49 protein-coding genes and 1 pseudogene (2 of these 50 only partly in view) are annotated in these 56752 nt (G+C 72.8%); 20 read left to right on the forward strand and 30 right to left on the reverse strand.

All coding sequences use genetic code 11. The annotated features are described in order from the left end of the window. The 3 genes in view from AB0D94_RS16380 to AB0D94_RS16390 are tightly spaced (at most 46 nt apart) and all read left to right on the forward strand, a layout consistent with a single transcriptional unit that may run on beyond the window. Positions 1-201, forward strand: partial view of a glycine betaine/L-proline ABC transporter ATP-binding protein gene (locus AB0D94_RS16380; RefSeq protein ID WP_362051749.1) — the 3' end only. 903 nt of this gene lie to the left of the window's left edge; only the last 201 of its 1104 coding nucleotides appear in the window; its start codon lies off the left edge, out of view; the stop codon is at positions 199-201. A gap of 46 nt (positions 202-247) precedes the next feature. Next, the gene (locus AB0D94_RS16385; RefSeq protein ID WP_362051751.1) at positions 248-2302 is read left to right on the forward strand and encodes an ABC transporter permease subunit; all 2055 of its coding nucleotides are present in this window, start codon (positions 248-250) and stop codon (positions 2300-2302) included. A gap of 1 nt (position 2303) precedes the next feature. After that, positions 2304-3290, forward strand: coding sequence for an ABC transporter substrate-binding protein (locus tag AB0D94_RS16390; RefSeq protein WP_362051753.1), 987 nt, complete (start codon positions 2304-2306; stop codon positions 3288-3290). 132 nt (positions 3291-3422) lie between these two features. Here the strand turns inward: AB0D94_RS16390 and AB0D94_RS16395 are convergent, their stop codons facing one another. The 15 genes and pseudogenes from AB0D94_RS16395 to AB0D94_RS16465 all read right to left on the reverse strand — a co-directional run bounded on the left by AB0D94_RS16395 (position 3423) and on the right by AB0D94_RS16465 (position 18558). Then, positions 3423-4637 (reverse strand): S8 family serine peptidase, encoded by a 1215-nt coding sequence (locus AB0D94_RS16395; protein WP_362051755.1) that lies wholly within the window; start codon positions 4635-4637, stop codon positions 3423-3425. 333 nt (positions 4638-4970) lie between these two features. Further along, the gene (locus tag AB0D94_RS16400; protein ID WP_362051757.1) at positions 4971-5972 is read right to left on the reverse strand and encodes an MASE1 domain-containing protein; all 1002 of its coding nucleotides are present in this window, start codon (positions 5970-5972) and stop codon (positions 4971-4973) included. A 99-nt stretch (positions 5973-6071) separates the two neighbouring features. Further along, complete coding sequence (locus tag AB0D94_RS16405; protein ID WP_362051759.1) at positions 6072-6917, reverse strand: PP2C family protein-serine/threonine phosphatase; 846 nt, start codon at positions 6915-6917, stop codon at positions 6072-6074. 205 nt (positions 6918-7122) lie between these two features. Then, positions 7123-7641: a flavin reductase family protein gene (locus tag AB0D94_RS16410; RefSeq protein WP_362051762.1), complete on the reverse strand. Its 519-nt coding sequence runs from the start codon at positions 7639-7641 to the stop codon at positions 7123-7125. Between the two features lie 37 nt (positions 7642-7678). Continuing rightward, positions 7679-8635: a DMT family transporter gene (locus AB0D94_RS16415; protein ID WP_362051764.1), complete on the reverse strand. Its 957-nt coding sequence runs from the start codon at positions 8633-8635 to the stop codon at positions 7679-7681. Then, a complete protein-coding gene (locus AB0D94_RS16420; RefSeq protein ID WP_362051766.1) occupies positions 8625-9965 on the reverse strand; it encodes a TrpB-like pyridoxal phosphate-dependent enzyme in 1341 nt (446 codons plus the stop codon). Before AB0D94_RS16420 ends, AB0D94_RS16415 begins: the two co-directional genes overlap by 11 nt. Positions 9966-9967: 2 nt before the next feature. Continuing rightward, positions 9968-10249, reverse strand: a complete 282-nt coding sequence (locus AB0D94_RS16425; protein ID WP_362051768.1) for a hypothetical protein — start codon at positions 10247-10249, stop codon at positions 9968-9970. 35 nt (positions 10250-10284) lie between these two features. Beyond that, entirely contained in the window at positions 10285-11283 is a 999-nt protein-coding gene (locus AB0D94_RS16430) for a hypothetical protein (RefSeq protein WP_362051770.1), read from the reverse strand. Beyond that, positions 11277-11915, reverse strand: a complete 639-nt coding sequence (locus AB0D94_RS16435) for a 4'-phosphopantetheinyl transferase superfamily protein (protein WP_362051772.1) — start codon at positions 11913-11915, stop codon at positions 11277-11279. Before AB0D94_RS16435 ends, AB0D94_RS16430 begins: the two co-directional genes overlap by 7 nt. Positions 11916-11934: 19 nt before the next feature. Then, positions 11935-13134: an acyl-CoA dehydrogenase family protein gene (locus AB0D94_RS16440; protein WP_362051774.1), complete on the reverse strand. Its 1200-nt coding sequence runs from the start codon at positions 13132-13134 to the stop codon at positions 11935-11937. Next, entirely contained in the window at positions 13131-13388 is a 258-nt protein-coding gene (locus AB0D94_RS16445; protein WP_266938215.1) for a phosphopantetheine-binding protein, read from the reverse strand. Before AB0D94_RS16445 ends, AB0D94_RS16440 begins: the two co-directional genes overlap by 4 nt. Before the next feature lie 4 nt (positions 13389-13392). Beyond that, positions 13393-14688: a type III PLP-dependent enzyme gene (locus AB0D94_RS16450; RefSeq protein ID WP_362051776.1), complete on the reverse strand. Its 1296-nt coding sequence runs from the start codon at positions 14686-14688 to the stop codon at positions 13393-13395. Further along, positions 14685-16202 carry a class I adenylate-forming enzyme family protein gene (locus AB0D94_RS16455; RefSeq protein WP_362051778.1) on the reverse strand — a complete coding sequence of 506 codons (1518 nt, stop codon included), beginning with the start codon at positions 16200-16202 and terminating at the stop codon, positions 14685-14687. The genes AB0D94_RS16450 and AB0D94_RS16455 overlap by 4 nt, the downstream gene beginning before the upstream one ends. A gap of 663 nt (positions 16203-16865) precedes the next feature. Further along, a pseudogene (locus AB0D94_RS16460) lies at positions 16866-17182 on the reverse strand (coagulation factor 5/8 type domain-containing protein); the annotation flags it as partial. Positions 17183-17280: 98 nt separating this feature from the next. Next, a complete protein-coding gene (locus AB0D94_RS16465; RefSeq protein WP_362051780.1) occupies positions 17281-18558 on the reverse strand; it encodes a family 16 glycosylhydrolase in 1278 nt (425 codons plus the stop codon). Positions 18559-19027: 469 nt separating this feature from the next. Here AB0D94_RS16465 and AB0D94_RS16470 point away from each other — a divergent pair, with 469 nt between their 5' ends. The 4 genes from AB0D94_RS16470 to AB0D94_RS16485 are packed head-to-tail and all read left to right on the forward strand — an operon-like array spanning position 19028 to position 22005. After that, complete coding sequence (locus AB0D94_RS16470) at positions 19028-20644, forward strand: ATP-binding protein (protein WP_362051782.1); 1617 nt, start codon at positions 19028-19030, stop codon at positions 20642-20644. After that, the gene (locus AB0D94_RS16475) at positions 20641-21048 is read left to right on the forward strand and encodes a roadblock/LC7 domain-containing protein (RefSeq protein ID WP_266938209.1); all 408 of its coding nucleotides are present in this window, start codon (positions 20641-20643) and stop codon (positions 21046-21048) included. The genes AB0D94_RS16470 and AB0D94_RS16475 overlap by 4 nt, the downstream gene beginning before the upstream one ends. Then, entirely contained in the window at positions 21045-21404 is a 360-nt protein-coding gene (locus tag AB0D94_RS16480; RefSeq protein WP_362051785.1) for a DUF742 domain-containing protein, read from the forward strand. Before AB0D94_RS16475 ends, AB0D94_RS16480 begins: the two co-directional genes overlap by 4 nt. Beyond that, on the forward strand, positions 21385-22005 hold the full coding sequence (locus AB0D94_RS16485; protein ID WP_362051786.1) for an ATP/GTP-binding protein: 621 nt from the start codon (positions 21385-21387) through the stop codon (positions 22003-22005). The genes AB0D94_RS16480 and AB0D94_RS16485 overlap by 20 nt, the downstream gene beginning before the upstream one ends. 21 nt (positions 22006-22026) lie before the next feature. On the opposite strand, the gene AB0D94_RS16490 is transcribed toward AB0D94_RS16485, so the two are convergent. The 4 genes from AB0D94_RS16490 to AB0D94_RS16505 all read right to left on the reverse strand — a co-directional run bounded on the left by AB0D94_RS16490 (position 22027) and on the right by AB0D94_RS16505 (position 24694). After that, entirely contained in the window at positions 22027-23013 is a 987-nt protein-coding gene (locus AB0D94_RS16490) for an NAD(P)-dependent alcohol dehydrogenase (RefSeq protein ID WP_362051788.1), read from the reverse strand. Next, entirely contained in the window at positions 23010-23213 is a 204-nt protein-coding gene (locus AB0D94_RS16495) for a helix-turn-helix transcriptional regulator (protein ID WP_323181836.1), read from the reverse strand. The genes AB0D94_RS16490 and AB0D94_RS16495 overlap by 4 nt, the downstream gene beginning before the upstream one ends. A 23-nt stretch (positions 23214-23236) precedes the next feature. Beyond that, on the reverse strand, positions 23237-23665 hold the full coding sequence (locus AB0D94_RS16500) for a hypothetical protein (RefSeq protein WP_362051790.1): 429 nt from the start codon (positions 23663-23665) through the stop codon (positions 23237-23239). A 225-nt stretch (positions 23666-23890) separates the two neighbouring features. Beyond that, positions 23891-24694: a LysR substrate-binding domain-containing protein gene (locus tag AB0D94_RS16505; protein ID WP_362051792.1), complete on the reverse strand. Its 804-nt coding sequence runs from the start codon at positions 24692-24694 to the stop codon at positions 23891-23893. A 37-nt stretch (positions 24695-24731) separates the two neighbouring features. Between AB0D94_RS16505 and AB0D94_RS16510 the strand changes: the two genes are divergently transcribed. Beyond that, a complete protein-coding gene (locus AB0D94_RS16510) occupies positions 24732-25157 on the forward strand; it encodes a DUF5997 family protein (RefSeq protein ID WP_362051794.1) in 426 nt (141 codons plus the stop codon). Positions 25158-25227: 70 nt separating this feature from the next. On the opposite strand, the gene AB0D94_RS16515 is transcribed toward AB0D94_RS16510, so the two are convergent. Next, the gene (locus AB0D94_RS16515; protein WP_362051796.1) at positions 25228-25467 is read right to left on the reverse strand and encodes a chaplin; all 240 of its coding nucleotides are present in this window, start codon (positions 25465-25467) and stop codon (positions 25228-25230) included. A 278-nt stretch (positions 25468-25745) separates the two neighbouring features. On the opposite strand from AB0D94_RS16515, the gene AB0D94_RS16520 reads away from it, so the two are divergent. Both AB0D94_RS16520 and AB0D94_RS16525 read left to right on the forward strand, forming a co-directional pair. Beyond that, a complete protein-coding gene (locus tag AB0D94_RS16520; protein ID WP_362051798.1) occupies positions 25746-26543 on the forward strand; it encodes a 3-hydroxybutyrate dehydrogenase in 798 nt (265 codons plus the stop codon). A 137-nt stretch (positions 26544-26680) separates the two neighbouring features. Then, on the forward strand, positions 26681-28084 hold the full coding sequence (locus AB0D94_RS16525; protein WP_362051800.1) for an alpha/beta fold hydrolase: 1404 nt from the start codon (positions 26681-26683) through the stop codon (positions 28082-28084). A 1-nt stretch (position 28085) separates the two neighbouring features. Here the strand turns inward: AB0D94_RS16525 and AB0D94_RS16530 are convergent, their stop codons facing one another. From AB0D94_RS16530 to AB0D94_RS16540, 3 genes are all read right to left on the reverse strand, one after another. After that, entirely contained in the window at positions 28086-28694 is a 609-nt protein-coding gene (locus AB0D94_RS16530) for an SGNH/GDSL hydrolase family protein (RefSeq protein WP_362051802.1), read from the reverse strand. Positions 28695-28796: 102 nt separating this feature from the next. Further along, on the reverse strand, positions 28797-30029 hold the full coding sequence (locus tag AB0D94_RS16535; RefSeq protein ID WP_362051804.1) for a SpoIIE family protein phosphatase: 1233 nt from the start codon (positions 30027-30029) through the stop codon (positions 28797-28799). 326 nt (positions 30030-30355) lie between these two features. Continuing rightward, the gene (locus AB0D94_RS16540) at positions 30356-31219 is read right to left on the reverse strand and encodes an SDR family NAD(P)-dependent oxidoreductase (protein WP_362051806.1); all 864 of its coding nucleotides are present in this window, start codon (positions 31217-31219) and stop codon (positions 30356-30358) included. 88 nt (positions 31220-31307) lie between these two features. On the opposite strand from AB0D94_RS16540, the gene AB0D94_RS16545 reads away from it, so the two are divergent. Continuing rightward, entirely contained in the window at positions 31308-31790 is a 483-nt protein-coding gene (locus AB0D94_RS16545; protein WP_362051808.1) for a MarR family winged helix-turn-helix transcriptional regulator, read from the forward strand. A gap of 33 nt (positions 31791-31823) precedes the next feature. On the opposite strand, the gene AB0D94_RS16550 is transcribed toward AB0D94_RS16545, so the two are convergent. After that, a complete protein-coding gene (locus AB0D94_RS16550; RefSeq protein WP_362051810.1) occupies positions 31824-33440 on the reverse strand; it encodes an ADP-ribosyltransferase domain-containing protein in 1617 nt (538 codons plus the stop codon). A gap of 197 nt (positions 33441-33637) precedes the next feature. Here AB0D94_RS16550 and AB0D94_RS16555 point away from each other — a divergent pair, with 197 nt between their 5' ends. From AB0D94_RS16555 to AB0D94_RS16565, 3 genes are all read left to right on the forward strand, one after another. Continuing rightward, positions 33638-34315: a macro domain-containing protein gene (locus tag AB0D94_RS16555; RefSeq protein ID WP_362051812.1), complete on the forward strand. Its 678-nt coding sequence runs from the start codon at positions 33638-33640 to the stop codon at positions 34313-34315. Positions 34316-34524: 209 nt separating this feature from the next. After that, positions 34525-35895, forward strand: a complete 1371-nt coding sequence (locus AB0D94_RS16560) for an MFS transporter (protein WP_362051814.1) — start codon at positions 34525-34527, stop codon at positions 35893-35895. Then, positions 35880-37790 (forward strand): GAF domain-containing protein, encoded by a 1911-nt coding sequence (locus AB0D94_RS16565; protein WP_362051816.1) that lies wholly within the window; start codon positions 35880-35882, stop codon positions 37788-37790. Before AB0D94_RS16560 ends, AB0D94_RS16565 begins: the two co-directional genes overlap by 16 nt. A 49-nt stretch (positions 37791-37839) precedes the next feature. Here the strand turns inward: AB0D94_RS16565 and AB0D94_RS16570 are convergent, their stop codons facing one another. Beyond that, a complete protein-coding gene (locus AB0D94_RS16570) occupies positions 37840-39471 on the reverse strand; it encodes an FAD-dependent monooxygenase (protein WP_362051818.1) in 1632 nt (543 codons plus the stop codon). A 229-nt stretch (positions 39472-39700) separates the two neighbouring features. Between AB0D94_RS16570 and AB0D94_RS16575 the strand changes: the two genes are divergently transcribed. Both AB0D94_RS16575 and AB0D94_RS16580 read left to right on the forward strand, forming a co-directional pair. Next, positions 39701-40846 (forward strand): SchA/CurD-like domain-containing protein, encoded by a 1146-nt coding sequence (locus tag AB0D94_RS16575; RefSeq protein ID WP_362051820.1) that lies wholly within the window; start codon positions 39701-39703, stop codon positions 40844-40846. A gap of 51 nt (positions 40847-40897) precedes the next feature. Next, positions 40898-41155 (forward strand): acyl carrier protein, encoded by a 258-nt coding sequence (locus tag AB0D94_RS16580; protein WP_362051822.1) that lies wholly within the window; start codon positions 40898-40900, stop codon positions 41153-41155. Between the two features lie 66 nt (positions 41156-41221). Here AB0D94_RS16580 and AB0D94_RS16585 read toward each other — a convergent pair whose 3' ends face one another. Together AB0D94_RS16585 and AB0D94_RS16590 are read right to left on the reverse strand one after the other, a co-directional pair. Continuing rightward, entirely contained in the window at positions 41222-42307 is a 1086-nt protein-coding gene (locus tag AB0D94_RS16585) for a methyltransferase (RefSeq protein ID WP_362051824.1), read from the reverse strand. A gap of 35 nt (positions 42308-42342) precedes the next feature. Continuing rightward, positions 42343-43443 (reverse strand): right-handed parallel beta-helix repeat-containing protein, encoded by a 1101-nt coding sequence (locus tag AB0D94_RS16590; RefSeq protein ID WP_362051826.1) that lies wholly within the window; start codon positions 43441-43443, stop codon positions 42343-42345. Positions 43444-43841: 398 nt separating this feature from the next. Between AB0D94_RS16590 and AB0D94_RS16595 the strand changes: the two genes are divergently transcribed. Then, a complete protein-coding gene (locus tag AB0D94_RS16595) occupies positions 43842-45275 on the forward strand; it encodes a nucleobase:cation symporter-2 family protein (protein WP_362051829.1) in 1434 nt (477 codons plus the stop codon). Between the two features lie 70 nt (positions 45276-45345). On the opposite strand, the gene AB0D94_RS16600 is transcribed toward AB0D94_RS16595, so the two are convergent. After that, positions 45346-46068, reverse strand: a complete 723-nt coding sequence (locus AB0D94_RS16600; protein WP_362051831.1) for a transcriptional regulator — start codon at positions 46066-46068, stop codon at positions 45346-45348. Positions 46069-46420: 352 nt separating this feature from the next. Between AB0D94_RS16600 and AB0D94_RS16605 the strand changes: the two genes are divergently transcribed. The 3 genes from AB0D94_RS16605 to AB0D94_RS16615 all read left to right on the forward strand — a co-directional run bounded on the left by AB0D94_RS16605 (position 46421) and on the right by AB0D94_RS16615 (position 51993). After that, positions 46421-46786, forward strand: a complete 366-nt coding sequence (locus tag AB0D94_RS16605; protein ID WP_362051833.1) for a hypothetical protein — start codon at positions 46421-46423, stop codon at positions 46784-46786. A gap of 147 nt (positions 46787-46933) precedes the next feature. After that, the gene (locus tag AB0D94_RS16610) at positions 46934-50824 is read left to right on the forward strand and encodes a helix-turn-helix domain-containing protein (RefSeq protein ID WP_362051835.1); all 3891 of its coding nucleotides are present in this window, start codon (positions 46934-46936) and stop codon (positions 50822-50824) included. A gap of 311 nt (positions 50825-51135) precedes the next feature. After that, positions 51136-51993, forward strand: a complete 858-nt coding sequence (locus AB0D94_RS16615) for an NlpC/P60 family protein (RefSeq protein WP_362051837.1) — start codon at positions 51136-51138, stop codon at positions 51991-51993. 30 nt (positions 51994-52023) lie between these two features. On the opposite strand, the gene AB0D94_RS16620 is transcribed toward AB0D94_RS16615, so the two are convergent. Together AB0D94_RS16620 and AB0D94_RS16625 are read right to left on the reverse strand one after the other, a co-directional pair. After that, complete coding sequence (locus AB0D94_RS16620; protein ID WP_362051839.1) at positions 52024-53481, reverse strand: hypothetical protein; 1458 nt, start codon at positions 53479-53481, stop codon at positions 52024-52026. 134 nt (positions 53482-53615) lie between these two features. After that, positions 53616-56752, reverse strand: the 3' portion of a protein-coding gene (locus AB0D94_RS16625) for an ATP-binding protein (protein WP_362051841.1). Its footprint extends 1324 nt past the window's final position; the window shows 3137 of its 4461 coding nt (coding positions 1325-4461); its start codon lies beyond the right edge, outside the window — the gene reads right to left on this strand; it ends in the stop codon at positions 53616-53618.

The raw sequence follows: 56752 nt of genomic DNA on the forward strand, positions 1-56752 counted from the left end.
GCGGCGCCCGGCGAGGCCGACCAGGGCCCCGCACTCTCCCCCGCCACGACCGTCGCCCAGGCCATCGAGGCGGTCGCCCGCGGCGGCTGTCCGGCGCGGGTCGTCGAGGGCGGCCGGTGCCTGGGCGTGGTCGACGACGCGGCGCTGCTCGCGGTGGTGGCCGGCCTGCCCGCCGGGCGGCCGGGGGAGGTGGCCGCATGAGGGACCGTACGCGTGTCCCCGGACCCGGCCCGGGGCGGTGGCGCGGATGACCACGACCACCAGATCCGTGCGGGAACCCGGCGAGCCGGGCCGTCCCGCCCGCCCGGCCGTCAGGCCCGGGGCCTGCGAGCGCCGCAGGACCGCCGCGCCGGCTTCCCCGGTCCGCCGGGTGCGGGCCCTGCTCGTGCACCGCGCCGGGCGCGTGCTGCTGCCCCTCGCGGTGGCCGCGCTGGTCCTCGTACCGCTCGCACTCGCCTTGCCCGGTGCGGGCAGCTGGCCGGCCGCGCTGGCCGTCGACCTGTCCGGGCCGCTCGGCCGGGCCGGTGACTGGATCATCGACAACCGGGACGGCCACCCGCTCTTCCTCTACTTCTTCGGCCATGTCAGCAACACCGTGGTGGTGTCGGTCCGCGCCGTGTACGTGGTCCTGCTCGCCGCGGGCTGGACCGGCGTCACCGCGCTGGCCGGGCTCGTCGCCTGGCGCCTCGCGGGCGTCCGGCTCGCCGTGACCTGCGTCGCCGCGTTCGCCGCCTGCGGGCTGCTCGGCATGTGGGTGCCGACGATGCAGACCCTCGCGCTGATGACCGTGGCCGTCGCCGCCGCCGTGGTGGTCGGCGCCCTGCTCGGGCTGGCCGCCGGGCTCTCCCCGCGGACCGGACGCGCGCTGCGCCCGGTCCTGGACACCATGCAGGTGCTGCCGGCTTTCGCGTACCTGCTGCCGATGGTGCTGGTCTTCGGCATCGGTGTGCCCGCCGCCGTGCTCGCCACTGTGGTGTACGCCGCCCCGCCGATGGCCCGGCTCACCGCGCTCGGGCTGCGCGGGGCAGACGCCGGTGTGCTGGAGGCCTCGGCCTCGCTCGGCGCGACCGGGCGGCAGCGGCTGCTGACCGCGCGGCTCCCGCTGGCCCTGCCGAAGCTCATGCTGGGCGTCAACCAGGCCGTGATGACGGCGCTGTCGATGGCCGTGATCGCCTCCGTGATCGGCGCGGGCGGCCTCGGCGACCGGGTCTACCAGGCCCTCGCCTCGGTCGACGTGGGGGCCGCGCTGGCCGCCGGGATCCCCATCGTGCTGCTCGCCGTGGTGCTGGACCGCACCGCCGACGCGGCCGGCCGCCGCCTGGGCACCGACCGGGTCGATCCCGATGAACAGCACCTTCTGCGGCGGGTGTTCGCGGGATGGTACGGGCGCCTGCTCACGGTCCTCGCGGCGGTGGCCGTCGCGGTCGCGGGCCGCATGCTGGGCACCTCCCTGTGGCCGGCGTCCTGGACCGTGCCGATCGCGGAACCGGTCAACCGCGTGGTCGCCTGGATGACCGACCACCTCTACTCCGGCGTGCCCGTGGTCGGAGGCACCGCGCAGTGGGCGGCCGGCTTCACCGGCTGGGTCCTCGATCCGCTGCGCAGCGGGCTCCAGGCCATGCCGTGGTGGCTGGTGCTGCTGCTGGTCGCCGCGCTCGGCCTGCTCGCCGGCACCTGGCGCTCCGCGCTGACCGCCGTCCTCGCCATGGCCGCCATCGGCGTCCTCGGGGTGTGGGAGCCCTCGCTCGACACCCTCTCGCAGGTGATCGCGGCCGTCGCCGTCACCCTGGGGCTCGGCTTCGCGATCGCCGTCGGCGCCGCGCGCAGCGCCCGTGCGCAACGGCTGCTGCGTCCGGTGCTCGACGTGTGCCAGACCATGCCGCAGTTCGTCTACCTCATCCCGGTGGTCGCCCTGTTCGGCGTCGGGCGGGCGCCCGCCGCGGCGGCCGCCGTCGTGTACGCGCTGCCCGCCGTCGTACGCATCACCGTCCAGGGGCTGGCCGAGGTGAACCCGGCCGCCCTGGAGTCGGCGCGCTCGCTCGGGGCCACCCGCTCGCAACAGCTGTGGCAGGTGCAGCTCCCGCTGGCGCGGCCGGCGTTGCTGCTGGCGGTGAACCAGGCGGTGGTCCTCGTCCTCGCCGTCGTCATCATCGGCGGTCTGGTCGGCGGCGGAGCACTGGGCTACGAGGTCGTCCTCGGTCTCGCCCAGGGCGACCTGGCCACCGGACTGGTGGCGGGCGCCGCGATCGTCTGCCTGGGCCTGATGCTCGACCGTGTCACCCAGCCCGCGAAGGAGGCCTGACATGCCGGACCGACAGCAGGGGCGCGCCCCGCGCCGCCGCACCCGCACCGCCCTGACCGCCGCAGTGGGCTGCCTCGCCCTGGTCACCGGCTGCGGCGCGGCCGACATGACCCGCCAGTCCTCCCCGTACGCGGCCGCCGAGGACGCCAGGACCGTCACGCTCTCCGTGCAGTCCTGGGTCGGCGCCCAGTCGAACACGGCCGTCGCCGCGTACCTGCTGGAGCACGAGCTGGGCTACCGCGTGGACACCGTCCAGGTCGACGAGGTCCCCGCGTGGGACGCGCTCAGCCAGGGCCGCGTCGACGCGATCCTGGAGGACTGGGGCCACCCCGAGCAGGAGAAGCGGTACGTCGAGGGCAAGAAGACCATCGAGCCGGGCGGCGAGCTGGGGGTGACCGGCCACATCGGGTGGTTCGTCCCCACGTACTTCGCCGAGGCGCATCCGGACGTCACCGACTGGAAGAACCTCGACAAGTACGCGGACCAGCTGCGCACGCCCGAGAGCCGCGGAAAGGGGCAACTGCTGGACGGCTCCCCTTCCTACGTCACGAACGACAAGGCGCTGGTGAAGAACCTGGACCTGGACTTCGAGGTCGTCTTCGCCGGGTCCGAGGCGGCGCAGATCACCCAGATCAAGCAGTTCGCGAAGGAGCGCAAGCCCTTCCTGACCTACTGGTACAAGCCGCAGTGGCTGTTCGAGCGGGTCCCGATGACGGAGGTGGAGCTCCCCGCGTACACACCGGGCTGCGACGCCGATCCGGAAGCGGTCGCCTGCGCCTATCCGCACACGCCGCTGCGCAAGTTCCTCAACGCCCGCTTCGCGCAGTCGGGCGGGAAGGCGGCCGCGTTCCTGAAGGCGTTCCGCTGGACGACGCAGGAGCAGAACGAGGTCTCCCTGATGATCGCCGAGGAGAAGCTGTCGCCGGAGCAGGCGGCGAAGAAGTGGGTGGAGGGCAACCGCGCGGTGTGGGAGCCGTGGCTGCGCTGATCTGCCCGGTTCCGTGAACGGCCGGAGGCCGCCGCACCCGTGACGGGGTGCGGCGGCCTCCTGCCGTTCGGGAGTGTCGTCGAAGTGGCGCCGGCCAGAGGCGACTTTCACGACACGGCCTCGGGCGGACTGCTACTGGGCGGACACCTTCAGCAGTTTGTTGGGGGTGCTCGCGCTGGGGTTGGTGATCTTGCCCGCGGTGGCCCCGGTGATCAGGGCCTCGGAGACCTGCGCCGGTGAGGCGTCCTTGTGGGCGGCCAGGTAGAGCGCCGCCGCTCCGGCGACGTGCGGGGTCGCCATGGACGTGCCGGAGATGGTCTTCGTACCCGTGTCGCTGTCGTTCCAGGCCGAGGTGATGTCCGAGCCGGGTGCGTAGAGGTCCACGACGGAGCCGAAGTTGGAGAAGGAGGACTGGGCGTCGTCCGCCGTGCTGGAAGCCACCGTGACGGCCTCCCGGACCCGCGAGGGCGAGCCCTGACCCGCGTCGCTCGACTCGTTGCCCGCGGCGACGGCGAAGGTGACACCGCCGGCGACGGCCCTGCGCACCGCTTCGTCGAGAGCCTCGTCGGCACCGCCGCCGAGGCTCATGTTGGCCACGGAGGGCCCGTTGTGGTTCTTGGTCACCCAGTCGATGCCCGCGACGACCTGCTCGGTGGTGCCGGAGCCGCTGTCGTCGAGCACCCGGACGGCGACGATCTTCGCCTTCTTCGCCACCCCGTGGGCCTGGCCCGCGACGGTGCCCGCGACGTGCGTGCCGTGGCCGTTCCCGTCGTCCGCGCTCTGGTCGTTGTCCACGGCGTCGAAGCCGTGCTCGGCCCGTCCGCCGAAGTCCTTGTGGGTGATCCGGACGCCGGTGTCGATGACGTAGGCCGTCACGCCCTCGCCGCCCGCGTCGGGGTACGTGTACTTCTTGTCCCCGGGCGTCGCCGTCTGGTCGATGCGGTCCAGACCCCAGGACGGGGGGTTCGGCTGGGTGGTGTTCAAGGAGAACGTCTTGTTCTGGACGACCTTGTCGACGGTCGGGTCGGCGGCCAGCCGCTTGGCGGCGGCCTCCGAAAGCCCGGACGCCGAGAAGCCGTTGACCGCGGAGGTGTACTCGCGCCGCAGTTCGCCGCCGTACTTCTTGGCGAGCGCCTGCTTGTCCGCGTCCCGGTCGAGCATCACGATGTAGCTGCCGCTGAGCGCGCCGGGCGCGCCGAGTCCGTACACCGTCCCCTCGGCCGGAGTCGTCGCACCGGCGAAGGGAGTTAAGAGTATGCCGGCGCCGGCCGCGGTCGCGGCCCCCGTGAAGACCGCCAGGAGGCGGATCCGCCGGGACCGGGTACTGGTGTTCCTGTGAGTTGACATGAAGAGGGTGCTCCTCGTGTTGACGTGTGGGGCGTCAAGACGCGCTGTCGCGCGAACCCCTGCGGAGCCGGAAGATCTCCGGGGGTTGGTTCGAAACCCTGACCGATTCACGGGAGCGATTCAAGGTCGCCCAGGCCCTCTGCGTTATTCAACAAGGTTTCTTAAGGGGACCTCCCCGTCGGCTCCTCGGAACGGACACACTCTCCGAATCTTCTGCACAACTACGGCACTTCTCGTGTGCGTCCGCGAACGCTCGTATACGAAAGACCCCCCGACCGGATGCGCGGCGGGGGGTGACGGGGCGACAGTGGCGGTGGTGACGCCGGGAGTTGGTCAGCGGTCGTCGGCGTCGCCGGTGCGCGGGGGAAGCTCGGGCGGCGGCCAGCGGGGCGTCGCCCGGGCGGACGTGAGCTGGTCCACCACCTCCGCCAGGTCCTGGCATGCCTGTTCGATCCGCATCCGGATGTTGATGTGCTCCGTGACGAGCGCCGACAGCAGCAGGGAGGTCAGGGCCGCACTGCCGTTGAGCGCCTGGAGGTTGACCATGCTCTCGGTCAGGGTGTGGCGCGAGAAGGGACCGATGAGGTCGATCGCCGCCGCGTTCGCCAGTACGGACACCAGCAGCATGCACGGTGCGCTCCCCGCCAGCTGGAAGCGCAGGGCGGCCCAGATGAGGACCGGGAAGACGAGGAAGAGCAGCGCGAGCTCGCTCCTGGTCGCCAGGAGGGTGACGGCCACGGCCGACACCGCCAGGGCGCATGCCTCGGCCCACCGGTAGGTGTCCCGGGGCATGCGGGCCCGGCTGAGGACCAGGAGCAGCGGCGTGACCACGAGCACGCCCATGGCGTCGCCCGCCCACCAGGTCCACCACGTGGTCCAGAATCCGCTCGCCGGGATGCTGCCGGTGGACCGCAGCAGCCCGGCTCCGACCGTGGCGCTGATCAGCATCGGCGCCAGGCCGCCCAGGAAGATCAGGGCCAGGCCGTCCCTGAGCCGGTCCAGCCCGATCCGGAAGCCCACGAGGCGCAGCAGCAGGCAGGCGCAGACGGGGGCGAGGGTGTTGCCCGCGAGGATCCCCACGCCGACGGCTTCGAAGGGGCCGATCGTCTGGATCACGAGGTAGGTGCCCAGCGCGATCCCCGGCCACACGCCCAGTCCCAGCCGGAGCAGGCAGGCGAGGGCGATGCCCGTGGGCGGCCACAGCGGGGTGACGACCGCCCCCTCGATCACCACCTGCTGGAGCAGGCCGATCCGGCCGCCCAGGTAGTAGGCGCCGGCCACGGCGAGGATCCGGAGCACAGCCAGGCACAGACGTCGGAAGCCCTCGGTGCGCATCACTTCATCAGACAGGAGTCGGTGCCCGTCGGCCGCGCGTGACACGCGCTACCGGCGGGCGGCGTCCGCCCTGTGGCCCCGTCCGGTCACCTGGTCCCGTCATCCGGTGCGTCGGCCGGTCCGGGCCGAGGCCGCGTCATGGCTCAGGACGAGTACCGCGGCGTCGTCCGCGTGGCCGGTGGAGTCGGCGACCTTCATCACCTCGGCGGCCAGCTCGCCGGGGTCCGCCCCCGCCCCCGCCCGGACCACCTCGACCACCCGTTCGAGCCCGGCCTCGATGGGGAAGGACGGGCCTTCGACGACGCCGTCGGTGAGCAGGACGAAGGAGCCGGCCTCGTCCAGCCCGCGCCGGGTCACGGGGTAGCGCCCGCCGGGCAGCATGCCCAGCGGCAGACCGCCCTCGTCCTCCACGACGCCGTACCGGCCGTCGAGCGTGGCCCAGACGGCGGGCACGTGGCCCGCGCGGGCGCTCTGGACCTCCCAGGTGACGGGGTCGAAGCGGACGAAGGTGCAGGTCGCGAAGAGGTCGCAGTCCACGGAGAGCAGCAGGTCGTTGGCACGGCTCAGGACTTCCCCGGGGTCGGCGGCGTGCGCGGCAACCGCCCGTACGGCGATCCGGACCTGCCCCATGAAGGCGGCCGCCTCGACGTCGTGGCCCTCCACGTCGCCGATGGAGAAGCCCAGGGCGCCCCCGGGCAGCCGGAAGCCGTCGTACCAGTCGCCGCCCACGCTCAGCCCGTGCCGGGCGGGCGCGTACCGGGCGGCCGTGCGCAGCCCCGCTACGGCGGGCAGGGCGGCCGGGAGGATCTCCCGCTGGAGGGCTTCGGCGAGCTCCACCCGGGCCTGGTGGAGCTCCGCGCCTTCCTTGGCCTGCGCCGTGAGCCGCCCGAGCCGGGCCAGCAGGTCGTCGGCGCTCGCCGACCGCGTGGACCGATGGGGGGTCATGGACCGCTCCGAGATGCTTCGACGTACGTCAGCTTCCAGGCCCTGGCTCAAGAACCCCGTTCATCATATTTCCCCGGCCTGCCGGCCACACCCCGACCGCGTTCCGGTGCGGCCCCGCGCAGCCCTGCCCGGCCCCGCGCAACGGGCCGGAACGGCGGTCGGCGTGATCACGACGACGGCCGTTCCGGCCAGGTCAGCGGCCAGGTCAGCGACCGGATCCGGCCGGGTGCAGTGCGGACTCCACGCAGGTGGCGAAGGTCCGCTGGTGGTAGACGAGCGGGGGGTGCGGTTCCGAGACCGCGTACTGCACCGCCCCCTGCACGATGACGTGGTCCCCGCCCGGCGTCAGGGCGGCCACCTCGCAGGCCATCCAGGCCGGGACGCCGGGGAGCCTCGGCACTCCCCCGTGGTCGCTCAGCGGGATCCCGGCCCCCTTGTCGCGCCCCTTCCCGGCGAATGCGCGGGCCCAGTCCTCCTGGCCGTCGGCCAGGACGTTGACCCCGAACCGGCCGGCCTTGCGGATGATCCCCAGCAGCTCGGAGTCCTCCGCGAGGGCGACCATCACCAGAGGCGGGTTGCGGGACAGCGAGGCCACCGCACTGACGGTCGTACCGTGCGCGCGCGTGCCGTCGTAGGCCGTGACCACGGTCACGGCGCAGGGGAAGGACGCCATCGCGTCCCGGAAGGCGGCGTCGTCGACCGGAGGTGCCGCGTGCCTGTTCATATTCGCTCCCTCTGTGAGACCTCACGGTCGGGGCCGGTCACGGCGCGGCCCTGCGCCGGAGCAGCTTCGGTCCGGCCACGGCCAGTACGGCGCCCACGAGCATGAACAGGGAGCCGATCAGCTGGCCCGTGCCGATGGACTCGTCCAGGAGCACGAAGGACAGCACCGTGCCGGAGACGGGGACCAGGAACATCAGCACCGACGCGGTCGTGGGGCCGACCTGGCGCACGCCGCGGTAGAACAGCGCGTACGCGATCGCCGTGGGGCCGAGCACCAGGAAGGCCATCGTCCACCAGAAGCCGCCCGAGAGGCCGCCCCAGTCCACGTCGCCCACGTCCGGGACGGCGAGGGCGGCCAGCATGAGCGAGCCGAAGGCCATGGAGTAGGCCGTGGCCCTGACCGGCTCGATCTGCACCAGGATGCGCTTGCCGATCATGGTGTAGGCGGCCCAGCCCACGGCCGCGACCACATAGGCCAGCTCGCCCAGCAGGCGGTCCCGGCCGCCGCCGGACTCGGCGACGCCGAAGAAGAACAGCACCGCCCCCGCCGCGCCGACGGTGAGCCCCGCCACCCGGTGCCACTGGGCCTTCTCCCAGCGCAGCAGCAGCGCGGCGGCCGTGGTGAGGATGGGGCTCAGGATGGGCACGATGATCGCGCCGTCCACGGCCGGCGCATAGGTGAGGCCGAAGAACAGGACGGCGTTGTACACGAAGACGCCCAGGAAGCCCGCGATGGCCAGCGGCCGGATGTCGGCCTTGCTGATGCCCGCCTTGCCGGGCAGGAGCAGCGGCAGGATCAGCAGCAGGACGACGGCTCCCGAACCGAACCGGACGGCCGCGGCCACGCTGTGGGGTATGTCCTCCACGACGATCTTCGAGACCACGAAACCGCTGCCCCACAGCGCCATCGTGATCAGCAGGGGCGGCAGGGGGTGGTTCAGGCCCCCCGCGGCCCGGCCCGTGGTGGCGGTGGCGTCCTTCGCGTCAGTGGACATGTGCGGGTGTCTCCGGCTGCTCGGGCAGGCTGCTCAGCGAAACGGCCAGTTCTTCCGTGGACAGGCCGCTGTCGTCGAGCGTTCCCTGGAGGTGGGCGTCGTACGCCGCGAGGTCGAACTGGCCGTGCCCGCTCAGGCAGAGCAGGATGACCGGCTCGGCGCCCTCGGCGGTGGCCTTCCGGGCCTCGACGATGGCGGCGTGCACGGCGTGGGAGGACTCGGGCGCCGGGATGATGCCCTCGGCCCGGGCGAACTCCAGGCCGCTGGCGAGGACTTCGTTCTGGCCGTAGGCGACGGACTCGATGGTGCCCGTGGAGTACAGCGAGCTGACGATCTTCGCCGTGCCGTGGTAGCGCAGTCCGCCGGCGTGGATGGCCGCCGGGGAGAAGGCGTGTCCCAGGGTGTACATCTTCTGCAGCGGGGTGGCGCGCGAGGAGTCGGTGAAGTCGTAGCGGTAGACGCCGCGCGTCAGCTTCGGGCAGGCGGTCGGCTCCACGGCGATGCACCGGGGGCCCTCGCCGCCGCGCAGCTTGTCGCGCAGGAAGGGACCGGCCAGGCCGCCGAAGTTGCTGCCGGCGCCCAGGCTCGCGATGACCACGTCGGGCTGCTCGCCGTACGCGGCCATCTGCTCCTGCGCCTCCAGGCCGATGACGGTCTGGTGCAGGAGGGAGTACGACTCACCGCTGCCGGTGGCGAAGCGGCTGCCGCTGTCGCGCCGCGCGTCCTCCAGCGCCTCCGCCATGGCGATGGCGAGGCTGCCGCCCGTCCCCGGGTTCTCGGCGAGCGCCTCGCGCCCCGCGTCCGTGCCGGGGGTGGGGCTGGGGACCACGGTGGCGCCCAGCATCTCCATGACCACGCGCCGGTAGGGCTTGGCCTGGTAGCTGTTGCCGACCATGTAGACGTGGCATTCGAGACCGAAGGCCCGGCAGGCCGCCGCCAGCGCGGTGCCCCACTGGCCCGCGCCGGTGGCGGTCACCAGGCGCTTGGCTCCCGCCTGCTTGTAGTAGAAGGCCTGCGCGAGGGCGCTGTTCAGCTTGTGGCTGCCGCTGACGTTGCCGCCCTCGTACTTGTAGTAGATGCGGGCGCTGACGCCGAGCTCGCGCTCCAGCTTCTCGGCCCGGCGCAGCGGAGTGGGCCGGAACGCCCGGTAGTGCTCCAGGACCTCGGCGGGGATGGCGATGTCGCTCGCCTTGCTGAGCTCCTGGCGGACGAGACCGGTCGGGATCTGCGGGTTGAGCCCGGGGCGGCCGCCCGGAGCGGGCAGGTCCGGAGCGATCGGCTCGGGCAGATCGGGGATGATGTTGTACCAGGTGGTGGGGATGCTGGCCATGGTCAGGCTCCCTTGGCGGCCGCGACGGCGCTCTGCGCGTAGGTGACGACATCGCCGAGGGTCGCCTTGCGGACCTCGGCGAACAGCTTGTCCGCGAAGGCCACGCCCAGTTCGTCCTCCACGGCGATGAGGCCCTGCACGTAGGCCATGGATCCGACGGGCAGTTCCTCGGAGCCGATCTCCGCGGAGAGCGCGACGGCCGGGTCCGGTTCGAGACCGGCGGCCTCGGCGAGGTGGCGGATGATGAGCTCCGGGAGCTGCTGGTCGATACCGGTGTTCGGCATGGTTGTCCTCTCGTACGGGATGAACCGGAAAGTGGTCAGTTGTCCAGGGCAGCGCCGGGCGCCAGGGCTGCGCTCTCGTCCGCGGCCAGCTGTCGCAGGGCCGCCACCAGCGGTCGGGTGCGCGCGCCGCCGGGCCGTCCCAGCGACAGGCGCGCGAAGCGGATCATCATGGGCAGGCGCGCCCAGTCGGCCACCAGGGCGGAGAGCCGCTCCACGGTGCCTTCGTCCGGGGCCTGGCCGGTCCTGCCCTGCCAGGTCACGTACCGCAGGTACAGCGCGCGCTGGCGGGCGGCGGTCCAGATCTCGTCCGCCTGCGCGTATCCGTCCTCGTGCCCGCCGTACCGCTCGAAGTGGCCGGCGAGCGCGAGCAGGGCGTCCGGGCCGGACCGCCAGCTCTCCGGGCGGGCGTCGGGTGCCGGTTCGAGGTCCGAGGGGCCCCGTACGGCGAACCACTGGTGGCCGGCGTGCAGGGCGCTGTCGTCCTCGTCCCCGAAGGCGTGCCGCTCCTGGAGCAGGAACGGGAGGGTGAGCTCCGGTACCCGGCGGCTCCAGGCGCGCAGTCGGCCGTCGTCGGCCCAGCCGCTCCAGGAGGTCTGGTCGCCGAGGTCGTCGGTGGCCCGGAAGGCGTCGCGCAGGTGCCAGCGGCCGTCCTCGTACCCGTCGACCACGAACCAGTGCGGTGCGTGCCGCTTCCCGTGCGCGGTGAGCCAGGGCAGGTTGAAGGAGTCGCCCACGACGACCACCGCTCCGGCGGCCGCGTACTCCTCCGCGATGCCGGCCAGCGCCTCGTCCTCGCCCGAGGCACCGCGACGGACCAGCGGGAGCGGTCCCCCGGCGGCGCGCAGTCCGGCGGGCAGGTGGCGGAAGGCGTGTACGCCCTCCCCCTCGGCCCGCGTGTCCAGGGGGCAGGAACTCCCGAGGACGGACAGCCAGTCACGACCGGTGGCGTCGAGGTACGCCGCGAGCGCCGCCCCGTAGCAGGAGAGCAGTTCGCCGTCGACGGCCGGTACCTCCGGCCGGGCCTCGGTCACCATGCGTACTCCCGGTCGTGCGCTCCGGCGGGTGCCGTGGCCACGGCGAGCGCGAGGTCCTGGCGGCTGTCCAGCCTCATCCACCGCACGGTCCCCCAGGCGCCCCGGTCCTTCACGGCGTCGACGGGGATCTGCCACGGCCGGGCCGAGAGTCCCGCGCCGACCGCCTTCGCGCAGGCCTCCTGAACGGTCCAGGTACGGGTGAAGCGGCGCGCCTGCTCGGTCCCGTCGAGTTCGGCGAGGCCCCGGTAGGAGGGGAGCGAGGCCCAGCGGCGCAGCGTAGCCGCCTTCGGCCCGGTCACCGGCTCGATGTCGATGCCGACGCTGCTGCCCATGCAGACCGCGACCGCGGCCATGCCGCCGCTGTGCGACACGCTGGTGCCCAGGGCCGGTGCCTGGGCGAACCTCGGGGGCCCGCCGTCGGTGTCCTCCGCGGGCGTCAGCTCGCGGAGGGGCCGCTGGAGCACCAGGGCGGCGGCGCGCCGGAGCAGGCTCCGCCCGAAGGCGAACTCCGCGCGCCGGGCCGGGGTCATGCGTCCGGCGGCCGCCAGCTCGGTGGAGGTGAGCAGCGACAGGTCCGGGTCGCGGGGAATTGCGCCGAGGAGCGCGTGCACCTCGGCGTCTCCGAGGCGCACGGACGTGTGCACCACACCGTCAGACAAGGCGCACCTCGGGATCGAGGAGCGTCAGGGTGCCGTTGGCCGTGGTGAGCCGGTCGTTGGAGTAGTTGAGCCGCGCCGACTTGATGTCGCGGAACAGCCGTTCCATGGGGATGGCGGAGCTGCGCATGTATCCGTGGCGCAGGCCCAGCAGGTCCATCAGGCGGTCGGCGGCGTCCATGAGGGTCTCCGAGGCGAACACCTTGAGCCCGTTGAGCCGCAGTTGGACGGGGGCCGCGCCGATGTCGCCGCCGTCGCGCCGGAGTTCCTCGATCTCCCGCACGACCGTGCCGAGGAAGGCGTCCACGGCGTCCACGTCCAGCCGGATCCGGGCGATCCGGTCCAGCACCAGCTCGGAGCGGAGGTTGAAGTCCCGGCGCCTGGCCGGGTCGCGCAGCATGGTCAGCGCGTCGCGCAGCACCCCGCACACGGCGCCGAGCCAGCTCGCCGACCAGCCGATGTGGGCGGCGGGGGCGAAGACCGCGCCGGAGATGTCCGCGAACCCGCCGGCCGCGCCGACCTGCTGGTCGGCGGGCACGGTCCCGTGCAGGGTCATGGCCACGCTGTGCGTGGCGCGCATGCCCATGGGGTTCCAGCCGTCGCGCTGGGTGGTCTCCAGCTGCTCCCGGTCGGCGTAGACCAGGGTGACCGCGTTCGAGGAGGCGTCGGCGGCGTCCCGCATCGTGATGAGGAAGCCGTCGGCCTGGGCCCCGCCGGTGACGATCGGGGCCTCGCGGTGGATCAGCAGGTCGTCGGTCTCCCGGCCGAGGGCGGCCGCGGCCGAGGTCAGGTGGCCTCCCTTGCCGGCCTCCGAGGTCACGGAGGCCACGTAGACCTCCCCACGGGCGATCCGGGGCAGCAGCCGGCTCTTGAGGCCGGGGGTGGCGTACTCGGCGAGGGTGACGACCTGCTGGCAGTGCATGGCCCAGATCAGGGCGGCGGACAGGGAGCCCCGGCCGAGTTCCTGGGCGACGGCCGCCATGTCGGCGAGCGAGCCGCCCAGGCCGCCGTACTCCACGGGAACGGACAGGCCCATGAGGCCCGAGGCGCGCAGCGCGTCGAGCGCCTCGACGGGGAAGGACGCGTTCTCGTCGGCCTCCGCGGCGGTCTCCCGCAGTACGGCGAACAGCCCGCGGGCCAGCTCGGTCGGGGTGGCGGTGGACAGGGCCTGCGCCTGCGCGCTCGGGGCGCTCACGCGGAGACCCCGTCCCGCGCCTGCTCCAGGGCAGCGCGCAGTCCGGCGAGGCTGTTGAAGGTGTCGGGCTGGAGCGCCGCGTCGGGCAGGCTCACTCCGAAGGTGTCCTCGATGTCGAAGAGGACGTCCACGGCCCGCATCGAGTCGAGGCCGAGTTCCGCGAGGGACGAGTCCTCCGTGATGGGCGTCTCCTCGGTCAGCTCCGGCAGGTGGCGGCGGAGCACGGCGACGAGCTCGGGATCAGGAGTGGTCATGGTGTCAGGTCCTCTCGACAGGGATACGGGTGAAGACAGCGCGCGAGGCGGTGGTGGGGCGTCCGCCGCCCGTGACCACCTCGACGGGTGCGGGATAGCTGAGGAAGCCCACCAGGCTGGCTGTCAGTCCGTACGCACCTGTGTTGGGCACGGCCAGCAGGTCGCCGGCGTGCAGTTCGGGAAGGTCGGAGGGGCTGCCCCACTGGTCCAGCGGGGTGCACAGCGGACCGACCAGGTTCACGGTCCGGCCGGTCGGCTCCGTGCTCTCGGCGCCCTCGCTGCCGGGCAGCCGCAGGACGCGCGGGCGCAGCGGGGGCAGCCGGCGCAGTCCGGCGAGCCCGCCGAGGTGGTGGATGCCGCTGTCGAGCAGGGCGTACTGCTGGCCCTTCGACTCCTTCACCTCGACGACCGAGGTCACCAAGGTGCCGCAGGAGCCGACGAGGTAGCGGCCGGACTCGAAGGAGATGGCGGGGCCGCCGTCGCGCCAGGAGGGCACGTGCTCGTCCAGGAGCTTCTCGAGTCCCGCGCGCAGGCCGGGGAACTCGGGCCGCTCACCGGGGGCGGCGTAGGGGGTGCCGAAGCCGCCGCCGAGGTCCAGTTCGCGGAACTCCCGGCCGAGGGCCTCGGCCAGCTCCCCGCACATGGCGAGGGCGGCGTCGAACTGGCCGAGCAGTACGTCCTCGGTGGGCAGGTTGGTGCCCATGTAGAGGTGCAGGCCCGTGATCCGGACGCGGCCGGTGTCCTTGAACGCCTCCGGGGAGCGGAGCACTTGGGCGAAGTCCACGCCGAACTTGGTGCTCACGCCCGCCATGGCCAGTCCCATGCCGGGCACCGGGCGGTCGGCGTTGATGCGCAGCAGGCACTCGATCTCGGCCGCCTCGCCCGTCCCGTGCTGCCGGCCGTCGTGCGCCACGGCGACCAGGGTCTCCAGGTCGCGCACGGACTCCACGGAGAACCGGGTGACGCCGGCGCGCAGCGCCTGTCCGATTTCCGGTGCCGTCTTCGCGGGCCCGCTGTACGTGATGTCTGCTGCCGCAAAGCCGGCCGCCAAAGCGGAATCGAGTTCTCCGGTGGAACTGACCTCGGCACGGCACCCGAGACCCGCCAGTACGCCCGCGACCGCGGGGTGCGGATTCGCCTTGAGCGAATAGTGAATGACCGCGCCCTGCGGCAGCGCCGCCACCAGGCCCGCATGGGATTGCGCCACCACATCGAGGTCGTAGAGGTAGAGCGGCGTTCCGTACGCGATTGCGGCATCGTGCGGCGATATCGCCGCGGAAAGCGGAATGCTCTCTGTCATCGTGTCCCCGCAGAAGTCAGTGAACCCAGGGCCGCCTTGTCGATCTTCCCGTGGGGAGTCAGCGGAAGCGTCTCGAGAACCTCGCACACTTCGGGAATCTTATGCGGTTCGAGACGGTCCCTGAGTCCGGCGAGAATTTCCGGAACGTTCACTTCACCACTGACGAACAGATGCGCGGGACCGTCACCGACGGGTGAGAGCGCCGCCGCCTGATCGACTCCGGAAATATCCAGCGCGGCCTGTTCTATCTCCATGGTGCTGACGCGGAATCCCTTCCGCTTGTAGACGTCGTCGTCCCGGCCGAGGAAGTAGATGTATCCGTCCTCGTCCATACGGCACTGGTCGCCGGTGTACAGGGCGTGCCGCCCGTCCGGGCCGGGGCGGAACCGGATCCCGGTGAGCTCGGGCGCGTTCCAGTAGCCGGGCATCACGTGCGGACCGGAGACCACCAGTTCGCCGCCGCTGCCGGGCGGGAGCACCCGGCCCTCCTCGTCCACGACCGCGCAGCTGGTGCCCGGCAGCGGGCGCCCCACCGACCCGGGCCGCGCGTCCACGTTCTCGGGTTCCAGGATCGACACCCGCTTGCACTCGGTCAGCCCGTACATGGGGGCGACGCGCAGTCCAGGGATGGCGGCGCGCAGCGAGGAGATGTGGGACTCGCCGAGCGCGGCGCCGGTGTTGGTCACGAGCCGCAGCTTCAGCCGGTGCGCGCCGGCCCGGGCGGCCAGCCGCACCAGGGTCGCCGCCAGCGCGGGGACGAGCGGGAAGACCGTGGCCTCGGTCTCCTCCAGCCTGCGCAACAGCGCGGGCCCGGCCGAGGCGTCGCCGTCCAGGACCAGGTGCGCGCCCGCCGCCAGGGAGAGGAACACCTGGTAGAGGCCGTAGTCGAAGGAGAGCGGCGTGCAGGAGAAGACCGTGTCGTCCGCCGCGTAGCCGAGCACCTGGCCGATCGCGTCGATCGCGAAGGCCATCTGCCGGTGGGGGGACATCACCGCCTTGGGCATGCCGGTACTGCCGGAGGTGTAGATCAGGCAGGCGAGGTCGTCCTCGGAGCGGTCGCCGTCGGCGGGCTCGCCTTCGGGGCGCGAGGCGGGCGTCGACGGGGCCGCCGCGAGGGCCGGGCCCGCTTCCCACAGGTCCGCTTCCAGGACGACGGTCCGCACCCCGGTGCCGGTGTGGGCGCCGGTCAGCTCGGGCACGACGAGGGCCAGCGCGGGAGCGCAGTCCGCCGCGATGTGGTCGAGGTGGAAGGGCCGGACGCGGGGGTTGAGGACCACCGCGACGGCGCCCGCGTAGGAGCAGGCGAAGAGCGCGGCCACCGTTCCCGGGCCGTTCGGGGCGTGGATGACGACTCGGTCTCCCCTGACCACGCCGAAGCCCGAAAGGCGTTCGGCCAGGTTCATTGCCCGACTGCGAAGTTCCCCGTAACTCCAGGTGACACCTCCGGCCGTGAGCGCGGGACGGGTCGCCTCCACTTTGCATTGTTTCTCGAGCAGATCATGTAGGAAACGCAAGACTTACCCCTCGTAAGCGTGACGGACGGCCCACCCTCTCAACTCGGGCGGAACGTGTCCCATCGGGAGCCGCGGCAATGTGTTGCGGGTTCGTGAAATTCACGACGACGCGCCGGTGACGTCTCGGGACGGAGCGCAAAGAGACCCGACGACGGCCGCTCTGCCGTGGTCGAGCGCGTGCAGCATCCGTGTTCACGTGTTCATGGCCCCCGCCGTCTCCCCCGCTACGCACCGGAACTCCGGATTTCTATTTCCGGAGTTCTCGAAATGCGGAGCTTCCCATGGACTACGCGGAACAGAAGATCATTTGCTCTGTTGCGGTGCAAGCCCTTATCCGAATGCCGAGACGAGCCGAAAGGGCCTAACCGGGACCATTTGCGAAGATGTTCACCGTCTCCCCCCATAGCCCGCCCATCCCGCACAGACCCCTGTTATCTCCCGGGGGAGTTCGCAGGCCAGGGCCCTGGCGGGGGCGGGCGGGACCGGCGCCGCGGTGGGACCGCACCGGACGCAGGGTTTCAGGGGTGCTCAGCGTTTCTCAAGCGGTTCTCAAGCCGTTCTCAAGTGGTCCTCAAGTGGTTCTCGAGCGGCCCGACGCACGGTGCCGGGCCGCCCGCGCGTGGCGGAGCGGCCCGGCACTTGGGACCGGCGACTACGGCAACGTCAGGGGCAGCTCGCCAGGTTGGCCACGTTGGTGGCCGCGTCGGAGGGCCCGCCCCGGTCGTTGATCACGTGCCGGATGGTGCCCGTACCGCCGAGCGAGACGGTCACCATGTTCCGGAAGCGCACGTTCGGATTGTTGGGGGCCTCGAAGGCCCGCTCGGCGGTCACACTGCTGTTGACGTCGAAGAAGCAGTAGCTGCCGAGACCGTAGGCCTGGTGGCTGGTCACGTGGCCCGCGACCTTGTACGCCGCGTGGCCCGGGTGGAGCCGTTCATCCAGGCCGCCCGGTTCGGTGGATCGTAGGGCATCTCGTTCTGTTGAAGTGCTCTCCCGGCTGAAGCCGGGAGTTTCCTGCTTGCCTTGCGGCAGCGGGCTTGGTGGGGGGTGCGGGGGTGTGGGGATGGGTGGGTCGCGGTCAGGGGGTCCGGGCGGCCGACGACGTCCACTTCTGCTGCGGGGCTCCGGTGCAGGTCCAGATCTGGAGCCGGGTGCCGTTCGCCGAGCTGCCGCCCGTGGCGTCGAGGCACTTGTCCGCCCGCGGGTTGACCACGTCCCGGGCCGCCGGGAAGGACCACTGCTGGGCAGGGGTCCCGTTGCAGTCCCAGAGCTGGACGGGGGTGCCGTCGGCCGTGCCGCCCGAGGTCACGTCCAGGCATTTGCCGAGCGCGCGGACGGTGCCGTCGGCGCCGATGCTCCACTGCTGGGCAGCAGTTGCGTTGCAGTCGTAGAGCTGTACGGGAGTTCCGTCGGCGGTGCCGGCTCCGGCGACGTCCACGCACTTGCCGCCGAGTCCGGTGATGGGGCCGGCGCCCGGCTGACCGCCGCCGGTGGTGACCCGGACGTAGTCGACGAGGAGCTGCTGGGGGAAGGCCGTACTGCCGTCGGGGTCCCCGGGCCAGTAGCCGCCGACCGCGAGGTTGAGGATCAGGAAGAAGGGCTTGTCGAAGACCCACTGGCGGCCACCGAGGTCGGCGGGGGTGCGCCGCTGGTACACGGTGCCGTCCACGGACCAGGTGATCGCGTTCGGGCTCCAGTCGACGGCGAAGGTGTGGAAGGCGTCGGCGAAGGCCTGACCTCCCGGCAGGGTGTAGCCGGCGCCGATGCCGCCCGAGCCGGAGTACCCGGGCCCGTGGAGGGTGCCGTGGACCGTGGAGGGCTCGAAGCCCACGTTCTCCATGACGTCGATCTCGCCCGAGGCGGGCCATCCGACCTGGCCGATGTCGTCGCCGAGCATCCAGAACGCGGGCCACATGCCCTGGCCGCGCGGGATCTTCATCCGGGTCTCGACGCGGCCGTACGTCGTGGTGAACCGCCCGGCCGTGTTCAGCCGGGCGGAGGTGTACTCGCAGCGCCCGTACCAGCACTGGTAGTTGCCCGGGTTCTCGCGACGGGCGGTGACGACCAGGTGGCCCTGGCCGTCGAGGGCGGCGTTGCGGTTGCCCGCGGTGTAGTACTGCCGCTCGTGGTTGTTGACGTTGTCGCCGGTCTCGGTCTGCCACTTGCCCGCGTCGACGGCCGAGCCCGCGGGTCCGTCGAACTCGTCGGAGAAGGTGACGGCGGCCGCCGCGGCCGCGGGTGCGGGGAGCTGCACGGCCGGGGTGCCGCCCTGGGCCAGGCCGGTGGACAGGGACGCGAGGGCGAGGACCGAGGCGAGGGACAGGAGCAGGCGCCGGGGTAAGCGGGGGAGGTTCATGACTCTCCCTTCCATGAGCAGGGATCGGGCAGGGGTGTGGCAAGCGCAGTCCTGGGACGCTTAGTTCACTACGTGATTTAAGAAGTGAACAAATTCCCCGTCAAGGGGTTGGTATGGACCACATCCTTGAATGCGGGTCTTCCGCGCAAGCCGGACCCGGGTCACCGGCGCCGACGGAGGGTCCGGCACCCGGAGGGAATCAGCCGAATCCGGCGGGGCCGCCACGGCGGAACCCGCCGGTCCGGGCCGCGGGTCCCGGCCGGACGTCCGGCAGGTCTCCCGGCGCGGGCGGCCGCTCGGGGCCGCCGTCCGGGAACCTCAGGCGCCCGCTGTTTTCGGACAGGTTTCGCGACCGCAACTGAACTGGCCCGTCCGCATCATGACCTGTTGTCAAGACCCGTACACAGAACCGATAAGATCCCGGGCTGTTGTCCAATGATCTTTCGCTTTCGATCGTTTGAGGGTTCTGATGGTTCGAGAGGGATCGTCGCCCGGTAGTACAGGGCCCACCTCACCTGTCGCATGGGCGCTGCCCGCTCTGCTGACCGCGGCGGTCACAGCGGTCGCCGTGGCACTGGTGTCGTCGTCCGCGCGCACTGCCGTGGCCTGGATCGGCGCGGTCGCCTTCGTCGCGGTCGCGCTCTCCTGTGGTGAGGCCGCCCGGCGCGGCAAGGCGATGGCGGCGCTGCGGGCGACGGTCGCCGCGCAGGACGCGGCGCTGTCACGGCAGCAGGCCGAGACCGTACGACTGGCCGACACGCTGCTGCCCGATGTCGTGGCACGGCTGCGCAAGGGCGAGTTCCCCGAGGACGTGCTCACCTCGCTGGAGGACACGGGCTCCTACCAGGCAGGTCTGACGCCCGAGTTCATGGCCGCGCACCAGGCGGTACTGCGCTCCGTGCTCGAAGCCGTGGTCGCGGAGGAGGACCTGCGCGACTCGGCGCAGCGCGCCTTCGTGAACATCGCCCGCCGCGTCCAGGCCATCGTGCACCAGCAGGCCACGGAGCTGCGGGAGATGGAGGACCGGCACGGCCAGACCCCGGCCGTCTTCGGCGATCTGCTCCGGCTCGACCACGGCACCGCGCTCATCGGCCGCCTCGCCGACTCCATCGCCGTACTCGGCGGCGCGCGGCCCGGCCGCCAGTGGAACAAGGCCGTGCCGCTGTACAGCGTGCTGCGCGGTGCGATGTCCCGGATCATCGACTACCAGCGCGTGGAGCTGCACTCGGTCTCCCAGGTCGCGGTCGTCGGCCCGGCCGTCGAACCGCTCATCCACGCGCTGGCCGAGCTGCTCGACAACGCCACCCGCTACTCCCCGCCGCAGACCAAGGTCCACCTGACCGCCGTCGACGTGAACTCCGGCATCGCGGTCGAGATCGAGGACGGCGGTCTGAGCATGAGCGAGGAGGCCCGCAAGCGGGCCGAGCGCATGCTGCGCCAGGCGCAGCAGGGCATCGACCTCACGGACCTGGGCGAGACCCCGCGACTGGGCCTCGCCGTGGTCGGCCGGCTCTCGCAGGCCTACAACTTCCAGGTCTCGCTGCGCTCTTCGGCGTACGGAGGCGTGCGCGCCGTCCTCGTCATCCCTCAGGACCTGATCACCACCGTCTCCGCCGCGACGGGCGTGGCCCACGGCATCGGCACCTCGTCCGGGCCCCGCGCGGCCGTTGAACCGGCCGCCGGGCCGGGTGAGGCCCGTACCGCCGCGCTGCCGGCGGCGCAGCCCCCCGTACAGCCCGTCGACCCGCGGATCCCGCGCCCGCCCACCGGCCCTCGGATCCCGGTGGCCGACCACGGCTCCGACGACCTTCCCGCCGTGACCGAGCGGACGTCGAACGGACTGCCTCAGCGGCGCCGCAAGGTCCGCGCCGCGGCTCCGGCCGAGCCGGCCGCCGCCGAGTGGTCCGCCGCCGCGGCCCCGGCCCGGCCGGAGGCCGAGCCCGAACCCCAGGTGGAGCCAGGCATGTGGCTGGCCGCCTTCCAGAGCGGCCTCTCCGGGGACAGTCAGACCGGTCCGGGGAGGACCGCAGCAAGCCAGAACAGTGACGCCTCGCCGAACTCGGCGAGCAAGGGGGAACAGCCATGAGTCAGCTGCAGACCAATATGGACTGGATGCTCAAGGACCTGGCAGAGAGCGTTCCGCAGACCCGACACGTGATCGTGCTCTCCGCCGACGGCCTGCGCATGGCCCAGTACGGTGCGGAGACCGACACGGCCGACCGGCTCGCCGCCGCCTGCGCCGGACTCCAGAGCCTCGCGGGCGCGGTCGCCTCCGAGCTCCCCAACAGCAAGGGCCGGATGCGGCTGGTCGTCATCGAGATGGACGGCGGCTTCTTCTACCTGATGGCAGCGGGCGCCGGCGCCTATCTCGCGGTCCTGGCCGACGAAGGGGTCGACGCCGGGCTGATGGGCCAGCGCATGCGGGACCTGGTGGCGCGGATCGGAGAGCACCTCAGCAGCCCGCCGCGCCGCGACGGGCAGACCGCGTGAGTGACCCCGGCCCCCGCTGGGAGGACGGCACTCCCGAGCGGCTGTACGTCATCACGGGCGGCCGCAGCGGACCGTTAACCACGACCACCCTCGACCTGGTGACGCTGATCATCGCCAGGTCGGGGCCCAGGCCCGGGATGCAGCCGGAGCACGCGGCGATCATGCGCATGTGCCAGTCGCCGCTCTCGGTGGCGGAGATCTCCGCGTACCTCGCCCTGCCGGTGAGCGTGGTCACCGTACTCCTCGGTGACCTGCTCGCCGCCGACCACGTGCTCTCCCGCGCACCGGTCGCCCTCGCCCAACTACCGGACCTGGCATTGATTGAGGCAGTGATCGATGGACTTCGAAAGCTCTGACCCTCCCGCGGGGCCGCGGCGCGAGGACGTATTGCCGGCCACGGCCGCCGCCGCGGTCAAGGTGGTGATCGTGGGCGGCTTCGGGGTCGGCAAGACGACCCTGGTCGGATCGGTGAGCGAGATCCGGCCGCTGACCACTGAGGAGACGATGACCCAGGCCGGGGTCGGTGTCGACGACACGGCGGGCGTGGAGCGCAAGAGCTCCACCACCGTGGCCATGGACTTCGGCCGGATCAGCATCAACGAGGAGTTGGTGCTCTACCTCTTCGGCACGCCGGGCCAGCAGCGCTTCTGGTTCCTGTGGCACGGCCTGTTCGAGGGCGCGCTGGGAGCCGTGGTGCTGGTCGACACCCGTCGGCTGGAGGTCAGCTTCGACGTGATCGGCCGGCTGGAGGAGCGGGGGGTGCCCTTCGTGGTCGCCGTCAACTCCTTCCCCGCGGCGCCCGAGTACCCGCTGGACGAACTGCGCGCCGCCCTGGACCTGCCGGCCTCCGTGCCGCTGGTGCTGTGCGACGCCAGGCGCCGCGACTCCAGCCGTGACGTCCTGATGACGCTCATGCGCTACCTGCATTCCCTCGCGGTGGCGCCGGAGGCATCCTGACCACTCCTTGGTGCCCTGCCGTCAGCGCGGGGCGGTCTCCACGCGGATGACGAGCTTGCCGCGCACGTGACCGTCCCTCAGGTAGCGGATGGCGTCGGGGACTTCCTCCAGCGGGTAGCTGCGGTCGATCGCGGGGGTCATCGAGCCTGCCTCGATGAGTTCCGCGAGGACCTTGAGGTCGTCGTGGGGCACCCCGGCGGCCAGCGCGCGCAGCCGCTGACCGACGAACGGCGACAGCAGCATCGCGCGCAGCTGGCGGTCGTTGCCCCCGATCCACCTGCCTCCGCCCTCACCGCCGACGATGACGAGGGTGCCGCGGGGGGTGAGGGCTCGGCGGAGGGCGCCGAGGGGGCGGTTGCCGGCTATGTCGAGGACGAGGTCGTGGCGGCGGCTGCCGTCTACGGGGTCCTCGCGGGTGTAGTCGATGACCTCGTCGGCGCCGAGGGAGCGGACCAGGTCCGTCTTGGCCGTGCCGCACACGCCGGTGACGCGGGCCCCGAAGGCCTTGGCCAGCTGTACGGCGTAGCTGCCCACGCCGCCCGACGCGCCGATGACGAGGACGCTCTGCCCGGCCGTGACTCCCCCGGCGCCGCCGAGGGCCTTCAGGGCGGTGCAGGCGGACACCGGGACGGCAGCCGCCGCTTCGAAGTCCAGGTTGCGCGGCTTCAGCGCGAGCTGGTCCTCCTTGGCGCAGGCGTACTCGGCGAAGGATCCGTTGCCCGCCCCGTACACCTCGTCACCCGGGCGGAAGCGGCCTGCCCCGGGCCCCACGGCCTCCACCCGGCCCGCGAGGTCCATTCCGCGCACCCGGTCCTTGGGCGCGCGCAGCCCGAAGCCCGCGGCCCGGATCGCGTACGGACGCCCCTCCAGGAGATGCCAGACGCCCTGGTCGACGGCGGCCGCGTGGACCCGTACGAGCACCTCGCCCTTCCCCGGGACCGGCCGCTCGACCTCCTCCACGCGCATCACGTCGGGCGGTCCGTACACGTCGTGGACTACGGCTCTCATGGTGTGTCTCCCTCGGTCTCGGGGTACTGGAACACGCGGTCGAGCGGTACGGCGAACACCCGGGCGATCTGGAAGGCCATCTCCAGGGTGGGCGAGTAGCGGCCCTGCTCGATGGCGATGACGGTCTGGCGGCTGACGCCGATCCGGCGGGCGAGTTCGGCCTGGGTCATCTCGTCGTGGGCGAAACGCAGGGCCCGGATGGTGTTGGTGACCCGCGTCGACCTCACCACGGGTGGAACCCGAAGCGGTAGGCGACGAGTTTCGCCACGGATCCGAGGACCGCGGACAGCACGAAGGCCAGGTAGATCGCGTTCGCGATCCAGAACGGGGCGGCCTCGGCCATCGCCAGGGCGAGCCCGGCCACGCCTCCGACCACCACGAACGACTGCCCGATGTACTCGCCGAACCGGTGGATCTCCCGGTCGCGCTGGTCCTTGGTGGTCTCGCCCTCGGGCGAGAAGGCCGTCACGAGGATGTGGAGCACGATCGACGCGGCGATCGACGCTCCTACGGTCCACAGCAGGGCGGCCACGTACGGCGCCTCGGCCAGCGGCACGCCCGCGGGCCGCCCGAGGACCACGCCCAGGTACGTGGCGTACGAGGCGATGGCGACCACGAGCATGATCCAGGCGCGTTTTTCTTCTGCTGCCACTCCGACTCCCCATGTCAAACAGACCTGACACCGTGAGTGTCAAGGAGTCGCAACACCATGTCAAGTTTTCTGTACCTCACTCCCCCGCCGGACACCACGGCTCCGCCGGGGACGACGGAACGACGGGACGCGGAGGCGGAGGCGGAGGCGGAGGCGGAGGCGGGAACGACGACGGCCCGCCGCCCCCTGCTGGGGACGGCGGGCCGTGGCGGGTGCCTGCGGTGGCTACGGGCGGCGGCGCGGCTTGCCGCGCTTGGCACCCTTGACGCCCTTGGCGCCGCCGGAACCGCCCGAGCCGCCGCGCGAGCCCTTGCCGGAGCCGGCGGACTTGCCCGAGCCGGCCGTCTTGCCGGATCCGGGCTTGCGCTGCGCGCCGCCCGCCTCGGGGCGCTTGCGCTTGGGCTGCGGCGGGGTCGGGGGCCGGCCCCGGGTGCTGTTGACGGTCCGCCCGCGGACGATCCCGATGAACTCCTCCACCAGGTCGGTGGTCTCCTCCTGCGGCCAGGACAGTGCGACCCGCGATTCCGGGACGCCCGAGACGGGCCGGTAGGTGAGGTCCCTGCGGTGGTACAGGCGGGCAAGCGACTGCGGGACGACGAGCACGCCCACCCCGGCCGCCACCAGTTCGATGGCGTCCTCCGTCGTGGCGGGGCGCTCCATCGCGGGCCGGCCCGGCGGGCGCTCCCAGTCCAGGGTGTCGTCGAGGGGGTGCAGCACGATCTCGTCGGCCAGGTCCTCGGCGGACACCTCCTCGACGGCCGCCACGAGGTGATCCTTCGGGATCACGACCACGGTCGTCTCGGTGTAGAGGGGGATCGCGCTGAGGTCTTCCCGGTCGACGGGCAGGCGTACGAATCCCGCGTCGGCAGCGCCGCCCCGCAGCACGCCGAAGGCCTCGGCGGCGGGGGCCGCCACGAGGGTCAGGGGGATGTCGGGCAGCCGCTCGTTCCAGATCCGCACCCACTTGGTGGGCGTCACTCCCGGGACATACGCGAGCCGGAACGAAGGGGTTGTTTCCGAGCCTGTCACTCCGCCAGGTTACCGGTCGTGGTCGGAGGTAGCGCACATGCTCGATACCCTTGACCCCATGACGTCGCACCAGAACACCCAGACCATGAAGCCCGCGACCGCGGCGAAGAAACTGGGTGTGTACCTCGAGGCCACCCCCGCCGAGTTCCAGGAGGGTGTCGTCTCGCGCACCGAGCTGGCCGCGCTGCAGGCCGACCCGCCCCAGTGGCTCCAGGAACTGCGACGCAACGGCCCGCACCCGCGCCCGGTGGTCGCGGCGAAGCTGGGCGTCTCCATCGCGGGTCTGGCCCGCGGCGGGGTCACCGAGCCCCTCACCACGGAGCAGATCGAGGCGCTGAAGAACGAGCTCCCCGAGTGGCTCCAGCGGGAGCGCGCCACCCAGGCCGAGGTCCGCAAGGAGACGGTCCGCATCAAGGAGAAGAAGGCTGAGCGGGCCGAGAAGCAGGACCGGTCGGGTTCCTGACTTCCGCTGAACCGATGAAGTGCCGTGGGGCGGGGGTCCGAAGACCCCCGCCCCACGGTCGTCCCACAGGTCAGTCGTTGATGCAGACGTTGCCGGCGGTCGGGTTCAGCAGACCGATCACGTTGATGCTGTTGCCGCAGACGTTGATCGGAATGTGGATGGGGACCTGAATCACGTTGCCCGAGAGAACGCCCGGGGAGCCGATCGCCACACCCTCGGCCTTGGCGTCGGCGGACGCCGCCGACGCGCCGCCGGCGATCGCCATGGCGACGGCCAGGGCCAGACCAGCACTCTTCAGAACACGGGACATGGGAAGTCTCCTAGTTGCTCCAGAACGGCGCCTGTGCGCCGCGCGTCCCCAACGGGGCCGTATCTTCTCTTCGGCACGAAATCCCTTCCCGATCGGCCAATGCGGGCCGGTTCCCTCGAAAGGGTGGGCCCGCCCCTCCTGCATTCGGGCGGCCGCGGGAGTGCCCCCGTCCGAGCGCGCCCAGCCCTGAACATGGCGGACCACGCCACAAGGCCACCGGGGACTGTGGTGCCCGCGCACATGGGCCGCCGGCCCGGCTGTCCCTAGCGTTTGCGGCCATGACGAGCGAACTTCACGCAGTTCCCGCCGCCCTCCCCCGCGGTGCCCACGGGGTGGACCTCACGGGACGCACGGCCCTCGTGACCGGCGGCGGCAGCGGCATCGGGCGGGCCTGCGCGAGGGCACTGGCCGACGCCGGGGCCCTCGTACACGTGGTCGACCGCGACGGAGCGGCGGCCGACGAGGTCGCCCGGGCCACCGGCGGCCGGGCCCATGAGGTGGACCTCACGGACGCCGGGGCGGTGCGCGGGCTCCCCCGCGAGGTGGACGTCCTCGTCAACAGCGCCGGGCTCCAGCACGTGGCGGCGATCGAGGAGTTCCCGCCCGAGCGGTTCGAGCTGATCCAGCGGGTGATGGTCACCGCGCCGTTCCTGCTCCTGCGGCAGTGCCTTCCGCACATGTACGCGGGCGGCTGGGGCCGCGTGGTGAACATCTCCAGCGTGCACGGCCTGCGGGCCAGCCCGTTCAAGTCCGCGTACGTCGCCGCCAAGCACGGCCTGGAGGGGCTGAGCAAGGTCACCGCCCTGGAGGCCGCCCCGCACGGGGTGACGAGCAACTGCGTCAGCCCCGGCTACGTCCGTACGCCACTGGTCGAGGGGCAGATCGCGGCCCAGGCCGCCGCCCACGGGGTTGCTCCCGAGGAGGTCGTCGGCGGCGTGCTGCTCAGCCGCTCCGCGATCAAACGGCTGATCGAGCCGGAGGAGGTGGCGGCGGTCGCCGTATGGCTCTGCGGGCCGCACACCGGCTACCTCACCGGCGCCTCCATCCCCCTCGACGGCGGCTGGGGCGCCCACTGACGGGCCCGGCCGGGGCCCGGCCCGTACGCGGTCCCGCGCCGCCCGCTCCGCCGACTTGCGCGCGGGCCGGGAAGGGCGTTGGTTCGAAGTAGGTGCGTACGCGGTTTCCGTCTCCCCTGGACTGGGGGTGAACCCTCGTGCTGTTCGCCCATCGCGCTGACGCGGGGCGGCGCCTCGCCGCCGCGCTGCGGCACCTGGAGGGGGCGGATCCCGTTGTCCTGGGCCTGCCCCGCGGCGGGGTCCCGGTGGCCTTCCAAGTAGCCCGGGCGCTCGGAGCCCCGCTGGACGTGGTCGTGGTCCGCAAGCTCGGCGTGCCCCATCACCGCGAGCTGGGGTTCGGCGCCATCGGCGAAGGGGGCGTACGGGTCATCAGCGAGGACATCGTCCGCCTCGGCCGGGTCGGGCCGGAGGACCGCGCGGCGGTCGAGCGCGCGGAGGAGGCGGAGCTCGTACGGCAGGCCCGCAGGTTCCGCGGGGACCGGCCGCGGATACCGCTCGAGGGCCGCACCGCGATCGTCGTGGACGACGGGATCGCGACCGGCGCCACGGCTGCGGCCGCCTGTCAGGTGGTCCGGGCGCTGGGCGCGGCGCGGGTGGTGCTGGCCACGCCGGTGGCGCCGCCGGACGCGGCGTCGCGGCTGCGTTCCGCGGCGGACGAGGTGGTGTGCCTGTCCACGCCGCACGCGTTCCGCGCGGTCGGCGAGTGGTACGAGGACTTCACCCAGACCCCCGACGAGGAGGTCGTCGCCCTGCTGGCCGAGGCCGATGCGGCGACGGAGCGCGCGGCCCGGGCCGCCCCGTCCGACGAGCCGGCCGCATCCGCCCCGCCCGGCCCGCCCGCCCTGTCCGCCCCGTCCGTCCCGTCCGCCCCGTCCGTCCCGTCCGCCCCGTCTCCCGCGTCCGCCTCGTCCGCCGAGGTGACGGTCGACGCGGACGGCCTCGCCCTGGCCGGCGACCTCGTCCTGCCTCCCGGCGCCCCGGCGGTCGTGGTGTTCGCCCACGGCTCCGGCAGCAGCCGACACAGCCCGCGCAACCGGTCGGTGGCGCGGGCCCTCAACCACGCGGGCCTGGGCACCCTGCTCTTCGACCTGCTCACCCCGGCGGAGGAGGCGGACCGGGCGAACGTCTTCGACATCGAGACCCTGGCCCGAAGGCTCACGGACGCCACCCGCTGGCTGCGCCGGCGCGAGTCCGGGCCCATCGGCTACTTCGGGGCGAGCACCGGAGCCGCGGCCGCGCTGTGGGCCGCCGCCTCGGCCGACGCCGACGTCGGTGCCGTCGTGTCCCGGGGCGGCCGCCCCGACCTCGCCGGGCCCCTGCTCGCCGACGTACGGGCGCCCACCCTGCTCGTCGTGGGCGGCCGCGACACGACGGTGCTCGGCCTCAACCGGCAGGCCCTGGCGGAGCTGCGCTGCGAGAAGCAGCTGGCCATAGTGCCCGGCGCCACCCACCTCTTCGAGGAACCGGGAGCACTGGCCGAGGTGGCCGGCCTCGCCCGCGCCTGGTTCACGAGCCACCTGGCGCCGCCGGCCGGTCCCTGAACTACAGCGGGTCCAGTTCGCCCAGGCCCATGACGCGCAGGGTGTGGTTCGCCATCTGGAGGTGGCCGGCCGCGTTGGGGTGGGCCGGGTCGTCGAGCCACGGGATCGGATCGTTCGTGCCGTGGTGCTCCAGCCAGTGGGCCTCGTGGTCGACGAGCAGGGCGCCGGTGTCCTGCGCGATCTCCCGTACGGCCCGGCAGTACGCGGGAAGTGCCGCACGCCGCTCCCGGCCCGAGGCGCTGACCAGCGCCGGCGTGTGCAGGACGACCTGCGTCCGGGGGTTCGCCCCGTCGATGATCCGACGCATCGCCTCGTGGAAACGGGGCAGTCCGTCCTCCCCGGCGAGGCAGTCGTTGGTGCCGAGCGACACGGACAGTACGTCGGGCTCGAACCGGCCGATGAGGTGGTCACGGGCCGCGAGCACGTCGGCCGCGCCCCACGCGGAGACGCCGGTGTTGACCACGACGTCGGTGAGCCGGCCGAGCTGCCACCGGACCCGCTCGTGCAGGTGCTCGACCCAGCCGCGGGCGCCGTGGGTGTGCAGTACGGCCTGGGTGATGCTGTCCCCGGTCGCCACCCAGGTCATGGGCCCGTCCGCCAGCCGGATCATGCTGTGTCCCCTTCGAGTCCGGTCGCCGCGCGTCCCTGACGAGCGCGGTGCCCCGCCGATGGCCATGCTGCCCGCCCAAGATCGTTGGCACAATGCCGGCCGTCACAGCCGGAGGATGAGCAGGGCGGTGTCGTCGGTGACGCCGGCCGGCGGGATGAGGTCGGCCAGGAGGGCGTCGGCCAGGGCCTCGGGGTCGCTCCCCCGGTGGCGGGAGAGGGAGTCGGCGAGCCTGTGGAGTCCGGTGTCGATGTCCTCGTGGCGGCGTTCGACGAGTCCGTCCGTGTAGAGGACGAGGGCGGAACCGTCGGTGAAGGCGGTCTGGGCCTGGGGGCGGGCGGCGTGTTCGGGGCGGGCGCCGAGCGGCGGGTCGGTGGCCTGGTCAAGAAACGTCAGCGTGCCGTCGGGGCGGCAGAGCGCGGGCGGGGGGTGGCCGGCGCTGCTGTAGGTGAGGGTGTTGCTGCTCCAGTCGATGAAGACCGATACGGCGGTGGTGGACTCCGCGCCCTCGACGGCGCGGGCGTAGAGGCCGAGGACTTCCAGGGCCTCCGCGGGGCCGGCGGCGACGTGGGAGGCGGCGGACAGGGCGCTGCGGAGCTGGCCCATGACACCGGCGGCCCGCAGTCCGTGGCCGACGACGTCACCGACGGCGAGGGCGGTGCGGTTGCGGTCGGGCAGGTCGACCAGGTCGTACCAGTCGCCGCACACGTTGAGGGATCCGGTGGCCGGCCGGTAGCGCACGGCGGCCCGGTGCCTGCCGAGCGGGCGCAGCGCGGGCAGCATCGCTTCCTGGAGGTGCAGGGCGACCTCGCGTTCACGGGCGTTGGCCTCGCGCAGGCGTTCGTTGACCTCCTGGAGTTCCCGGGCGCGGCTGACGAGCTCGGCTTCCAGGACCTGGGCGCGGTCGTCGCCGATGGGGGTGCCGCCTGCGCGGATGAGTTCGGTGACCTCCTCCACCCGGTGCAGCAGCAGCGCCACCGCCCCGTCCGGGCCACGGACGGGGCTGTTGACGGGGCTCCAGTACCGTTCCGCCCACTCGCCGGGCCGGTCGGGGTCCTCGACGTCGTAGCGCTGCGGGGCCATGACGTCGCGCTCCCCGGTGGCCAGGACCCGCCGCAGGGAGGCCTGCAGGTTGCGCATCCCGGTCGCGTCCGGGTCATCGGGGTTTTCGGGGAAGACGTCGAACAGGTAGCGGCCGATCACCTGCTCCCGGGTGCGCCCCGACAGGGACAGGAACACCTCGTTGGCGTCCACGTACACCAGGTCGGTGGTCAGCAGGGCTACCGCGCCGGGCAGCGCGTTGAATACCGCCTCGTAGTCGATTCCGGGGCCGTTCACGATCCACCTGTCCGCGCGAGACCGTTCCGGTCATGAGGTCCTCCCACGATAGGCCCGGACGCCGGGACGGGCAGGTCACAGGGGCCGCTCACCGTCCGACGGTGTTCATCAGGACGATGGCCACGAGGTTGAGGAGGATGACGGCCACGGTGCCGCCGAGCATGACCCAGGCCCTGCGTGATTCGTCCATGCGTACGAGTCACCTCCCGACTCAGACGTGCCGCCGCGCGCAGGTCCGGCGGTCGCGCCGAGCCCCGCGGGCCTCCCGCCATGATGACCCCGTTCCGCGCGGAGCACAGATCGGCCGCTGTGGCGGTCGCGGCCGGTCAGGCGACCCAGCCTCCGGTCATGCCGAGGACCGCCGAGCCGTCCAGGTCGGCCAGCTTGGTCCCGGTGAACCCGCGGGCCCACTGCGAGGTCTGGATGCGGAACGCGGGGCGGTCGGCGGTCAGCGCCTCCATGACGGCCTCGGCCGCGCCCGCCGGGGTCTGGGCGCCGTCCAGGAACTGGCCGACCGTACGCTCGACGTAGTGGCGCAGCGCGTCGGCGTACGGGCCGGCGGCGGCGATCCTGCCTTCGATGTCGAGTCCGATGTTGTTGACGAACTCCGTGGCCACGGCGCCCGGTTCGATGACGGACACGCTCACGCCCACGGCGGCCGCGACGGGGGCCAGGCTCTCCATGCACCCCTCCACGGCGAACTTCGCGGCGCAGTAGGCCTCGTTGAAGGGCTGGCCGATGACGCCGCCGACGCTGGTGACCGTGATCAGGCGGCCTCCGGTGGCCCGCAGGTGCGGCAGTGCGGCCTTCGAGACGTTCAGCACGCCGAAGAAGTTGACCTCCATGACCTCGCGGACGTCCGCGACGGATTCGAGCTCGAGGGTGCCGACGTGTCCGGCGCCGGCGTTGTTCACGACGGCGTCCAGACGGCCGTAGTCGGCGATCACGCCGTTCACTGCGGCGGCGACGGAGCTCTCGTCGACGACGTCGAGCTGCCGGATGTCGAGTTCCACGCCCGCGTCGGCGGCGGCCTTGCGCAGGGCGTCGGCCCGGCCGGTGTCGCGCAGGGTGGCGACCGTACGCCATCCGGCCCGGGCGGCGGCGACGGCCGCCGCCAGGCCGATGCCGGAGGAAGTGCCGGTGATCAGGACGGTGCGCGAGGTGCCGGGGGCGGTGGGGAGGGTCGGCATGGCGGGAGCCTTTCACGGAGGATTTTTATGTGCGTGCACACACACTATAAAATTATGTGCGCGTACACGCAACCCCTAGACTGCCGGCATGCCGAAGAAGCTCACCGAGGCCGAGATGCCGGCGGCCGACTACGCGTTCTACGGGCTGGTCTGGGCCGGCACGGTGCTGACCGACCGCGTCGACCGGGCCCTCGTGAAGGCCCACGACCTCCCCGTGTCCTGGTTCGAGGTCATGCTGTGGCTGGCTTCCAGCCCCGAGCCCGTGCCCGCTTCCGTCCTCGGGAACAGCACCCTGCTCAGCCGCAGCCAGGTCTCCCGGGTCGTGGACGCCCTCCAGACCAGGGGCCTGGTGACCCGTACGCCCTCGGCGCGGGACGCCCGCTCGGTGGAGGTCTCCCTCACGGAGGCGGGACGTACCGTGTTCGCCGAGGCCGACGCCACCCGGCGCGAGGCCCTGGCACCGGTCTTCACCGACCTCCTCGACGAGCGGGACCTGGAAGCGCTGGGAACCGTGTGGCGCAAGCTCAAGGCCGACAAGGGCAGCCAGGCGCAGTCCCCCCGCACCCGCTGACGCCCGCCGGCATGCCGTCGTACCGGCGGTCGCTCAGGAGACGCCGGTCTGCTCCTCCAGTTCGGTCAGCTTCACGGTGCACAGGCCGCCGCGCCCGGCCTTGACCTCCGTCACCTTCAGCTGCGTGCCCGGCGCGAGGATGAACTCCTCCTCGCCCGTGAACGCGGAGAAGTCGCGGATGCCCACCGCCCGGGCGGGGACCACCTCGAAGAGCGTCCGCTTGCCGCGGCTGCCGAGGAACGCCCGTGCCACGCCGGGCGCGGAGGTGCACGAGGACACGCCCCACCAGGTCACCGTCCGGCCGAGCGGATACTGCGCACGCAGGTCCAGCGCCACCCCGCGCCACAAAGGCTCCGTGCGGGCGGGAAGCTGCGACACCGCCGAGAACATCAGCCGCAGGTACGGGAGGTACGGGACCAGCTCGGCCCGGTCCGGGGAGCGCAGCACGGCGTTGATCTCCCGGTAGAACGCGGACTCGCAGGTGTAGAGGTAGAGCGCGGCGATCGCGTCGGCGGACAGGCTGCCGGGCGCCCCGTCCGCCCGCCTCTTGCCGAACTCGTGCGACAGCCTGACGTGCCGGCCGAGGTCGGAGAGCAGGTCGGCGACCGGGCCGACGGCGTCCTGGAAGTCCATGAGCGGGGTGTCGAACACCCCGGTGATCGCGGGGAGGACGAGGCCCTCGTCCTTGACGCCCGCGAGCCGGTCCAGGTACAGCTGGTGCAGCTCCATGGTGGACGCGATGAACGCGCCCATCCGCTCGGCGACATCGCCGTCCGTCCCGTCGGCCGCCGCCGCGAGCTCGTTCCATCCCTCGCTCGGCAGCCAGTCGATCTCATCGGCGCCCAGCGAGGCGAGGGCCGCGTTCACCGTCGCGAAATGGTCGCCTTCGCAGAAGACATCGCCCTGCGCCGCGGGATTGGGATGGTCGATGTGCCGGACCTCGACCTCCGGGTACCTCTTCTGGAGCCGGAGGACGACCTTCTTCAGGCTGCGCGCGTGAGCCCCCCACCACGCGAAGACGACATAGCGGTCCTCCTTGTCGGCGTTCTGCTTGGCCCGGAGTATCTCTTCGACGATCCCCTCGGCGACCGGACGCCAGAACGCCGTGTGCCGGTCGGTTCCCGTCGCCCCGTCGCTGCTGGCGGTGAGCGCCGCGTTCAGCAGGAGTACGCCCTGCGTGAGCATCGCCTGGAACCACTCCGGCGGCTGGACGGTCTGCTGCTTCTTCAGCAGGGCCCGGACGTCGGCGATCGGAGTCTTCTTGGGGATGCCGTACTTCCACATCGCCGCCGCCTTGATGATGCAGCGGATGCTGACGACCCGGCCGAACTGGCTGTCCTTCCAGTCGTGGAAGGTGTTGTCGAACATGGCTATGCCCGTGGCGCTCTCCGGCCGCGGGTACGGGTTCTGGCCGAAGACGACGACCTTCCACTTGTGCGGCGGGTGGGGCTTGAGCGCCTGGAAGGTCAGCTCGCGGACCGGGACGACCTCCGGGTCGCGGCCCGGGCCGATGAACGAGGCCGCGTCCGGCTGTGCCTCGATCACCGGCTTCAGCAGCGGAAGCCACGGTTCACCGCCGCCCTCGAAGAGCTCGGCGAGGGCGAGCGGGTCAGTGGTTCCGGGTTCGGCGGGGACGTGGGAATCGCGCATGAGGGCACTCCGAAGGGGTCGGACCGTGGTGGGGCTGCGAGCAGCGAGGTGCTTGTTTTCTACGCGACGGCTCTGACATCCGGGGGCGGCCCATCCTCCTGACGGGAGGTCACCGACCCACATCGACAATCGCGTTGTCAGTGGGCTGCCGTAGCGTCGTGAGCAGTGGAAAGACCTTCTCTCGATCGGAGTGGACCATGGCCGCAGACCTCGTGCAGACGCCCCTCAGGGTGGTGCTGACCGACATCAGCACCGACGTGGTGGAGGCGTGGCGGGCCGCCTTCGCCGACACCCCCGGGATCGAGATCCGCAGAGGCTCGATCCTCGACGAGCGTGTCGACGCCTGGGTCACCCCGACCAACTCCCGCGGCCGGATGGACGGCGGGGTCGACGCGGTCATCAAGCGGCACCTCGGGGCGGGCATCCAGCTGCGCGTGCAGCGGGCGATCCGCGACCAGTTCGCGGGCAGCCTCCCGGTGGGGAGCGCGGTGTGCGTTCCGTCCGGGGCGACCGATCCGAAGTTCCTCATATCGACGCCCACGATGGAGACGTCCTCGCAGGACGTGAGCGAGACCCTCAATGTGGCCCTGGCGTGCGCCGCCGCCTTCCAGGCGGTCCACCGGCGGAACGCGGAGGCGCCCGGCAGCATCCAGTCAGTGGCTCTGGTCGGCATGGGCGCCCGGACCGGCCGGGTGCCGGCCCGGGTGTGCGCCAACCTGATGTGGACGGGCTACACCTTGTTCAACGACTACCGCTTCGAGGACTACGAAGAGCTGCGCCGCACGATCGTCGCGCAGCTCGACGACATCGAGAACGCTCCCGCCGAGGGCCGGGTACGCATCGCGCCGCCCGCGCCGTCCCTTTCCCGTCGCTGATACCTGACGCCGTCCCGTGAAAGGGGGAGGGGGACGGAAAGGAGGGGGACGGAAGGGAGGGGGACGGAAGGTGTCACCTCCAGCGGTGTGGTGGCAGGCCACACAAGACGTCGTCCGATTGTGATGTCCCACCACATACGCGGCTGACCTGCGGGCTTCTACGTTGTGCCGACACGGAACGTCTCCGCCAACCGCCTGGAGTGGTGCACATGGTCTCCCCCGCAACGGCTGCGCCGACCCGGTCAGGCATAGGAAGGATCGTCGGCGCCAGCCTGGTCGGCACCACCATCGAGTGGTACGACTTCTTCCTCTACGGCTCCGCCGCCGCCCTGGTGTTCAACACCCTGTTCTTCCCGTCCAGCGACCCGCTGGTCGGCACCATGCTCGCGTTCCTGACCTACGCGGTGGGCTTCGTCGCCCGGCCGCTGGGCGGGATCGTCTTCGGGCACTTCGGTGACCGGACGGGCCGCAAGAAGCTGCTCGTGCTGAGCCTGCTGATGATGGGCGGGGCCACCTTCGCGATGGGTCTGCTGCCCACGCACGCCAGCATCGGGGTCGGCGCCCCGATCCTGCTCACGCTGCTCCGGCTGATCCAGGGCTTCGCCCTCGGCGGGGAGTGGGGCGGGGCGGTCCTGCTGGTCTCCGAGCACGGCGGCGACCGGCACCGGGGCTTCTGGGCCTCGTGGCCGCAGGCGGGCGCGCCCGGCGGAAATCTGCTCGCCACCGGTGTGCTGGCCCTCCTGGCGGCGGTCCAGTCCGACGAGGCGTTCCTCGCCTGGGGCTGGCGCATCCCGTTCCTGCTGTCCGGGGTGCTCGTCGTGATCGGCCTGTGGATCCGCATCTCCGTCTCGGAGTCCCCGGTCTTCCTGGAGGCCCAGCGCAAGGCGGAGGCGGCGGCCGCCGCCGGTGTCCGGGAGAAGGCCCCGGTCCTTCAGGTGCTGCGCACCGGCCGGCGCCAGGTGCTGACCGCGATCGGCACCCGGCTCGGCGAGAACATCTCGTACTACGTCCTCACGGCCTTCCTGCTCGTCTACGTCACCGCCCACCTGGGTCTGCCGAAGAGCGACGCGCTGAACGCCGTACTGATCGGCTCGGCGGTCCACTTCGTCACCATCCCCCTGTGGGGCGCGCTCTCCGACCGGATCGGGCGGCGGCCGGTCACCCTGATCGGCGCGGTGGGCATGGCCTGCTGGGCCTTCGCCTTCTTCGCCCTGCTGGACACGGAGTCCTTCCCGGTCATCGCGCTCGCGGTCACCGTCGGACTGCTGCTGCACGGCGCGATGTACGGTCCGCAGGCCGCCTTCATCTCGGAGATGTTCGACACCAAGGTCCGGTACTCCGGCGCCTCCATGGGCTCCCAGCTCGCCTCCGTCATCGGCGGCGCCCTCGCCCCGATCATCGCGGTCGAACTCCTCAAGGACTACGACTCCTCCGTCCCCGTCTCGCTCTACCTCTGCCTCGCGGCGCTCGTCACCGCCCTGACCGTGCTCGTGGCGAAGGAGACCCGGGGGCGTGATCTGGCCGAGGACTCCCCGTCCGCGCCGGGCCCGCAGGTCCTCCCCGTATGCTCCGCACCGTGACAGGCCCAGGCTCCGCCCACCATGAAGCCCGCACCGGTGTGCGGCAGTTGCTCGACCTGCTGGCCGGCGGCGCCTCCGCGGAGGAGTTCGGCCGCCCCGCCGCCGAGGCCGCGGAGGCCGGAGCGGGCCCCGCGGAGCTCGCCGCACTGGCCGAGGCCACCGAGGTGGCCCTGCGCATCCGCCGTACGCTCGGCCAGCACCGCAGGCGCGAGGCCCAGCTCAGCGCCCTCTTCGACACGGCCGGCGACCTGGCCGCCCTGCGCGATCTGGACGCGGTGCTGAAGGCCATCGTGCACCGGGCCAAACTCCTGCTGGGCACCGACGTCACCTACCTGTCCCTCAACGACGAGGCAGCGGGCGACACGTACATGCGGGTCACCGACGGTTCGGTGGCCGCCGCCTTCCAGCGGGTCCGGCTCGGCATGGGCGAGGGTCTGGGCGGCCTCGTCGCCCAGACCGCCCGCCCGTACGCCACCGGGGACTACCAGGCCGACACCCGCTTCCACCACACCACCCCGATCGACGGCGCCGTCCGCGAGGAAGGCCTACGCGCCATCCTGGGCGTGCCGCTGCGGGTGGGCGCCCAGGTCATCGGGGTGCTCTACGCCGCCGACCGCGCCCCGCGGACCTTCACCCCGGACGAGGTGGCGCTGCTCTCCTCCCTGGCCGACCACGCCGCCATCGCCATCGACGGCGCCCGGCTGCTGGAGGAGACCCGGGCGGCGCTCGTCGACCTGGGTTCCGCCACCGAGACCATCCGCGCGCAGAGCGAGGCCATGCGGCGCGCCGAGCAGGCCCACGACCAGCTCACCGATCTGGTGCTGCGCGGCGGCGACGCCACCGATGTGGCCGCGCAGATCGCCGGCATCCTGGACGGCGGGATCCTGATCCACGACGCGGAGGGGGCCGAGCTGGCCCGCACCGGGGCGGAGCCGCTTCCTCCGGCGACCCCGGCGGTGGCGGCCTCGCGGGCCGGCGGCCGGGCCGTGGCCGTCGACGGGACCTGGGTGTGCGCCGTACTGGCCGGGCCCGAACTGCTCGGCAGCATCGCCCTGACGGGCCGCCCGGACCTCGGGGACGCCGACCGGCTGCTGTTCGAGCGGGCGAGCGTGGTCGCGGCCCTGCTCCTGCTGCTGCGCCGCTCGGTCGCCCAGACCGAGGACCGGGTGCGCGGTGAACTGCTGGGCGACCTGCTGTCCCCCACCGGGGACCCCGGCGGGCTCGCCGCCCGGGCCCGCCGGACGGGCGTCGACCTGGGCCGCCCGCAGGCGGTGTTCGTCGTCCACGGCGCGGAGGTCCCCCGGCACCGGCTGCTCACGGCGGCGGCCCGCGGCGCCCGCGCCCACGAGGGCCTGGCCGGGCTGCACCACGAGCACGTGGTGCTCGTCCTGCCCACCCGGGACCCCGGCTCCCTCGCCCAGTCCCTCGCCGCGGAACTGGGCAGGGCGGTCGGCGCCGAGGTCACCGTCGGCGCGGCGGGTCCGGCCACCGGGCCGGCCGGCCTGCCGGCGGCGCACGCCGAGGCCCACCGCGCGCTGTCCGCGCTGCGGGCCCTGGGCCGGAACGGCCAGGGCGGCGCCCTCGCCGACCTCGGCTTCGTCGGGGTGCTCATCGGCGACCAGGCCGATGTCGCCGGGTACGTGACCCGGACCCTGGGCCCCGTACTGGACTACGACACCGCTCGCGGAACGGACCTGACCACGACCCTGGAGGCGTACTTCGTGCAGGGCGCCAGCCTGACCCGGACCAAGGAGGTCCTGCACGTCCACGTGAACACCGTGGTCCAGCGCCTGGAACGGGTCGGGCGCCTGCTGGGCCGGGACTGGAACGCCCCGGACCGGGCCCTCGAACTCCAGCTCGCCCTGCGGCTCCACCGGCTGGCCGGGGGCGGGTGACCCGGCCCGCAGAGGACGGGCCGGGTCAGGAACGCCGGTCAGGATCCGGTCAGGAACGGCCCAGCAGGGTGCTCATCACCTCGTGCAGCACCGCCTCCGGGTCGTCCACCTCCTGCGTCCACCGCCAGGCGACGAAGCCGTCCGGGCGGACGAGGACCGCGCCCTCCGGGTGGGTGCCGTGGACCTCCGCCCAGTCGGCCCCGTTCTCCGGGATCAGATCGGCCTCCGGTCCGATGCCGATCTCGTACGCGTCCAGGCGCATGCCCAGCCGCTCCGCGAGTTCCTGGCCCGCCGCGCGCCAGGGCGTGCCCTCGGAGCTGAGCAGAACGAAGGAGCGCTCGTAGAGGTCGAGGGTGGACTTGCGCTCCCCGTCCCGGCCGATCCACATGTGCGGGGCGCGCGTGCCGGGATCGCCGGACAGCTGCATCCGCTCGGGCACGACCGGCTGGTCCGGGTCGGTGCCCACGACGGCGCCCTGGTTGTAGCGGTAGCCCATGGCCACGGTGAGGACACCGCCCTGCCGCGCGGCGGCGGCCGCGGGGGCGGGTGCGTACCCGGGGTGGCTGTGCTCCGCCGACCGGGCGGAGGCCCGCTCACTGGTGGCCCGCGCCACCGGCTGCCGCTCGGCCTCGTACGTCTCCAGCAGGCTCGGACCCGCCCAGCCCTCCAGTACGGCAGCCAGCTTCCAGGCGAGGTTGTGCGCGTCCTGGATGCCGGTGTTCGAGCCGAACGCCCCGGTGGGGGACATTTCGTGGGCGGAGTCCCCAGCGAGGAAGACCCGGCCGGACGCGTACTGCCGCGCGACCCGCTCCGCGGCGTGCCACGGCGCCTTGCCGGTGATGGCGACGTCCAGGTCGGGTGCGCCGATCGCCCGGCGGATGTGGTCGACGCAGCGCTCGTCGGTGAAGTCCTCCAGCGTCTCGCCGTGGTCGGGATGCCACGGCATGTGGAACACCCACTGCTCGTGGTTGTCGACGGGCAGCAGGGCGCCGTCCGCGTCGGGTTTGGTCAGGTAGCAGACGATGAACCGCCGGTCGCCGACGATCCGGGTGAGCCCGTGGGACCGGAAGGTGATGCTCACGTTGTGGAAGAGGTCGCCGGAGCCGCTCTGGCCGATGCGCAGTTGTTCCCGGACCGGGCTGCGCGGTCCGTCGGCGGCGACGAGGTAGTCCGCGCGCACGGTGGCGTGCTCACCGGTGTCGCGGTTCTTCACGGTCGCCGTGACGCCGTTCTCGTCGGGGTCGAAGGTGAGGAGCTCGGTGGAGAAGCGCAGGTCAGCGCCCAGCGAGGGGGTCACGGACATCAGGACCGGTTCGATGTCGTTCTGGCTGCACAGGCACCACGTCGATGGGCTGAAGCGCGCGATCGCGCCGCCGGGGTCGATCTCCTGGAACAGCCACTCCTGGTCGTCACCGGTGAGCGAGCCGCCCTGAAGGATGCCGTGGTTGTCCGACAGCACCGAGGCTGCCTCGCGGATCTGCGCCTCTACGCCGGCGACCCGGAACACCTCCATGGTCCGTACGTTGATTCCGCGTCCGCGGGGATGCATCGAGGTACCTGCGTGCTTCTCGACGAGCATGTGCCTGATGCCGTGGCGGCCCAGAAACAGGGAGGTGCACAGGCCCACCAGCGAGCCACCCACGATGAGGACCGGCACACGGTGGTCAACGTTTTCCGTCATGGCTCTTTCATGCCCTTTAGTGGGACGTTTCCCCCGCCCATTCACCCGCTTGGTTCTCCCCTCTCGCGCCGGTCGCGGTACCGGACAACGATCGAATCCGGGTAGCGCCACCCGTGACTCGGGGGCTGACCGACCGCATCCGCAGGCGGATCACCCACGCGGATTCCACCGACGACTGACGACGTGCCACGGGATGTGGCGGGCGCGCGGTCTCGAAGGAGTGAGAACGATGACAACTTTGTCGGAACGGATATCGCAGTCCGCCTTCGACGGCTCCAGGCTTCGGGTCGTGCTTCTGCTTGACCTGTACGACGGCGCCCAGAACCAGTTCCTCAAGGTGTACGAGGACCTGCGCAACCAGGTGTCGTCCGTCCCCGGACACATCAGCGACGAGCTGTGCCAGTCGATCGAGAATCCCTCCCAATGGCTCATCACCAGCGAATGGGAGAGCGCACCGCCGTTCCTCGCCTGGCTGAACAGCGAGGAGCACGTCCGGTCGGTCGAGCCGCTGCACGGCTGCGTACGGGACACCCGCTCGCTGCGCTTCAGCGTCCTCCAGGAGAGCGGCAAGGCGGTGGCCGATCTGCCGTCGCCCGTCAAGGGCCGCCTCCAGGCGGCTCCCCGGCGCGGGGACGGCCTGGTCCGCCACGCCCTCACCTTCACCGTCAAGCCGGGCAGCGAGGCGACCGTCGCCAAGCTGATGGCCGGGTACGCCTCCCCGCAGGCCCGGGTCGACGAGAGCACCTGGCTGCGCCGCACCTCGCTGTTCATGCACGGCAACCGCGTCGTACGGGCGATCGAGGTGGAGGGCGACCTCCTCGCGGCGCTGCGGCACGTGGCCCGGCAGCCCGAGGTCAGGGCCCTCGAAGAGGCCCTCAACCCGTACCTGGAGCAGTCCCGGGACCTCGACGACCCGGCGTCCGCCCGGGTGTTCTTCACCCGGGCGGCCCTGCCCGCCGTGCACCACGTCGCCGCGGTCGGGTACGAGTCCGAGGCCGTGGACCGTCACGCGCTGTTCTACTCCGCCAAGCCCGGGTGCGGCATGGCGCTGGCCCGGCTGCTGGCCGGCCAGGACGAGGCGGCGGTCGACGATCTGACGAGCCCCGTCGAGGGCAGCACCGTCTTCCAGCGCGACGACCTCGTCGTACGGCTCCTGGACGTGCGCGGCCCGCTCGACGGCCGGCCCGCCCTGGCGGTCGGCGTCGAGGGTGACCACAAGGCGGGCGTGCTCGCCCGGCTGCTCGACGACGGTGACGGCTACGGCAGCAGCGGCGCCGAGGACGGGCTCCTCACCACCGACCTGGGGATCTCGCGGTTCCTCGCGCGTTCCACCATGCGCCGGATCACCGACCGGCGGACCGGCGCGGAAGCCTGACCCGTCCGCCCCGCCGTCTGCCCGCCCCACCGTGAGAAGGAGAACTCCCTCATGACCGTTCAACTGACCATCGAGGAACTGGCCGCCCTGATGAAGAAGGGCGCCGGTGTCAACGTCGACCCCGTCGACATGGCGAGCCGGCCCGACTCGGCCTTCGAGGAGTGGGGCCTGGACTCGCTCGGGCTCCTCGGCATCGTCGGCGAGCTGGAGAACCGGCACGGCCGTGCGCTGCCCGCGGACGCGGACCAGTGCAAGACCCCGCGGGAGTTCCTCAGCCTCGTGAACGACACCCTGGTGACGGGAGCCTGACGTGCCTCGGCACCCCGAGACCGGCTCCGGGCCGGCTCGAGGTGCTGTGGCGGGATCCGGTCGCGGTCACCCGGGCACGCTGCACTCGAACGCGTGCAGGTACGGGTTGACGGGGCGGACCTCCCCGATCACCAGGCCGGCGTCCGTCAGGCGGGTGACGAGGCTCTCCCTGGAGTGCTTCGCACCGCCGACGTTGAGCAGCAGCATCAGGTCCATGGCCGTGGTGAACCGCATGGACGGGGTGTCGTCGACGAGGTTCTCGATGACGACGACCCGGGCTCCCGGGCGGGCGGCCGCGACGACGTTGCGCAGGGTGCGGCGGGTGCTGTCGTCGTCCCACTCCAGGATGTTCTTGATGATGTAGAGGTCGGCCTCGACCGGAATGGCCTCGCGGCAGTCCCCGGGGACGATGCGGGTCCGCTCGGCGAGCGGACCGCCCTCCCGGAGCCGGGGGTCCGCCTTCGCCGCCACACCGGGGAGGTCGAGCAGGGTGCCGCGTACCGTCGGGTGCTTCTCCAGCAGGCTCGCCAGGACGTGCCCCTGGCCGCCCCCGATGTCGGCGACCGCGCGGACACCGGTGAGGTCGAGGAGGTCCGCGACGTCCCGTGCCGACTGCATGCTGGAGGTGGTCATGGCCCGGTTGAACACGTGGGCCGACTCGTGCGCGTCCTGGTGGAGGTAGTCGAAGAAGCCCTTGCCGAAGACGCCCTCGAACACGTTCCCGCCGGAGCGGACCGCTTCGTCGAGCAGCGGCCAGGCCTGCCAGGTCCAGGGCTCCGTGCACCACAGGGAGATGTACCGGAGGCTGTGCGGGTCGTCCTCCCGCAGCAGTCGTGACATCTCCGTGTGGACGAACTTCCCGTCCGGGGTCTCCGCGAAGACCCCGTAGCAGGACAGGGCGCGCAGCAGCCGTCGCAGGGGCTGCGGCTCGGCGTTCACCTCGGCCGCCAGTTCCGCCGCGGTGGCGGGCGATTCGCCCAGGGCGTCGGCGACGCCGAGGCGGGCCGCGGCGCGTACGGCCGCGGCGCAGGCGGCGCCGAAGACGAGCTCCCTCAGCCGCATGCCCGGCGGCGGGGCGGGGGCGGCGGGGCCAGCGGGAGCGGACAGGGGCGTGGAGAGAGGGGTGATGGGGGTGGGGCTCACGGTGGTCATACGGCCTCGTTTCTCCTGATGACGGGGAACACCGGTCAGCACATCCCTGCGGGCTGAGACACCTGGCACTGGTTGCCGCGGAACGTGTTGCCCGTGCCGGTGCCCTGGTTGGCCAGGTCCGCCGGCTTGTTGCCCCTGACCACGTTGTCCCTGATGACGTTGTCGGTGTTCTGGGCGCCCACGAAGCTCTTGAAGAGCAGGATTCCGCCCGAGATCGGCGAGGCGCCGACGTTGTCGCGGATGGAGTTCGCCCGGATGGTCGTCTCCTCCGCTCCGGTGAGGACGATGCCCGCGCCCTGGATGTCGGGGAGGCGGCTGTTGCCGCGGCAGAACTTGTTGTTCGCGTGGATCGTGTTGTTGCGGATGGTCATGTCTCCTGCGCCCGGCTCGCCCTCGTCCCCGACGACGAACACGCCTCCGCAGTTGCCGGTGAGGGTGTTGTCGTGGATGGTCAGGTTCCTGACCCGCCTGGCCGTCACTCCGATGCGGTTCCCGGTCAGCGTGTTGCGGCGGACCACGGCGCCCAGGGTGTCGATGGCGCCGCCCTCCCGTTCGACGGTGTTGGCGATGAAGATGCCGGACTCCGCGTTGTCCCGGGCGGTGTTGTGGCGGAACACGCCCCGGGTGGAGCGCTCCTGGGCGATGCCCCAGGTGCCGTTCTTCTCGGAAATCACCTTCTCGACGGTCAGCCGGTCGGTGTAGGAGGCCCACAGGCCGTTCCTCTTGAAGCCCGAGAGGGTCAGCGACCCGATGGTCACCCGGTCGACGGTCTTCCCCGCCGTGCCCATGACGCAGATTCCGGTGTCGGCCTGCGAGCAGGGGGTGACCGCGCGCGCGGGCAGCGGCGCGGGAGCCGCGGCCGGCGGGGTGATCACCGTCTGCTCGCCCCACCCGCGCAGGGTCAGCCGCTTGGTGATCAGCACGTTCTCCCGATACGTGCCGGGCATCACGACGATGGTGTCTCCCGGCCTTGCGGCATCCACCGCTTCCTGGATCGATTCGCCCACGTTCACCGTGTGTCTGGCCGCCGCCACCGTGGCGGTCGCTGTCGCTGTCGCGGACGGCGCGGCTGCGCCGATCCCCGCGGCCATGACGACGGAGATGCAGGTGAGGTACTTCAGCTGTCGGTTCGTCACATTCCGAAGCTATGGGCGATCACCACCTCTCGCCACACCGGGTAAGCGGATGGATACATATGGTGCGCAAACGGCTCCATTTTCACCCCGGAGGAAGAGCCCGCGGAAGTGCCCGGAGCGGCCCCTCTCCCGGTTACTCGCGAGGAAACACACCCTTTGGCTATGGTGAGCGCCCCCGATCGGATGCTCCTTCGGATCCCATGGACAAATGGGCATTCGCTGTGCCGATCGAAGGACGTCCTCTCAATCCAGGACGCAATCGCAGACAAGAGCGACGCGCTGTCGGCAACACCGCCCGACGTCCGCTCGGTACGAGCCGGCCTGCCCCCGTCCTGTCACCCGGGACCGGAGGGCGGCGGCCCTCTCTCATTCACCTACCTCGCGAAGGCAAGGCAGAGATGGCACGACGACTCCCCCGGCAGTCCTCCCGACGGACCCCGCACCAGCAGGCGCACCCCGTCGACGAGTTGCTCCCGCTCCCCCGACTCGCCCTCTACGGATTCCAGCACGTCCTCGCGTTCTACGCGGCGGCCGTCATCGTTCCCGTCCTGCTCGGGAACGCACTGGGCCTCTCCCGCCAGGAGCTCATCCACCTCATCAACGCGGACCTGCTGACCTGCGGTATCGCCTCGATCATCCAGGCGCTCGGCGTCTGGAAGGTCGGCGCCCGGCTGCCCCTGGTCCAGGGCGTCACCTTCACCGCGGTCTCACCCATGATCGCAATCGGCACGGGCGCGGGCGGCGGCACCGCCGGACTGCTCGTCGTCTACGGTGCGGTGATCACGGCCGGCATAGCGACCTTCCTGTTCGCACCGGTCTTCAGCAAGCTGGCCAAGTACTTCCCGCCGGTCGTGATCGGCACGATCCTCACGATCATCGGCATCACGCTGATCCCGGTGGCCCTCCAGGACGCGGCCGGCGGCGCGCAGCTGATCGGCAGCCCCGCGTACGGGGACCCGGAGAACCTCGCGTACGCGCTGGGCACCCTGCTCTTCATCCTGACCCTGGTCCGCGTCGGCAAGCCGTTCCTCAGCAGCCTCGCCGTGCTGCTCGGGCTGGTGGCCGGTACCGCGGTCGCCTGGCTCCTCGGCGACACCGATTTCACGGCGGTGCGGGACAGTGCCTGGTTCGGCGTCACCACCCCGTTCCACTACGGCATGCCGCGGTTCGAGCTGCTGCCGATCGCCGCGATGCTCGTGGTCATGCTGATCACCATGGTGGAGACCACCGGGGACGTCTACGCCATCGGTGAGATCACCCGCAGGAGAGTGGACACCGACACGGTCGCGCGGGCCCTGCGCGCCGACGGCGCCGCCACGGTGCTCGGCGGCGTCCTCAACTCCTTCCCGTACGTGGCGTTCGCCGAGAACATCGGCCTCGTACGCATGTCCAGGGTCATGAGCCGGTACGTGGTCGTCGCGGCCGGCGTGTTCATGATCATCCTCGGGCTGCTGCCGAAGGCGGGCGGCCTGGTCGCGGCGATCCCGCACCCGGTGCTCGGCGGCGCCGCGCTCTCGATGTTCGGCATGGTCGCCGCGGTCGGTGTCCAGATCCTGGCCAAGGCGGATCTGCGCGAGGAGCGCAACGCCCTGATCCTGGGCGTCAGCCTCGGCGCCGCGATGCTGCCGGCCACGGTCGGGCCGTTCTTCGACCGGATGCCCGACAGCGTCCGGGCGGTGCTCGACAGCGGCATCACGCTGGGCGCCCTCACGGCCATCACCCTGAACCTGCTGTTCAACGTCTTCACCAGCCGCACCACGATGGAGATCGACTGGGACCGGATCGGAGACGGCGGGCCGGCGGATCCGCCGCTCGGCGCGCCGGCCCGCTGACGCCCCGGCATCCTTCCACGCACGCCCACGGGTTCCGGCGCACCGGAGTCCGTGGGCGTCCGGCGCCCCGTCAGCGGCCGCCCAGGGGGAAGGGGGACGCCTCGCCCGCTTCGCCGACCAGTTCCCAGAAGTGGTCGACGAGCCGGTTCAGGTAGGCGGCGCGCTCGGCCGCTATCTCCTTGAGCCGGGTGTCGTCGTTCAGGGCGACCAGGTGCCCCATGTACCGCTCCGAGAACTCCGCGAACTCCCCGTGCATCGTGCGCAGCGCGTCGCCCACGCTGGTCGCGTCGACCACCACGATCTCCGCCACCGGGTCCACGTACGCCTTCCACCGCCCGCCCACGGCCGACCGCAGGTGACCGGCCAGCTCCTCCCCGCGGCCCATGATCCCGATGAGCTTGCGCAAGGACAGGCCCAGGGCCTCGACCAGGGCCCTGGTCTGCCAGGCGTCCCCGTGCCACTCGCGCGCCGCCTCCGCCGCGCGGTACTCGGCCGGGTCCATGCCGATGCGGTACGCCAGCCGCTCCACGGTGAGCTGACGGGCCAGCCGGTACTCCTCCAGGGTGCGGGGCTCCACCCCCATGAGGACCGTCGCCCCGCACCACAGGACGTCGGCCAGGGCGAAGAGCTGCCGGTCGGACGGCACGTGGGAGCCCTGCTCCCAGGCCACGACCAGGCCGGGGTGGACGGGGACGCCGCAGGCCGCCATGGAGTGGGCCACCTGCGCCGGGGTCAGGCCCATGCGGTCGCGCGCGGACCGTGCCTGTGCGGGGGAGAACGGAGTGCTGTGCACGTACGAGACACCTCGCAGCGCCCTCGAACGGGGGCGCCCGAGGGGAGACGGATCGATGGATGAACATCCAGGAGCGGGCACATTAACAGATGTTCAGAGGGTGTGATCGTCCATACCCCTTCGATCCGAAGGCAGTACGCCCCTGGCGGCAAATGATCGACGATTTGCGTGTCACCCTGCCTCCGCGGAACGGATCCTCCTCCCGGACCGTTGCCTCCGCTCGCGCGTCCGGCCAGGTCACGGGCGGTTTCCCGGCAGCCCCGCCGACGGGCAACAGGAAACCCGTCGACCCCCGGTCCGCTCCGGGACATCTTGAAGTTGTCCGCACGAGGCAAGACCACGAGGGGAAATCATGCGCAAGATGTTCCGCGGCGCCGCCGCGCTCGCGACCGCCACCGTCGCCGTGATCGCGCTCAACGGTACGGCCGGCGCCGCGCCGGCCGACGCCTGGGCCGGGTGCCCCGACGGGGCGGTCTGCATCTACCCGCAGAACCAGAACCCGGCCGTCAAGCCGAGCCACATCTTCTACGCCTACGGGCCCCACAACCTGAGCAACCAGTTCGGGAACCACTGGGTCCTCAACAACCAGACCGGCGGCGCGTCCGCCAACCTCTGCACCGGGTACAACGGCGCCGGCTGCGGCTACCTGATCGAGGCGCACAAGGGCGTGTACGCCGACCTCGGGCCGATCAACTCGATCCGCCTCAACCGGCCGTGACCCCCGCCTGACCGGGTGGTGTCCGGGGCCTCCGACCAGGGCTCCGGACACTCCCGCATTTGTCATACCGGAACCGGGACTTGGCCGTCCGTCCGACCCCCGCTGTAGCCTTGGCAGCGTCATCTCGCTGCCTGGGTGTGCTGTGCCATGGGGGATGTTGTGGGGGATCCGGACCGCCGGCGGAAGACCGATCACCAGCACGAAGCACCCGAGGACGCCGCGCCGTCGTTTCCCGCGCAGCTGCGGCGCCTTCGGGTGCAACGCGGCCTGTCGCTCGCCGATCTGGCCCGTCAGACGCACTACAGCAAGGGCTACCTCAGCAAGATCGAGACCGGCTCCAAGCGCGTCACCGTCGATGTCGCACGTCGCTGCGACGAGGTACTGCGAGCGGAGGGTGGGCTCCTGCGGATGGCCCGGGAGGGTGAATCCCCCGACGACGACCCACGCACCGGCGTCGGCGCGGGTGACGGAAGCGGAAGCGGAACCGAAGAGCCCGGTCCGCAGTCCGACGGCGACTGCCCCTACCGCGGTCTGCCCGCGTTCACCTCCCAGGACGCGGCGTTGTACTTCGGCCGGGAGCGCGCCACGGCCGAACTGGCCGAGCGGGTCTTCGAGCGCATCGGGAACGGGCCGCTGATGCTGGTCGCCCCCTCGGGCGCCGGCAAGTCCTCCTTGCTGAACGCCGGTCTCGTACCGGCCCTGCGGCGCCGCGACGGCTTCCCGATGCCGGGCGCCGAGGGCTGGCCGGTGGTGGCCTTCACGCCCACCGCGCATCCCCTGGAGGAACTGCTCGACTGCGCCGCGAAGGTGCTGGGCGGCGATCTCGCCGTCACCGCACGGGAGGTGCGCGACCGGCCCCGCGCGTTGCTCGAAGCCGTCCGCCGGCTGGCGGACACCGCCCCGGCGGCGGCCCGGGACCCGCAGCCGCCGCCCGTCCGCCCGGTCCTGATCGTCGACCAGTTCGAGGAGCTGTTCACCCTCTGCCCGGACGAGGAGGAGCGGAGCGCCTTCGTACGGGTGCTCCGCGCGGTGGCCACGGCCGGCCCGGACACCGCCGGGCTCGATCCCGCGGTCGTGGTGCTCGGCGTACGGGCCGACTTCTCCGGGAGCTGCCTGGACCTGCCCGAACTGGCCTCCGTCTTCACCGAGGGGCTGTTCGTCCTGCCCCCGATGTCCGTGGCGGAGCTGCGGGAGTCGATCACCCGCCCCGCCGAACTGGCCGGCCTCACCCTCGAACCGGGCCTGGTCCCGCTGCTCCTGCGCGACGCCGGGCTGCGCGAGGATCCGGATCCCGCGGTGGGCGCAGTGCCCGGCCACACCCCGTCCGGTGCGCTCCCCCTGGTGTCCCACGCGCTGATGGCGACCTGGCAGCGGCGCGAGGGAGCCACCCTGACCGTCGCCGGGTACGAGCACAGCGGCGGCATCCGCGGGGCGATCGCCCGTACCGCCGAGAACGTGTTCGCCCGCCTGTACCCGGCCGAGCAGAAGGCCATCCGCCGCGTCCTGGCGCGCCTGGTCCACGTCGCCGACGGTACGGGGGCCACCCGGCGCCGCATCGGCCGGACCGCCCTGATGGAGCAACTGGCCGACGCGGACGGCGTCGCGGCGGCGCTCGACCCCTTCGTCCGGGCCCGGCTGATCACCATGGGCAGCGACACCGTCGAGATCACCCACGAGGCGCTGCTGCACGCCTGGCCCCGGCTGCACGGCTGGATCCACGCCGACCGCGCCGGGCTGCTGATCCACCAGCAGCTGGCCCACGCCGCCGACGAGTGGGAGCGCGAGGGCCGCGATCCCTCCGCCCTCTACCGCGGGACCCGGCTGGACGGCGTCCGCTCCTGGGCGGACGAGTTCGACGGCAGGAGCCGGCTCGCCCCGCGGGAAGCGGCCTTCCTCCTGGCGAGCCAGGCTGCCGAGGACAGCCGGGAGCGGCAGTCCAGGCGTCAGGTCCGGCTGCGCCAGGGGATGCTGGCCACCCTCGTCGTCCTGCTGGCCCTCGCCCTGACCGCCGGGGGGCTGGCGTACCAGCAGCGCGCGGGAGCCCTGGCCCAGGAGCGCGTGGCCCGGTCGCGGGCCCTCGCCCTGCAGTCCACCTCACTGGCCGCAGGCCAGCCGGAGCGGTCGATGCTGCTCGCCGGGGAGGCGTACCGGACCGCGCCGACCGGCGAGGCGCGCGGGGCGCTGCTGAGCACCCAGGCCCAGCCGTTCGTCGCCCGGCTCGGCGGGCACGGCGGCCCGGTCAACGCGGTGGCCTTCGCCCCGGACAGCCAGCTGCTCGCGACCGCCAGTTCCGACGGCACGGTGACGCTGCGGCGGGTGGCGGACCGGGTGAGGACCGCGGCCTTCACCCTGCCCGGCCGGGTGCGCTCGGTCGTCTTCAGCCCCGACGGCCGGATGCTCGCGGCGACCGCCACGGACGGGGCCGTCCGGCTCTGGCAGGTCGCGGACCCCCGTACGGCGGCGGAGCTGCCCGCGAGTACGGCGGGCGCCCGGGCACTGGCCTTCTCGCCGGACGGGCGGACGCTGGCCTCGGCGGGCGCGGACGGCACGATCCGGCTGTGGGAGACCGCCGGGGACCACCGGGCCGTGGCCACCCTCACCGGGCACGCCGGGAGGGTCAACGCCCTGGCCTACGCCCCGGACGGCCGGACCCTGGTCTCGGCGGGAGCCGACCGGGCCGTACGGCTGTGGGACGCGGTGGAGGGGGAGCCGCTCGCCGTGCTCCCCGGGCACACCGACGAGGTGCTGGGCGCGGCGTTCTCACCGGACGGGAGGACGGCCGCCACCGGCGGCGTGGACCGGACCGTGCGGCTGTGGGACGTGGCGGCGCGCCGCCAGAGCGCGACGCTGACCGGGCACAGCGACGACGTGAACGCGGTCGCCTACACGCCCGACGGGACGACCGTCGTCAGCGCGGGCGGCGACGGGACCACCCGGCTGTGGGACGTGCCCAGCGGCCGGGCGGTCTCCACGCTCGCCGGGCACACCGACTACGTGCTCGGGGTGGCCGTGGACTCCGCCGGCACCCTGCTGGCCACCGCCGGGTTCGACCAGTCCGTGGTGCTGTGGGACCTGCGCGGCCGGGCGCTGACGGCGCGTCCGTTCACCGAGATCTGGCACGCCGCCTACGGCCCGGGGGGCGAACTGCTGGCCACCGCCGAGGCCGACCGCACGGTGCGGCTGTGGGACGTGGCGCGGCGGCGGGCCGTGGCCTCGTTCACCGGTCACGGCGAGACGGTGTTCTCGGTGGCCTTCGCCCCCGACGGGCGGACCCTGGCCTCGGCCGGGTCCGACGGCACCATCCGGCTGTGGGACGTCGCCGCGCGCACCGCGCTGGCCACGCTGACCAGCCGGCACGGCACCGTGTTCTCGGTGGCCTTCGCGCCCGACGGGCGGACCCTGGCCTCGGCCGGGTCCGACGGCACGGTCCGGCTGTGGGACGTCCCGGGGCGCAGCCTGCTCGCCACGCTCGGCGGCCATACCGACTTCGCCAACGACGTGGTGTTCAGCCCCGACGGGCGCACCCTGGCGAGCGCCGGCGACGATCTGACCGTCCGGCTGTGGGACGTCCCGGGCCGCCGTCCGCTGGCCACGCTCACCGGTCACACGGGGGCGGTGCGGGGTGTGGCCTTCGGCCCGGACGGGCGGTCCCTGGCGAGCAGCGGCAACGACGGGACCGTACGCCTGTGGGACGCCCGGCGGCACCTCCTCGTGGCGGAGCTGACGGGGCACACCGGTTCCGCGCGGGGCATCGACTTCTCCCCCGACGGGCGCGCCCTCGCGTCCAGCGGCAACGACCGTACGGTGCGGCTGTGGGACGTGGCCGGGCGGCGGCTCGCGGCCACGCTGACGGGGCACTCGAACGCGGTGTGGGGCGTCGCCTTCGCCCCCGGCGGGCGGACGGTGGCCAGCAGCAGCACCGACGGGACCGTACGGCTGTGGGACCTGGACGCCGGCGAGCGGCTGGCGGAGATCTGCCGGCTGCGGGCGGGGCTCGGCCCCTCCGGCTCCGCCGGTCCGGCCTGCGAGGGGTCGTGACGCGGGGCCTCCGCCGAACGCCGGGCGGGGGTTTCCCAGGGGTTTCCCGTTGCCTGGCCGCTGCGCGGGGGCTGTTCGTGGAGTCGCCCCTGCGGCGCCGCTGCCGGGGGCTCCGCCCCCGGACCCCCGCGCCTCGAACGCCGGCGAGGCTTGATTTTTCCGGCGGGGCGCCGCCGGAGCCTCGACGCGCGGGGGCAGCGGCCCCCAGGCTGCGTCGCGGGGAGCAGCGCAGGGCCGGCCCGGACGGCCGCCCCTCCCGAGTTCCGCATCCGCCGCCCCCCTTCCCCCCAGATACAGGAATCGAGGCCCATATGCCGCGCCGGTCCACTCCGTCGACACTTTTCGGCCCGCTCGTCGCCCTGTTCGCCCTTCTCGTCCTCACCCTCCCGGCGCACGCCTCGGCCGCCGCCGACGACTCGTGTGCCGTACGGGCGCCGGGAGCCTCCGCGACCGCCGAACAGGCTGTCGCCGCGGCCTGCGCGCAGGTCGACGCCGGCGTCTGGTACACCTGGGGCGGCGGCCACGGTCCGCAGCCCGGTGCCACGTACGGGCAGGTGGACCCCAGCGACCCGGCCAGCGAACACGACCCCGAGCGGCTGGGCTTCGACTGCTCGGGGCTGGTCCGCCACGCCTACGCCCAGGCCGCCGGGTCGGACATCCTCAACGGGGTCGCCAGCGGCCAGTACTACACGCACCGGGCCGCCGAACGCTTCACCGCCGCCCAGGGCCTCGGCCCGCTGCTCCCCGGTGACCTGCTGGTGTGGGGCACCTCCCGGCACCTGCACCACATCGCCGTCTACCTCGGCGCGGGCAAGATGGCCGAGGCCCGCCAGTCCGGCACGAAGCTGATGGTCAGTGACGTCCGGCAGGGCGGCGACTACTACGGAGCGGTCCGCGTCGACGCCGGTCCGGTGACCGGGCACGTCTTCCAGACCTGGGGCACCGGCGTCTGGACCAAGGCCCAGCCTTCCGTCCGGGCCGAACGCGTCTACGCCTTCCCCGGCCCGACGACGATCCGGGTCGGGTGCCAGAAGCACGCGGAGGAGGTCACCTCGGACGGCTACACCAACGACGCCTGGTCCTACCTGCCCGACTACCGGGCCTGGGTCAGCAACATCTACGTCCGCGGGGCCGCGTGGCTGGAAGGGGTGCCCACCTGCGAGGACTGACCTCGCGGGCGCACCCCCCTTCCGGCGTGCTCACGCGTCCACGGCCGTGAGGACCTCGCGGTGCACGGCGTACGGGCCTTCGGCCTCCAGCCGCAGCACCCACGTACCGGCGGACGCGGCCGTGAGCGCGGCGCGCAGCAGGCCGCTGCCGTCGGGGGTGAGCGGGACCGGTGCGCCGGCCTGTCCGCCCCCGGACGCGGACAGGCTGACGCTGACGGACCGGCCGGGCCGGGCGCCCTCGACCAGCACCTCGAACGGCTCGCCCGCCACAGAGAATTCGGGCGCGAGGACGCCGAACTCCTCCTCGCCGGTGAGGGTCTGGCCGGCGCCGCGGCCCCGCACGATGGCCGACAGCTGGTGCCCGACGGTGTCCGCTCCGGTCAGGTCCACGTGGCGGTGTCCGCTCCAGACCGCGTCGCCCATCTCCTCCAGGGCCCACCCGGCGAACGCCGACTCCTCGGGCACCGTGCCGTCGCCGGTCCACGGCTCCGCGTCGTCGAGCGCGGTGGGGAACTTCAGGCCCTCCGGGGCCAGCAGGACGCCGTGGACGGTGGGGTGGGAGCGCCCGCCCAGACAGTGGACCTTGTACGGGAGCCCGCTCTCCCCGCCGCGGCGCCGGTTGCGCGCCAGAGCGTCCTCGAACTCGGTGTGGAAGGCGAACGCGTCCTTGACCAGATCCGTGGGGAGGTCCGGTACGTCGATGCCCTCGTCGTCGAGGTAGCGGGTGCGGGTCAGTCCGGGCAGCATCACCGCCTTGTACACGGGCAGCAGCTGCCCGACGGAGGGGAAGCCGCGGCACAGCTCGGCTAGGGCGGGGTTGAGCCACTTTCCGGCCAGGGTGAGCGCCTTGCGCCCCAGCAGCCGCTGGTCGTCGCCGGGGCCGATGCCGTTGCGGGTCAGGAAGCGCACCGCCTTGGCGGCTCCCCGGTGCGGGGTCCCGAGGGTGACCAGGGAGCGGGCCGTGTCCCGGCCGCCGAGGCACTCCAGGTAGTAGCGGGTGACGAGGCCGCCCATGGAATGGCACAGGAAGATCACCCGGGGCTCGTCGGCGGCCTGCGGATAGTGGTCGCGCACGCGCTCCCGCCACCGGGTCAGGGCGCGTTCGACGGCGGTCTTCAGGTCGGCGGCGGTGAGCCGGTTCGACAGCCGCCAGTCGTAGGTGAAGGCGAGGTACTGCTCCTCGTGCAGGTCCCCGGCCATGGCCCGGATGTCCGGGTAGCCGAGGAAGGACAGCAGCCCCGGCAGCGCGGCGGGCGTCTTGACCAGCCCGTCGGCCGCGACCGCCCAGGGCGTCTCGGGCCGGTGGTCCCCGATGCCCGGCGGCAGCGCGAGCCGGTCGAAGGCCGCGCCCGGGCCGCGCGGATGGACCGCCAGCTCCTTGGCCATGTGCAGCGCGGTACCCAGGGACTGGTGCCACACGTCCTTGCCGTCGCGGGTGAGTCGGCTGCCGAGGATGCCGGGGACGTAGACGACGAGGTCGTGACGCAAGGCGGGTTCTCCCGTTCGGTGGTCGTGGTGGGGGCGGTGCGCGGGATGGCGGAGGCCGGTGGGGGCGGTGCGCGGGATGGCGGAGGCCGGTGGGGGCGGTGCGCGGGGTGGCGGAGGCCGGTGGGGTACGCGCGTCACAGGCGCGCCGTTCTCCTGCGCCCCGTCGGGCGGGCCGGGAGGGCGGCGCTCAGCCGGATCAGGTCGCAGCGCTGGAGTGCCTGGAGCGCGAGGGTGATGCCGCGCTCCTCGTCGAAGACGGCTTCGAGGGTGGCCACGTCCATGCCGCGGTAGGGCACGGTCAGCTCGGGCAGCCAGGCTCCGTGGCGCACGTCCCAGACGGTCAGGGAGCGTTCGCCCCCGCCGGTCAGGAGCAGGGGGCGCTCGGGGCCGCCGGAGAAGGCAAGTGCGGTGGGGCCGGGCGCCCCCGCCTGGACGGTGGTCCGCTTCCAGCGTCGGCCGGTGCATTCGGCGAGCTGGACCAGGGGGCCCTCGGCCCAGGCGAGCAGCGGGATCGACTCGCCGTCCACGAGGTACTCCCCCAGGACGGCCGGTGCGGTGGGCTGCCAGACTTCGGCGGCGCCCGCTGCGGCGAGTCCGTCGTCCGTGGCGCGCCACAGCCGGTACCGGTCGCCCACGTCCGTGACGACCCAGGTGGATCCGTCCCGCATGGTGCGCGCCGCGAGCCCGCAGACCAGGATCCCCGCGTGCGCGGAGCCGGCCTCGCGCCCGTGCGTGCCCGTGGCGGTCCAGCACTTCACCCCACCGCCGACCGGTACGAAGAGGCGCACCGCGCCGTCGGCGGCGGTGAGCCCGATCCCGGGCACCTTGGCGCCCGGGTCTCCGCCCAGTTCGAGCGGTTCCCCCTGCTCGTACGTCCCCAGCCCGGCCGCGAGCCGCCACAGGTGGGTGCGCCGGCCCGCCGCCACCGCCACCACCCACTGGCCCGCGTCCCACAGGGCCCGTACGGCGGTGACGGCGTGCTCGTGCGGCAGGACCACCGGATCCGCTCCGGCGTCCGGCCCTGCCGTGAGGCCTACGAGGACCTCGCCGCCCCAGGCCCGGCACAGCAGGGCGGCTTCGCCGGGCCCGGCGGCCAGGGCGACCACCGGACGCTCGTGGTGGGCGCGGCGCCGGGCCCTGCGGCCCGCGCGGACGGCGGAGGCGGCGTCCAGCAGCCGTACGTCGGGCCCGTCACCGGCGGCCACCAGGCCCGAGCCGCCCGGGTCGAAGGCGAGGGCCTCCGGCTCGCGCTGGCTGCGCAGCGGGAACGAGCACTCCAGGGCGGCCTCGTCCAGGACCCGGATCCGGACCGCGCCGCCCTCGTGCAGGGCGATCGCGGGCAGGGCCCCGAGCCGGCCCAGGGCCAGGCCGCGGGCCTTGGAGACGAGGGTGAGCGGGATCCCCCACCGGGGTCCGGCGGGCGCGGTCCCGTCCGGGCCGAGGGTGAGGGTGAGCCGCCACACGGTCACCGTCTGTCCGTCGGCCGCGGCCAGCCAGGCGCCGCCGCCCGTGGCGTCGGGCAGGGCCCCGGCCGCGTACACCGGACGGCCGCCCTCGCGCAGCACCCAGCTCCCGCCGAGGAGTCCGGATCCGCCGCGGGCCTTGGGGTGCAGCTCGCGCACTGTCACCTCGGTGCCGGCGAGGAGCAGGAAGCTGCGGCCGTCCAGGTGGAGCAGGGCGATCCGCCCGGCGGCGGCGTCGCTGACGTCCGCGAGGCCGCCGTCGCCCGGGCGTCCCTGGTACGGCCAGCGCCAGGCCCAGGTGAGACGGCCGTCGGCCACGACGGTCAGTGCGGTGTCCTCGCACCGGACCGCCGTCAGGCTGTGCGGCGCGCCGCCCCACCGGTAGACCTGTGAGGGGAGGCGTTCGGTTCCGACCCAGAAGTGGACGGCCCCGCTGTCGCGCGCGGCCGTCACCCGGTGGGCTCCGGTGCCGAGTTCCCGGACCTCGGTCAGTGCCTCGCGTCGGCCGCCGCGCTCCTCGGTGGTGCGGCGGGTGAGGAGGCGTTTGCCGGTGAGGGCGTCCTGCACCACGATCTCGCCCTGGCCCGCGACGGAGAGGGTCCGGCCCCGGTCGGCGGCGCTCCAGCTCATGGCGCGGGCCCCGCCGAGCGGGGCCGGCCAGCGCAGTTCCAGCGGTTCGGGCGGCGCGTCGGTCCACAGTTCGCGCCACGGCAGGGAGGCGAAGCCCGGCCGGGCGCGTAATCGTGCGTACAGGCCGGGGCGGTGGCTGACGAACGCCGTCGCGAGGAGCAGGGCCCGGCGTTCCCCGGCGGTGGTGCGGAAGCGGAACTCGTCGGCGACGCGGGCGTACAGGGCCGCGCCCTCGCAGTCGCGCAGCACGGCGGTGGTGAGCGGCAGCATCACGTCCGGGTCGGTGTGCACGAGGAAGTCCGGGTCGTCGAAGAGCAGTTCCAGCAGGCCGGAGCCGGCGCCCGCGGCGTGCGCCCCCAGGTAGCGGCGGACGTAGGGGTGGGTCTGCTCCCAGGCGCCCGCGCCCTGGGCGCGCAGGGTGTCGACGAGGCGGCGGTGTCCGTCGGCGGGCTCCAGACCGGCGCTCTCCAGGAGGTAGGCCCCGTAGCTGGGATGGGCCAGGCACCAGGCGGTGCCGGCCTCGGGTTCCGGCTGCCCGGTCACGAGGCTGCCGGTGGCCGCGGTCAGGACGTGGCGCAGGGCCCGGGCGGTGAGTTCGGGGGTGCCGTCGTCGCGCAGGGCGTTGGCCAGGCCGAGCCATAGTCTGCTGTCCTCGGCGGCCTCATGGGACAGGCCCGGACCGTGGACGAGGGCCAGGGGGCGCAGGAGTTCGGCGGTGCGCAGGGTTCCGTCGGCGCTGAGGTGGCCGATCTCGTCGGCGAGCCGGTCGCGCAGTCCGGCGCCGCCGGCCCGGATGTGCTCCACCAGCCGGTCCTCGGGAACGCGCCGCGGGCGGCGGACCAGTTCGGCGGCGATGAGCCGGGCGATCAGGAACAGCCGGCCGCTCTCCTCGGCGATGCGGGTGGCGGCGGCGGTCCGTTCGGCCTCGGCGCCCGGTTGCGCGTACGGGGAGCCCTCCGCGGCGAGTACGGCCTCCACCATGTCGGCGATGTCCCGCTCGGTCTCCTCGTCCTCGTCGAGGACCAGGGAGGGGGCCGTCCGGTCAAGGGTCTGCAACAGGCTCTCGTCCGGCTCCCGGTAGGCGATCTGCTGGCGGGGCTGGGGGCGGGTGCCGACGACGACCTTGACGCCCGCGCTGCGCGAAAGCGGGTTGAGCAGGTGGCGGGCGATCTCGTGGC

This window comes from Streptomyces sp. NPDC048255 (genome assembly GCF_040652415.1).
GTDB lineage: Bacteria > Actinomycetota > Actinomycetes > Streptomycetales > Streptomycetaceae > Streptomyces.

Coding starts and splice junctions, on each gene's coding strand:
- AB0D94_RS16385 (WP_362051751.1), top strand. CDS start 248: ATGACCACGACCACCAGATCCGTGCGGGAACCCGGCGAGCCGGGCCGT.
- AB0D94_RS16390 (WP_362051753.1), top strand. CDS start 2,304: ATGCCGGACCGACAGCAGGGGCGCGCCCCGCGCCGCCGCACCCGCACC.
- AB0D94_RS16395 (WP_362051755.1), bottom strand. CDS start 4,637: ATGTCAACTCACAGGAACACCAGTACCCGGTCCCGGCGGATCCGCCTC.
- AB0D94_RS16400 (WP_362051757.1), bottom strand. CDS start 5,972: ATGCGCACCGAGGGCTTCCGACGTCTGTGCCTGGCTGTGCTCCGGATC.
- AB0D94_RS16405 (WP_362051759.1), bottom strand. CDS start 6,917: ATGACCCCCCATCGGTCCACGCGGTCGGCGAGCGCCGACGACCTGCTG.
- AB0D94_RS16410 (WP_362051762.1), bottom strand. CDS start 7,641: ATGAACAGGCACGCGGCACCTCCGGTCGACGACGCCGCCTTCCGGGAC.
- AB0D94_RS16415 (WP_362051764.1), bottom strand. CDS start 8,635: ATGTCCACTGACGCGAAGGACGCCACCGCCACCACGGGCCGGGCCGCG.
- AB0D94_RS16420 (WP_362051766.1), bottom strand. CDS start 9,965: ATGGCCAGCATCCCCACCACCTGGTACAACATCATCCCCGATCTGCCC.
- AB0D94_RS16425 (WP_362051768.1), bottom strand. CDS start 10,249: ATGCCGAACACCGGTATCGACCAGCAGCTCCCGGAGCTCATCATCCGC.
- AB0D94_RS16430 (WP_362051770.1), bottom strand. CDS start 11,283: ATGGTGACCGAGGCCCGGCCGGAGGTACCGGCCGTCGACGGCGAACTG.
- AB0D94_RS16445 (WP_266938215.1), bottom strand. CDS start 13,388: ATGACCACTCCTGATCCCGAGCTCGTCGCCGTGCTCCGCCGCCACCTG.
- AB0D94_RS16450 (WP_362051776.1), bottom strand. CDS start 14,688: ATGACAGAGAGCATTCCGCTTTCCGCGGCGATATCGCCGCACGATGCC.
- AB0D94_RS16465 (WP_362051780.1), bottom strand. CDS start 18,558: ATGAACCTCCCCCGCTTACCCCGGCGCCTGCTCCTGTCCCTCGCCTCG.
- AB0D94_RS16470 (WP_362051782.1), top strand. CDS start 19,028: ATGGTTCGAGAGGGATCGTCGCCCGGTAGTACAGGGCCCACCTCACCT.
- AB0D94_RS16475 (WP_266938209.1), top strand. CDS start 20,641: ATGAGTCAGCTGCAGACCAATATGGACTGGATGCTCAAGGACCTGGCA.
- AB0D94_RS16485 (WP_362051786.1), top strand. CDS start 21,385: ATGGACTTCGAAAGCTCTGACCCTCCCGCGGGGCCGCGGCGCGAGGAC.
- AB0D94_RS16490 (WP_362051788.1), bottom strand. CDS start 23,013: ATGAGAGCCGTAGTCCACGACGTGTACGGACCGCCCGACGTGATGCGC.
- AB0D94_RS16510 (WP_362051794.1), top strand. CDS start 24,732: ATGCTCGATACCCTTGACCCCATGACGTCGCACCAGAACACCCAGACC.
- AB0D94_RS16515 (WP_362051796.1), bottom strand. CDS start 25,467: ATGTCCCGTGTTCTGAAGAGTGCTGGTCTGGCCCTGGCCGTCGCCATG.
- AB0D94_RS16520 (WP_362051798.1), top strand. CDS start 25,746: ATGACGAGCGAACTTCACGCAGTTCCCGCCGCCCTCCCCCGCGGTGCC.
- AB0D94_RS16530 (WP_362051802.1), bottom strand. CDS start 28,694: ATGATCCGGCTGGCGGACGGGCCCATGACCTGGGTGGCGACCGGGGAC.
- AB0D94_RS16540 (WP_362051806.1), bottom strand. CDS start 31,219: ATGCCGACCCTCCCCACCGCCCCCGGCACCTCGCGCACCGTCCTGATC.
- AB0D94_RS16545 (WP_362051808.1), top strand. CDS start 31,308: ATGCCGAAGAAGCTCACCGAGGCCGAGATGCCGGCGGCCGACTACGCG.
- AB0D94_RS16550 (WP_362051810.1), bottom strand. CDS start 33,440: ATGCGCGATTCCCACGTCCCCGCCGAACCCGGAACCACTGACCCGCTC.
- AB0D94_RS16555 (WP_362051812.1), top strand. CDS start 33,638: ATGGCCGCAGACCTCGTGCAGACGCCCCTCAGGGTGGTGCTGACCGAC.
- AB0D94_RS16560 (WP_362051814.1), top strand. CDS start 34,525: ATGGTCTCCCCCGCAACGGCTGCGCCGACCCGGTCAGGCATAGGAAGG.
- AB0D94_RS16565 (WP_362051816.1), top strand. CDS start 35,880: ATGCTCCGCACCGTGACAGGCCCAGGCTCCGCCCACCATGAAGCCCGC.
- AB0D94_RS16570 (WP_362051818.1), bottom strand. CDS start 39,471: ATGACGGAAAACGTTGACCACCGTGTGCCGGTCCTCATCGTGGGTGGC.
- AB0D94_RS16575 (WP_362051820.1), top strand. CDS start 39,701: ATGACAACTTTGTCGGAACGGATATCGCAGTCCGCCTTCGACGGCTCC.
- AB0D94_RS16580 (WP_362051822.1), top strand. CDS start 40,898: ATGACCGTTCAACTGACCATCGAGGAACTGGCCGCCCTGATGAAGAAG.
- AB0D94_RS16585 (WP_362051824.1), bottom strand. CDS start 42,307: ATGACCACCGTGAGCCCCACCCCCATCACCCCTCTCTCCACGCCCCTG.
- AB0D94_RS16595 (WP_362051829.1), top strand. CDS start 43,842: ATGGCACGACGACTCCCCCGGCAGTCCTCCCGACGGACCCCGCACCAG.
- AB0D94_RS16605 (WP_362051833.1), top strand. CDS start 46,421: ATGCGCAAGATGTTCCGCGGCGCCGCCGCGCTCGCGACCGCCACCGTC.
- AB0D94_RS16610 (WP_362051835.1), top strand. CDS start 46,934: ATGGGGGATGTTGTGGGGGATCCGGACCGCCGGCGGAAGACCGATCAC.
- AB0D94_RS16615 (WP_362051837.1), top strand. CDS start 51,136: ATGCCGCGCCGGTCCACTCCGTCGACACTTTTCGGCCCGCTCGTCGCC.